Source organism: Paenibacillus solisilvae (assembly GCF_042656405.1).
GTDB lineage: Bacteria > Bacillota > Bacilli > Paenibacillales > Paenibacillaceae > Paenibacillus_Z > Paenibacillus_Z solisilvae.
In genome coordinates this window covers 1-57,061 of sequence record NZ_JBHSOW010000040.1, presented here as the reverse complement: position 1 = coordinate 57,061, position 57,061 = coordinate 1, and the positions used below count along the sequence as shown (strand labels likewise).

56 protein-coding genes and 1 pseudogene (1 of these 57 cut by a window edge) are annotated in these 57,061 nt (G+C 50.8%); 45 read left to right on the top strand and 12 right to left on the bottom strand.

Going from position 1 to position 57,061, the window contains the following annotated elements:
* Positions 1–79, bottom strand: partial view of a hypothetical protein gene (locus ACFPYJ_RS11165; RefSeq protein WP_379188204.1) — the 5' end (the start) only. Its footprint begins 233 nt before the window's first position; 79 of the gene's 312 nt are visible here — the first part of the coding sequence; it begins with the start codon at positions 77–79; its stop codon lies beyond the left edge, outside the window.
* A 231-nt stretch (positions 80–310) separates the two neighbouring features.
* Here ACFPYJ_RS11165 and ACFPYJ_RS11160 point away from each other — a divergent pair, with 231 nt between their 5' ends.
* The 5 genes from ACFPYJ_RS11160 to ACFPYJ_RS11140 all read left to right on the top strand — a co-directional run bounded on the left by ACFPYJ_RS11160 (position 311) and on the right by ACFPYJ_RS11140 (position 7,675).
* Entirely contained in the window at positions 311–1,279 is a 969-nt protein-coding gene (locus ACFPYJ_RS11160; RefSeq protein ID WP_379188203.1) for an ABC transporter permease, read from the top strand.
* Between the two features lie 85 nt (positions 1,280–1,364).
* The gene (locus ACFPYJ_RS11155) at positions 1,365–2,189 is read left to right on the top strand and encodes a carbohydrate ABC transporter permease (RefSeq protein WP_379188282.1); all 825 of its coding nucleotides are present in this window, start codon (positions 1,365–1,367) and stop codon (positions 2,187–2,189) included.
* 96 nt (positions 2,190–2,285) lie between these two features.
* Entirely contained in the window at positions 2,286–4,001 is a 1,716-nt protein-coding gene (locus tag ACFPYJ_RS11150; RefSeq protein WP_379188202.1) for a type 2 periplasmic-binding domain-containing protein, read from the top strand.
* Positions 4,002–4,211: 210 nt separating this feature from the next.
* Positions 4,212–6,119: a cache domain-containing sensor histidine kinase gene (locus ACFPYJ_RS11145; RefSeq protein WP_379188201.1), complete on the top strand. Its 1,908-nt coding sequence runs from the start codon at positions 4,212–4,214 to the stop codon at positions 6,117–6,119.
* Positions 6,116–7,675 (top strand): response regulator transcription factor, encoded by a 1,560-nt coding sequence (locus ACFPYJ_RS11140; RefSeq protein WP_379188199.1) that lies wholly within the window; start codon positions 6,116–6,118, stop codon positions 7,673–7,675. Before ACFPYJ_RS11145 ends, ACFPYJ_RS11140 begins: the two co-directional genes overlap by 4 nt.
* Positions 7,676–7,975: 300 nt before the next feature.
* On the opposite strand, the gene ACFPYJ_RS11135 is transcribed toward ACFPYJ_RS11140, so the two are convergent.
* Together ACFPYJ_RS11135 and ACFPYJ_RS11130 are read right to left on the bottom strand one after the other, a co-directional pair.
* Positions 7,976–8,206: a hypothetical protein gene (locus tag ACFPYJ_RS11135; RefSeq protein ID WP_379188197.1), complete on the bottom strand. Its 231-nt coding sequence runs from the start codon at positions 8,204–8,206 to the stop codon at positions 7,976–7,978.
* A 756-nt stretch (positions 8,207–8,962) separates the two neighbouring features.
* Positions 8,963–11,572, bottom strand: a complete 2,610-nt coding sequence (locus ACFPYJ_RS11130; protein WP_379188196.1) for a transglutaminase-like domain-containing protein — start codon at positions 11,570–11,572, stop codon at positions 8,963–8,965.
* Positions 11,573–11,695: 123 nt separating this feature from the next.
* Between ACFPYJ_RS11130 and ACFPYJ_RS11125 the strand changes: the two genes are divergently transcribed.
* The 3 genes from ACFPYJ_RS11125 to ACFPYJ_RS11115 all read left to right on the top strand — a co-directional run bounded on the left by ACFPYJ_RS11125 (position 11,696) and on the right by ACFPYJ_RS11115 (position 15,161).
* Positions 11,696–12,841: a GntR family transcriptional regulator gene (locus tag ACFPYJ_RS11125; RefSeq protein WP_379188195.1), complete on the top strand. Its 1,146-nt coding sequence runs from the start codon at positions 11,696–11,698 to the stop codon at positions 12,839–12,841.
* Between the two features lie 292 nt (positions 12,842–13,133).
* Positions 13,134–14,117 carry a family 20 glycosylhydrolase gene (locus tag ACFPYJ_RS11120; protein ID WP_379188194.1) on the top strand — a complete coding sequence of 328 codons (984 nt, stop codon included), beginning with the start codon at positions 13,134–13,136 and terminating at the stop codon, positions 14,115–14,117.
* 39 nt (positions 14,118–14,156) lie between these two features.
* Complete coding sequence (locus tag ACFPYJ_RS11115; RefSeq protein WP_379188193.1) at positions 14,157–15,161, top strand: asparaginase; 1,005 nt, start codon at positions 14,157–14,159, stop codon at positions 15,159–15,161.
* Between the two features lie 134 nt (positions 15,162–15,295).
* Here ACFPYJ_RS11115 and ACFPYJ_RS11110 read toward each other — a convergent pair whose 3' ends face one another.
* Positions 15,296–16,396, bottom strand: a complete 1,101-nt coding sequence (locus ACFPYJ_RS11110; protein ID WP_379188192.1) for a CobW family GTP-binding protein — start codon at positions 16,394–16,396, stop codon at positions 15,296–15,298.
* Between the two features lie 244 nt (positions 16,397–16,640).
* On the opposite strand from ACFPYJ_RS11110, the gene ACFPYJ_RS11105 reads away from it, so the two are divergent.
* Complete coding sequence (locus tag ACFPYJ_RS11105) at positions 16,641–17,708, top strand: CobW family GTP-binding protein (RefSeq protein WP_379188191.1); 1,068 nt, start codon at positions 16,641–16,643, stop codon at positions 17,706–17,708.
* 89 nt (positions 17,709–17,797) lie between these two features.
* A complete protein-coding gene (locus ACFPYJ_RS11100) occupies positions 17,798–18,268 on the top strand; it encodes a hypothetical protein (protein ID WP_379188190.1) in 471 nt (156 codons plus the stop codon).
* A gap of 276 nt (positions 18,269–18,544) precedes the next feature.
* Here the strand turns inward: ACFPYJ_RS11100 and ACFPYJ_RS11095 are convergent, their stop codons facing one another.
* The gene (locus ACFPYJ_RS11095; protein ID WP_379188189.1) at positions 18,545–19,939 is read right to left on the bottom strand and encodes an ADP-ribosylglycohydrolase family protein; all 1,395 of its coding nucleotides are present in this window, start codon (positions 19,937–19,939) and stop codon (positions 18,545–18,547) included.
* 201 nt (positions 19,940–20,140) lie between these two features.
* Here ACFPYJ_RS11095 and ACFPYJ_RS11090 point away from each other — a divergent pair, with 201 nt between their 5' ends.
* The 4 genes from ACFPYJ_RS11090 to ACFPYJ_RS11075 are packed head-to-tail and all read left to right on the top strand — an operon-like array spanning position 20,141 to position 21,339.
* Positions 20,141–20,284 (top strand): hypothetical protein, encoded by a 144-nt coding sequence (locus ACFPYJ_RS11090; protein ID WP_379188188.1) that lies wholly within the window; start codon positions 20,141–20,143, stop codon positions 20,282–20,284.
* 57 nt (positions 20,285–20,341) lie between these two features.
* Complete coding sequence (locus tag ACFPYJ_RS11085) at positions 20,342–20,542, top strand: hypothetical protein (RefSeq protein ID WP_379188187.1); 201 nt, start codon at positions 20,342–20,344, stop codon at positions 20,540–20,542.
* Positions 20,543–20,583: 41 nt separating this feature from the next.
* A complete protein-coding gene (locus tag ACFPYJ_RS11080; RefSeq protein ID WP_379188186.1) occupies positions 20,584–21,009 on the top strand; it encodes an SRPBCC family protein in 426 nt (141 codons plus the stop codon).
* Positions 21,010–21,339 carry an ArsR/SmtB family transcription factor gene (locus tag ACFPYJ_RS11075; RefSeq protein WP_379188185.1) on the top strand — a complete coding sequence of 110 codons (330 nt, stop codon included), beginning with the start codon at positions 21,010–21,012 and terminating at the stop codon, positions 21,337–21,339.
* A 173-nt stretch (positions 21,340–21,512) separates the two neighbouring features.
* Here ACFPYJ_RS11075 and ACFPYJ_RS11070 read toward each other — a convergent pair whose 3' ends face one another.
* From ACFPYJ_RS11070 to ACFPYJ_RS11055, 4 genes are all read right to left on the bottom strand, one after another.
* Entirely contained in the window at positions 21,513–22,595 is a 1,083-nt protein-coding gene (locus ACFPYJ_RS11070) for an undecaprenyldiphospho-muramoylpentapeptide beta-N-acetylglucosaminyltransferase (RefSeq protein ID WP_379188184.1), read from the bottom strand.
* Between the two features lie 100 nt (positions 22,596–22,695).
* On the bottom strand, positions 22,696–23,376 hold the full coding sequence (locus tag ACFPYJ_RS11065; RefSeq protein ID WP_379188183.1) for a TIGR00266 family protein: 681 nt from the start codon (positions 23,374–23,376) through the stop codon (positions 22,696–22,698).
* Between the two features lie 257 nt (positions 23,377–23,633).
* Positions 23,634–23,936, bottom strand: coding sequence for a putative quinol monooxygenase (locus ACFPYJ_RS11060; RefSeq protein WP_379188182.1), 303 nt, complete (start codon positions 23,934–23,936; stop codon positions 23,634–23,636).
* 180 nt (positions 23,937–24,116) lie between these two features.
* A complete protein-coding gene (locus ACFPYJ_RS11055) occupies positions 24,117–25,631 on the bottom strand; it encodes an MDR family MFS transporter (RefSeq protein WP_379188181.1) in 1,515 nt (504 codons plus the stop codon).
* 585 nt (positions 25,632–26,216) lie between these two features.
* Here ACFPYJ_RS11055 and ACFPYJ_RS11050 point away from each other — a divergent pair.
* The 22 genes from ACFPYJ_RS11050 (at position 26,217) to ACFPYJ_RS10945 (ending at position 44,926) form a co-directional block, all read left to right on the top strand.
* Positions 26,217–27,500, top strand: a complete 1,284-nt coding sequence (locus ACFPYJ_RS11050; protein ID WP_379188180.1) for a DUF4367 domain-containing protein — start codon at positions 26,217–26,219, stop codon at positions 27,498–27,500.
* Between the two features lie 165 nt (positions 27,501–27,665).
* On the top strand, positions 27,666–28,853 hold the full coding sequence (gene alr, locus ACFPYJ_RS11045; protein WP_379188179.1) for an alanine racemase: 1,188 nt from the start codon (positions 27,666–27,668) through the stop codon (positions 28,851–28,853).
* Between the two features lie 275 nt (positions 28,854–29,128).
* A complete protein-coding gene (locus ACFPYJ_RS11040; RefSeq protein WP_125664967.1) occupies positions 29,129–29,410 on the top strand; it encodes a CopG family ribbon-helix-helix protein in 282 nt (93 codons plus the stop codon).
* 2 nt (positions 29,411–29,412) lie between these two features.
* Positions 29,413–29,763 carry a type II toxin-antitoxin system PemK/MazF family toxin gene (locus ACFPYJ_RS11035; RefSeq protein WP_125664969.1) on the top strand — a complete coding sequence of 117 codons (351 nt, stop codon included), beginning with the start codon at positions 29,413–29,415 and terminating at the stop codon, positions 29,761–29,763.
* Between the two features lie 155 nt (positions 29,764–29,918).
* Positions 29,919–30,545 (top strand): YhbD family protein, encoded by a 627-nt coding sequence (locus ACFPYJ_RS11030; RefSeq protein WP_379188178.1) that lies wholly within the window; start codon positions 29,919–29,921, stop codon positions 30,543–30,545.
* Between the two features lie 11 nt (positions 30,546–30,556).
* Positions 30,557–31,237, top strand: a complete 681-nt coding sequence (locus tag ACFPYJ_RS11025) for a polymer-forming cytoskeletal protein (protein WP_379188177.1) — start codon at positions 30,557–30,559, stop codon at positions 31,235–31,237.
* A gap of 13 nt (positions 31,238–31,250) precedes the next feature.
* Entirely contained in the window at positions 31,251–31,922 is a 672-nt protein-coding gene (locus ACFPYJ_RS11020) for a hypothetical protein (protein WP_379188176.1), read from the top strand.
* A 176-nt stretch (positions 31,923–32,098) separates the two neighbouring features.
* Positions 32,099–32,830, top strand: coding sequence for an SAF domain-containing protein (locus ACFPYJ_RS11015; RefSeq protein WP_379188175.1), 732 nt, complete (start codon positions 32,099–32,101; stop codon positions 32,828–32,830).
* Complete coding sequence (locus ACFPYJ_RS11010; RefSeq protein ID WP_379188174.1) at positions 32,827–33,672, top strand: hypothetical protein; 846 nt, start codon at positions 32,827–32,829, stop codon at positions 33,670–33,672. Before ACFPYJ_RS11015 ends, ACFPYJ_RS11010 begins: the two co-directional genes overlap by 4 nt.
* 4 nt (positions 33,673–33,676) lie before the next feature.
* On the top strand, positions 33,677–35,053 hold the full coding sequence (locus ACFPYJ_RS11005) for an ATPase, T2SS/T4P/T4SS family (RefSeq protein ID WP_379188173.1): 1,377 nt from the start codon (positions 33,677–33,679) through the stop codon (positions 35,051–35,053).
* A 35-nt stretch (positions 35,054–35,088) separates the two neighbouring features.
* Entirely contained in the window at positions 35,089–36,024 is a 936-nt protein-coding gene (locus ACFPYJ_RS11000) for a hypothetical protein (protein WP_379188172.1), read from the top strand.
* A gap of 15 nt (positions 36,025–36,039) precedes the next feature.
* Positions 36,040–36,606: a hypothetical protein gene (locus ACFPYJ_RS10995; protein ID WP_379188171.1), complete on the top strand. Its 567-nt coding sequence runs from the start codon at positions 36,040–36,042 to the stop codon at positions 36,604–36,606.
* Positions 36,578–36,931, top strand: a complete 354-nt coding sequence (locus ACFPYJ_RS10990; RefSeq protein ID WP_379188170.1) for a hypothetical protein — start codon at positions 36,578–36,580, stop codon at positions 36,929–36,931. The genes ACFPYJ_RS10995 and ACFPYJ_RS10990 overlap by 29 nt, the downstream gene beginning before the upstream one ends.
* Positions 36,932–36,976: 45 nt before the next feature.
* Positions 36,977–37,126: a hypothetical protein gene (locus ACFPYJ_RS10985; protein WP_379188169.1), complete on the top strand. Its 150-nt coding sequence runs from the start codon at positions 36,977–36,979 to the stop codon at positions 37,124–37,126.
* A 75-nt stretch (positions 37,127–37,201) separates the two neighbouring features.
* Positions 37,202–37,357 carry a hypothetical protein gene (locus ACFPYJ_RS10980; protein ID WP_379188168.1) on the top strand — a complete coding sequence of 52 codons (156 nt, stop codon included), beginning with the start codon at positions 37,202–37,204 and terminating at the stop codon, positions 37,355–37,357.
* Complete coding sequence (locus ACFPYJ_RS10975) at positions 37,354–37,779, top strand: hypothetical protein (protein ID WP_379188166.1); 426 nt, start codon at positions 37,354–37,356, stop codon at positions 37,777–37,779. Before ACFPYJ_RS10980 ends, ACFPYJ_RS10975 begins: the two co-directional genes overlap by 4 nt.
* Before the next feature lie 27 nt (positions 37,780–37,806).
* Entirely contained in the window at positions 37,807–38,292 is a 486-nt protein-coding gene (locus ACFPYJ_RS10970) for a hypothetical protein (RefSeq protein WP_379188165.1), read from the top strand.
* Between the two features lie 212 nt (positions 38,293–38,504).
* Complete coding sequence (locus tag ACFPYJ_RS10965; RefSeq protein WP_379188164.1) at positions 38,505–39,548, top strand: LacI family DNA-binding transcriptional regulator; 1,044 nt, start codon at positions 38,505–38,507, stop codon at positions 39,546–39,548.
* A gap of 488 nt (positions 39,549–40,036) precedes the next feature.
* Positions 40,037–40,996, top strand: coding sequence for an ABC transporter permease (locus tag ACFPYJ_RS10960; RefSeq protein ID WP_379188163.1), 960 nt, complete (start codon positions 40,037–40,039; stop codon positions 40,994–40,996).
* A gap of 12 nt (positions 40,997–41,008) precedes the next feature.
* Positions 41,009–41,893, top strand: coding sequence for a carbohydrate ABC transporter permease (locus tag ACFPYJ_RS10955; protein WP_379188161.1), 885 nt, complete (start codon positions 41,009–41,011; stop codon positions 41,891–41,893).
* A gap of 46 nt (positions 41,894–41,939) precedes the next feature.
* Positions 41,940–43,601: a type 2 periplasmic-binding domain-containing protein gene (locus tag ACFPYJ_RS10950; RefSeq protein ID WP_379188160.1), complete on the top strand. Its 1,662-nt coding sequence runs from the start codon at positions 41,940–41,942 to the stop codon at positions 43,599–43,601.
* Between the two features lie 65 nt (positions 43,602–43,666).
* Positions 43,667–44,926: a Gfo/Idh/MocA family protein gene (locus tag ACFPYJ_RS10945; protein ID WP_379188159.1), complete on the top strand. Its 1,260-nt coding sequence runs from the start codon at positions 43,667–43,669 to the stop codon at positions 44,924–44,926.
* Positions 44,927–45,012: 86 nt separating this feature from the next.
* Here ACFPYJ_RS10945 and ACFPYJ_RS10940 read toward each other — a convergent pair whose 3' ends face one another.
* Both ACFPYJ_RS10940 and ACFPYJ_RS10935 read right to left on the bottom strand, forming a co-directional pair.
* Positions 45,013–45,279, bottom strand: coding sequence for a hypothetical protein (locus ACFPYJ_RS10940; protein ID WP_379188158.1), 267 nt, complete (start codon positions 45,277–45,279; stop codon positions 45,013–45,015).
* A gap of 8 nt (positions 45,280–45,287) precedes the next feature.
* The gene (locus ACFPYJ_RS10935; RefSeq protein ID WP_379188157.1) at positions 45,288–45,887 is read right to left on the bottom strand and encodes a TetR/AcrR family transcriptional regulator; all 600 of its coding nucleotides are present in this window, start codon (positions 45,885–45,887) and stop codon (positions 45,288–45,290) included.
* A gap of 241 nt (positions 45,888–46,128) precedes the next feature.
* Here ACFPYJ_RS10935 and ACFPYJ_RS10930 point away from each other — a divergent pair, with 241 nt between their 5' ends.
* Complete coding sequence (locus tag ACFPYJ_RS10930; protein WP_379188281.1) at positions 46,129–47,349, top strand: M24 family metallopeptidase; 1,221 nt, start codon at positions 46,129–46,131, stop codon at positions 47,347–47,349.
* A gap of 63 nt (positions 47,350–47,412) precedes the next feature.
* Here the strand turns inward: ACFPYJ_RS10930 and aroA are convergent, their stop codons facing one another.
* Entirely contained in the window at positions 47,413–48,771 is a 1,359-nt protein-coding gene (aroA, locus tag ACFPYJ_RS10925; RefSeq protein ID WP_379188156.1) for a 3-phosphoshikimate 1-carboxyvinyltransferase, read from the bottom strand.
* Positions 48,772–48,881: 110 nt separating this feature from the next.
* Here aroA and ACFPYJ_RS10920 point away from each other — a divergent pair, with 110 nt between their 5' ends.
* The 8 genes and pseudogenes from ACFPYJ_RS10920 to ACFPYJ_RS10885 all read left to right on the top strand — a co-directional run bounded on the left by ACFPYJ_RS10920 (position 48,882) and on the right by ACFPYJ_RS10885 (position 56,856).
* Positions 48,882–49,769, top strand: coding sequence for a LysR family transcriptional regulator (locus ACFPYJ_RS10920; RefSeq protein WP_379188154.1), 888 nt, complete (start codon positions 48,882–48,884; stop codon positions 49,767–49,769).
* Positions 49,770–49,977: 208 nt separating this feature from the next.
* Positions 49,978–50,612 (top strand): annotated as a pseudogene (locus ACFPYJ_RS10915) (mannonate dehydratase).
* 54 nt (positions 50,613–50,666) lie between these two features.
* Complete coding sequence (locus ACFPYJ_RS10910; protein ID WP_379188153.1) at positions 50,667–51,833, top strand: Gfo/Idh/MocA family protein; 1,167 nt, start codon at positions 50,667–50,669, stop codon at positions 51,831–51,833.
* 29 nt (positions 51,834–51,862) lie between these two features.
* Positions 51,863–53,185, top strand: a complete 1,323-nt coding sequence (locus ACFPYJ_RS10905) for a glucuronate isomerase (RefSeq protein ID WP_379188152.1) — start codon at positions 51,863–51,865, stop codon at positions 53,183–53,185.
* A gap of 39 nt (positions 53,186–53,224) precedes the next feature.
* A complete protein-coding gene (locus ACFPYJ_RS10900) occupies positions 53,225–54,004 on the top strand; it encodes a sugar phosphate isomerase/epimerase family protein (protein WP_379188151.1) in 780 nt (259 codons plus the stop codon).
* 13 nt (positions 54,005–54,017) lie between these two features.
* On the top strand, positions 54,018–55,106 hold the full coding sequence (locus ACFPYJ_RS10895; protein WP_379188150.1) for a Gfo/Idh/MocA family protein: 1,089 nt from the start codon (positions 54,018–54,020) through the stop codon (positions 55,104–55,106).
* 35 nt (positions 55,107–55,141) lie between these two features.
* Positions 55,142–56,068, top strand: a complete 927-nt coding sequence (locus tag ACFPYJ_RS10890) for an AraC family transcriptional regulator (protein ID WP_379188149.1) — start codon at positions 55,142–55,144, stop codon at positions 56,066–56,068.
* Between the two features lie 20 nt (positions 56,069–56,088).
* Complete coding sequence (locus tag ACFPYJ_RS10885) at positions 56,089–56,856, top strand: SDR family oxidoreductase (protein WP_379188148.1); 768 nt, start codon at positions 56,089–56,091, stop codon at positions 56,854–56,856.
* Positions 56,857–57,061: the final 205 nt, after the last annotated feature.

Genomic DNA, 57,061 nt, shown 5'->3' with positions numbered 1-57,061 from the left:
CGTTCAAACTGCTGCTTTCTAAGTCGGCGATTTCCCTTTGTAACCGACTGACAATCGCTTTCGTGAAACTGATCGACATTCGAGCACCTCATCATCATTTCGTGTGGCTGAGCATCATTCTACTATAATTACCGCGATTAAGCGAGCAGCTTCCTAATAAGGCGCTGTGGCTTTCGCTTTCGCGCATACCTGAAATTCTGAACCCCAAAAGCGAAAAATGAGGCCTTATCCCAGGGCGCACAGCCCGTTAGAATGGGAGTATAAGAAATGAAAGCACTTACATGAAAGTGCGAGATGGAGGTTTTTCAGCATGAGTGTCAACCTAAGCCGCGAGCTGCAGCTTAAGCAGCAGGTAAGCCGGGGAGAGAGAACCAAGAAGCTTCTGCGCAAGCTGGCTGCTCAGAGATACCTGCAGGTGATGGCGCTGCTTGGTGCCATATGGATGATTATTTTCAATTACATTCCGATGTATGGCGTCATTATTGCCTTCAAGGAGTACTCGATTATCCATTCGATTACCGATGCGCCGTGGGTTGGATTGGAGCATTTTCGCGAATTTCTGGATGATGATGAGCTGCCGGGTGTGATCTGGAACACGATCGGTATGAGCATGATCAAGCTCATTATCGGGTTCCCGCTGCCGATTATATTCGCTCTTTTTCTAAATGAGCTTCGTTCGCTCCGGTTGAAGAAGGCGGTTCAGACGATCTCCTATTTGCCCCATTTTCTATCCTGGGTCATTCTCGGCGGAATCTTGTCCACTTGGCTCGCTGATGTAGGGATCATCAACCATATTCTCATGGCGCTTGGCATCATTGATGAACCGATCAGCTACCTGGCAGAGCCAAGCTACTTCTGGTCGATTGTCATTACCTCCGATATATGGAAGGAGCTTGGCTGGTCAGCCATTATCTATCTCGCTGCCATGGCGGGCGTTTCTCCGGAAATGTATGAGGCGGCGACGATTGACGGTGCGGGACGGTTTCAGAAAATGTGGTTTATTACACTGCCGAGCATCAAGGGGACGATTACAATCCTGTTCATTCTTGCAGTCAGCGGCATTCTGAATTCGAATTTCGATCAAATTCTCGTCCTCCGCAATTCGCTTAACGAGAGCGCGAGCAATGTGATCGATGTGTATGTCTATCAGACAGGCATCTTAAGCAGCCGGTATTCCTATTCAACGGCGGTTGGATTGATTAAATCGTTAATTGCCTTATTGCTGCTGCTTATGGCGAACGCTGTATCGAAGAAACTGAACGACAATTCGCTATTTTAAAATAAAGGTGGTTGGCTTAAACGTGCTCACACTGAAAAGAAAAACCGCGGCAGAGGCCATCTTTGACGGCTTTAATATTATCGGGATGCTCATCATTTGTTTCCTTACGCTCTATCCGATCTGGTACGTGCTTGTCAATTCCTTCAACGAAGGCCAAGACGCGATGCGCGGCGGGATTTACTGGATTCCCCGTGTGCTCAGCCTGGACAGCTATAAAGCCGTATTCGGCAATGACGGGATTATGACGGCGATGGGCATTACCGTTGCGAAGACGGTCATCGGCACAGCGCTTCATGTATTCTTCACCGCGATGGTAGCCTATGCATTCTCCAGAAAAGAGCTCATCGGCCGTAAAATCTACATGCTGCTCGGTACCATTACGCTGTTCTTCGGCGGCGGTCTTATTCCATTCTACTTATTGATTCGTGATCTCCATTTGCTGGATAGCTTCTTCGTTTACATTCTTCCGGCGATGTTTAACTTCTTTGATCTCATCATCTTCCTCGCCTTCTTCCGGGAAATTCCGGCGGGACTTGAGGAAGCGGCCCGCATCGACGGGGCGAATGACTTCTCTATCTTCGTCCGTGTTATTATTCCGATCTCGATGCCGGTTATCGCTACGATTGCACTGTTCCATGGGGTTTACCAATGGAATGATTACTTCACCGGGATGATCTATATCAACAAGATGGAATTGCAGCCGATTCAAACGTATCTCTACCGGGTTATTGCACAATCGAGCTCCAATCAAATGATGGCGCAAATGCCCGGAGGAATCGGCAAGAGCGTCACGTCGCAGTCCATAAAGCTTGCGACAATGGTCGTAACGACGCTCCCGATCGTGTTTGTTTATCCGTTCCTCCAGAAGTATTTTGTCAAAGGCTTGATGATCGGCTCCATCAAGGGTTAGGTTTTTCGGTCTGATTGGACGGTAAAGACCTTAATTTTACACCTCGCCAACTGTCCAAAGCAGACCTTATAATAAGCACACAAAGGGGTAGAACGAATGAGAAAAGGTATAGTTCAAAGATGGTTCGTATTCACGACGATTATCGCCCTGGTCTTCACAATGGCGGCATGCTCAAGCTCGAATAACACGAATAATGATACGGCTGCTTCTAATGACGGCGGCAATAAAGCGGCTAACGACACAGCCAAGAATGCAGGCACTACAGCTGCAGTGGCGGACAAACCGGTTAATGCGGATGAGCCTGGCTGGAAGTCGGATACATCCCCGATTACGTTCGACTGGTATCTTAACTTCTCGTGGTTCCCTAATAAATGGGGCGTCGATGCAACATCGCAGTACATTACGAAGAAAACCGGCGTGAATGTCAACTTTATCGTTCCTGCAGGTAACGAGAATGAGAAGCTGAATACGATGATTGCTTCCGGTACGCTTCCGGATTTCATTACGCTCGGCTGGTCCGAGGATGGCGTCAAGAAAATGATCGAAGGCGGGCTGGTAGAGCCGCTCAACAAGCTGGCTGATCAATATGATCCGTATTTCTTCAAGGTTGCCGACCCTGCGAAAACCTCTTGGTACACACAGCAGGACGGCAATATTTACGGTTATCCGAATGCATCCTCATCACCGAAAGATTTTGAGAAATATGCACGCGAATACACATCGAATCAAACCTTTGTGGTACGAAAAGATATGTATGAAGCGATTGGCTCACCGGATATGCGGACACCCGAGGGATTCCTGAGTGCGCTCAAGCTGGCTAAAGAGAAGTTCCCGGATGTGAACGGACAGCCGCTCATCCCGCTTGGTCTTCATGAGTTCGGCGACACGGGCAATTACTCGCTGGAGGGCTATCTGCAGAACTTCCTTGCCGTACCTTATGAGAAAGGCGGCAAGCTCTACGACCGCGTGACAGATCCGGAATATGTGAGCTGGCTCAAGACTTTCCGCAAGGCGAACGAAGAGGGTCTGCTGGCCAAAGACATCTTTATCGATAAACGTCCGCAGATGGAGGAGAAAATTGCCCAAGGCCGTTATTTCGCGATGCTGTACCAGCGCAGCGACTTTACCGCTCAGCAAAATGCATTGTTCGCAAATGATCCAAACTCCGTCTATATCGCGGTCGACGGACCGGCGAATTCACAGCAGGCCGCACCAACCTTGTCAGGACCGGGTATCTCCGGCTGGACGGTAACCTTGATTTCCAAAGATGTGAAGGATAAAGCAAGAGCGATTCGTTTCTTGACCTATCTGATCAGCGAAGAGGGCAATAAGGATCTGTTCCTGGGCGAGAAGGGTGCAACTTACGACGACATTGACGGCAAAGAACAGTTCAAACCGGAAGTGCTTGAGCTGTTGAACAAAGACCGCTCCGCTTTCGATAAGAAATACGGCGCTTCGTACACCTTCTGGATGCTGATGGATACGAACATGAACTTGAAATGGGCACCGCCAAGCGTTGAGCCGTCCAAACAGCTGGAGGACTGGACAAAAGGGAAAACGACGAGCTTCTCCCAATTTGACCAAATCAATCCGACAGGCAACTCAGAGGAAGGCATTGCGAATACCAAAATCGCAACGGCATGGGGTAAAACGCTGCCGAAGCTGCTTCTCAGCAAGAGCGATGCGGATTTCGATAAAGTCTTCCAAGAGTTCTTGGATAAACGCAAATCAGCAGGATTTGATAAGGTTCAAGCCTACCAGCAGAAGAAATACGAAGAAAATGTAGTGAAGCTCAAAGAGTTTCTAAACTAATCAGCTAAGTAAAATCAGGGCAGTAGTTTAATAGACAGCCGGCAGTTCGAGCCTGGCGGGAGACGGTGCAGCAAGCCGCTTCCTGCAAAGGGGGAAACTGCCGGCTTTAATGCCCGTTACGGGGTACTTCTGCTGTGCCTGATAACACCCGGCGAGTTGGCTTTTGCTTGTGGAGGCCTCTATCGTACACTAGTCCCGGAAGTGATCCTCTTGCGAAGAAGAAGACTGAGCACCGCTATGCAGCATCTATTGTTTAGGCTGGAACAGCTTTCACTGCAGACGCGGCTGTTCGTTGCTTATATCCTCATTCTGCTAGTCCCAAGCCTGCTCATTTCCTTCTATATCTTTAATCAGCTGAATGCCAATTATATGAAGGATGTCGTGAAGAAGAATGAGAATGAGCTGGAGATCGAGCACGTCAACATCAATAACAATATTGAAACGATGGAGAGGGCCGCGCAGCTGTCTATATCGGACAAAGAGGTACTCTATTATTTGGAGCGAAGCAGCGAGCCCAATGCAAGTGAATTGATCGAGTTCGATACGACGGCGGTCTCCAATATTTTGCGGCTCCAATTTAATAATCCGAATATTGAGCATATCCGCCTGTACACCAACAATGAGCGGATTAATGAATTATGGCCGGTTATTCTGAGGGAAGAACGGATCGACACGGAGTCATGGTATAAGGCTGTCAATGATCTGAATGGCTTGGAATTATGGCATTTTGACCGGCTCGACCGTGAGCCGATTCGCCCGATCGCCCCGGATGACAAAGAGTCGAGACCTAAGATTGCCCTGCTGCGCGAGATCGAATATCCGGCTGGCCGGCATGTGGGCATTATGGAAGTGGATATGCTGATGACGAATTTCTTCCAAAGTGCCTACAGGGGGACGAATGAAGGGCAGTCACAAATGTTTATTATCGACCGCGAAGGGAAGCTGTTCCGCAATACGACGAATTCCTTTGCACAAGAGGCAGGACTGACGGACGCCATCATTCACAGCGAGCTGAAAAAGCATGTACAGCAGCAGCAGAAGAATTTTCTGTTTGAAGTCAATCACGTTCCGTTTCTTGGCGTCTTCGTGCACATCGACAAGATTGACGCGTATGTGCTGAATGTGGTTTCTCTTCAGAATGTCTTTCAGGACATTAATAAGACGCGTAATAAAATTATTATAGCGTATATTATTTTGCTGATTATTCTATCGATCTCGACGTATTTTCTGAACTCGCTCATTCTGAAGAAGCTGCTAGTCCTGGCAGAATCCATGAAGAAGGTCAGGCAGGGCGATTTTAATATCGACCTGAAGATTCGCGGCGGCGGCGAGGTAGGCGAGCTTGCCCATCATTTTCGTAAAATGCTGAAGAAAATTAACGAGCTGATCGCAGAGGCCGTGACGAAGAAAGCGGTATCCAAGGAGACGGAGCTTCGCACCCTCAAGAACCAGATCGATTCTCATTTTCTCTACAACACGCTCGAAAATATTAAAATGCTAGCGGAAATTGAGAATCAGCGGGTCATCTCCGATACGCTTACTTCGCTGGGCGGGATGATGCGCTACAATTTGAAATGGACGAGTGAATATGTGCGGATGCGCGATGAGCTCAGTCATATCACGAACTATATCTCCATTATGAATGTGAGATTCGACAATAAAATAAGCTTGAAGCTCGATATTGCGCCAGGCGACCTCGATCAGGAGCTGCTCAAAATGTCGCTTCAGCCCATCGTAGAAAATTCGATCAAGCACGGGATGAAATTTTCCCCTTCTAAGGGACGAAATATGGAGCTTTCCATTCGGGCTGTTGTTGTGGATGATACGATGATTGTAGAAATTTCGGATAACGGGATCGGCATGTCCGGGGAGAAAACGGCGGAATTAAACCGGAAGATCTCGCGGGAGGAGCCGGAGCTTACGATTAGCGATTGGAAGTCGCAGCGGCCGGAGAACCAGGATGAAGGGAGCGGGATTGGACTTCGGAATGTGAACCAGCGGCTGCAGCTGTTCTACGGCAGGGAGTATGGCTTGTCTGTTGAAAGCGCGGAAGGGGAGTATACCCGCGTTGTTATGAGAATCCCTTACTTTATATGGAGCGGAGGCGTTTCAGGATGAGAACCTTATTAATGGTGGATGACGAGAGGAATATCAGGCTGGGACTTAAAGCGATCATTGATAGGGAGTATCCGGGTGAATACAGCTGCCTCTTCGCAGAGGACGGCGAGGAGGCTCTTCGCCTCATACGCAGCAGCGCCGTTGACATCGTGATCACCGACATTCGCATGCCTGGCATGGACGGCCTTACGCTAATACGCGAAATGCTTGCTGGTGATCAAAAGCCGGCGGTTATCATTCTGAGCGGCTTCGATGATTTTCAATATGCGAAGGAAGCCATTCAATACGAGGTCAAGGAATATCTGCTCAAGCCGATTGTGAAGGAGGAGCTCTTCCATGCGCTGCAGCGGGTGGAGCGGGACCTGTCCAAGCGCGCGGAGCTGTCGATGCGATTGGAGGAGGCCGACCACTACCGGGATGAGCTGCTGGTCAGCCAGCTGAACTATATTTTCGTGCACGGCGATATGGGGGAAGGGGAGATTATGCAGCGCTGTGCTAAGGTCGGGCTGGATGCGGCGTTCGAGAACGGCTATTATATCGGGCTGCTGAAGCTGCATGAAGGAATCGGAAACGAGAATGGTAAAGTGTCGGAATTTTTGGCTGCTTCCCGGTTTTCTTCGTATGGCGTACATGTCGCATTTGAGGATAAGGACGGCAGACTCGTCGTAATTGCGCAGCAAGAGCAGCTGTTCGGAGAGCTTCTTGTCTTTCTAAAGGAGCAGCGAATGACCGGCTCCATCGGATTAAGCGGGCGAATGCTACAGACCAAACAGATGAAGCAGGGCTACGGGCAGGCCAGAGAAGCGCTGAAATATGGACTGCTTCAAGGGGATGCCGAGTGGGTTGTTATTCGTCATGATCAGCTTAACAACCGATTGCAGGAGTGTCGTATTCCGGTGGAGGATATCCGTAAGCTTGCGAATATGCTCGGTACGGACCGGGATAAGGAAATGCGGACGCTGCTCCATGATTTGCTGGACGCCAAGAAAATTATGAATGGCGACATCGCTTATCTGGAAGAAATCAGCAGGCAGCTGAATGAGCTCGTATTTGATCAAGTGTTTAACCGCTTTGGAGAAGAATCCGTTGAGATTCTGCGCATGTACAAGAAGGCAGGCAGTATTTATAATTTTGAGACGATTCATCAATACATTCATCATGTGGAGGATCTGCTGCTGCGTCTTAATGATTATATCAAGAACCTGCGGTCGGTTTATGTCGAGCATCGGGAAATGAAGAACGCGGTGCGCTATATCCAAGAGAATTATTATACGGATTTGAATATGGCGTCTGTATCCAATCATGTCTCCCTCAATTATTCGTACTTCAGCCAGACGTTCAAGGAGTTTACGGGAGAGAGCTTCGTTGTGTATCTGAAGCGGGTGCGCATTCAGAAGGCCAAGGAGCTGCTGGAGCAGACAGATGACAAAATTTACGAGATCGGCGCGCGTGTTGGATTTGAGAGTGCCAAGCAGTTTAACCGCGTGTTCCGGGAGCTGGAGGGCATCTCTGCCATGGAGTACCGCTCCAAGCATGCGGCTCATAAGATTCTTTAATGAAAGAATTATACAGTCGGTATAAAGAAGATATAATACGGGTGGTTTTGCGGCAGAGCAGAATCAGAAGGGTATCTGATAAAACGATCAAATTGATTCATGAGCGGCTTCATGAAAAGATCACATTCAAAAGCTTGGCCGCAATAGTCTGCAGGCCAAATTGCAGCATCTGAGAGAAGCTGCAAAGCGTGGGCTTGGTTTAAGGTCGAGTGAAGAATCTGAAGGCAGCAGCCAGCCGGTTGATGAACAGTCGAAGAGGCCTGCGCACCGGGTGCGCAGGTCTCTTTGTGCATCATGGCACTAGTTCGAGTAGAACGATAACCCGCCGACGACGGCGTAGGTTGACGGCGCTTCCAACCGGTACGTGCCTAGCGGCTGGCCCGATGCCAGCGTGGTGTTCAGCGAACTGCTTTGAAAATTATTATTGTTAATCATGTTATCATAGCGTTTGATTGAGAACGCGAACGTATAACGCAGGTTAAATTTAATAAAGGAGGCTCCGAACAAACTAAAAGCGCTTTCAAGCAGCATGAATCATTAAACATTAATCGGAGTGTTGTATGAAACGTATATTTTGAAGGATCTTCAGATTCCACCACATGGACAACGCTTTCAGACCAAAGTAATTCAGCCTCTACAAATCAGAATCAGACTTTGACTTTATTAGCTAGCAATATTAGATATGTAAAGATAACGTTTAATTCTATTGGAGGCGGTAATTGGGCAAGTTTTTATGACTGTAATGTATACGGTTCCAAAACTGCAGATAAAAATGTTGCTTTAAATGCAGTCGCATTTGCAGACAGTGAAGGACTGTCAAATCGTGCAAATTTTGCGGTCGATGGTGACACAGCTACAAAATGGACTTGAATGCTAAAAAGTATGCAACAGACAAACAAAATGTATTTCAAAGACTACTATTACTATAATTTACCGAATACCTGGAGCAGTACCCTTGGGTTTTTAGATTGTGTGAAAGTATATCATGCAAAGCAGCGTGGTTCAAAATGGATTGAGTAACGTAGGGTTTGAAGCAAAGACAGATCAATAATAAGATGACAAGAAAATCCCAGCCCTCTAAAGGAAAAGATAAATAAAGAAAGTAAAGGCCTCCCGCATGCAGCCGATGCGTTTGGAGGCCTTTTGTTTGGTTGTTATTAGGTACCGGTGCCTATGAACAATTTACCATATTTATACAAATTAGTTCTCGATGATGCACGTATAGCAGAAGGGATTGTCCGGCACAAGCGCGTTATAGCGTGCCTGTTGTTGGTAATGAGTCATGGATTATTTCATTTTCCTGGCTATATCCAATACCTCGCGGCCAATTCCCAGCTTGTAGCCGGTTGAGAAATAACGAATCCGGTCTTCCGTGTCCAGGACAAGCACAGCCGGGAACTCCAGAGATGGGCTTATATCCAAGCTATCGGTAAGAGCATTTAATCCGCTGTACCTGCGGTCCTTATGGAAGGAAGCCTGCCGAGGGAGGGAAGTATCCCGGTACAAGGCGAAGGATGCTGTCAGCTTATCCTCCCCAGCAGCCAGTACTATAGGGCCGCCCCATTCATCAAATTCATCGGAGAGCTCTCTAAGCTCGCGCAGCAGATGCTTCGACGGCTCCCGGTCAGGCTCGATCCAGGCGACAACCGCGCCATACGATTCCACTGCTTGATCCAGCTGGATTTCAGGCAGGAATAAAGCGGTTTTCATTGCCTCATCGGCTGTGCCCAGGACAGGGATTTCAGCATCCTTCTTGCGGAAGATCAGCCCAACCTCCGTTGTTTCTCCTGCTTGAACATGGAAATAAGTAAGGCGCACCATTGCCGTTCCATCCTGCAATCTTGTACCGGTTGTCAGGCGGTAACGGCCCTTCAGAACCTCTATGGGAAGGTCGAAACCGTCTTTTTTGCCAAATGGCAGCGTCAGTGTCTTGAATAGGCCTTCCTCCCAGCGCGCAAGGGTAAAGTTGTTGGAATAGACGGCTTCCTGTTCCGACGCGGAAGCATCCCTGATCAGTTGGATGTAGCCGGAGGATGGACCTTGAAGCGCAGAAGAAGCATCGTCCCCGGATGAAACCGCGAATTGAACATCCGTCCATATGCCGCTGCTCCAGTACTGCGGCCATCGGTCATCCGGGTGTAATCTCGCGGGAATACCGAGGCTTCTTGCAGCTGCTGTAAGCATAATATGCAGACAGAGCCGGTCGCCCTTTAACAGTTCAAAGCTGCCTATCGGAGTAGAGGAACCATTAAAATAGTTCATATCCTCGATGATTTCATATTCACCGGCTATACGGTCATATAGAGTTTGCGGCTCCTCCCGGAAATGGGCTTGATCCTCCTGAGTGAAGCTTTGCTGAAACCGCTGCTTGTAAGGAACGATCATTTCATAATGAATGCGCGGGCAAAGCAGATAAGAGGCAAAGATCTCCGGACCATGCTGTTCCAGGAATGGAAGCGAACCGCTCAGATGATCGTTAAGGGCAGGGCGGAATGTATCAGTCAGATCCTTGGCGTTCAGCGATTCCAGCAGCTTCAGCGGCCAATTCCCGTGCAGAGGGGTTTGTTCCTGCAGGAACAAGGCAAGCTCATGGCTGTTTCCTCTAGCTTTGCTTATCACGGCCCATACCCGGTCTGCCGGCAAAGACAGCTTCTCCGCAAGCCGGGCAGTCTCTTCCTCACTCATGAAGGTGGCTTCATAGGCGGACCGGATCCTCGCACCATCCTGAATCCGTTCATTATTACGCAGCTGCTCGTGCTCCGGGACGTTCTCCTTCGCCGATTCTGCAGCGGGAAGAGGCGGAACCATATCGAACTCCTGTACCAGGCCGTCAATTTCCTGCTCAGAAGTGAGATAGATGGTAAACTCATCCCCATCAGCAGGGTTGATGAGCATGGAATTCCAGGCTGTATCGCTGGCGGCATGAATATACAGATTCCCAAATCCTGTTGTCAGGGATACCTGCAAGGCAGCGTCGCTCTGCTTGGTAACGATGGTTGAAAGCTCAGCGAAGTTATACAGCTGGAAGCTGATCTTCGCTGCTGCCGGGGTTCCATCCGGATAAACGGCATTCACTTTTATGGTTTTGCTGGGTGCATACTGGTTCAGTAAATTAATTTCGGTATACCAGGGATGAGCGAGCGTGATTTCTTCAGGTCCCGGGTAATTGGAAGGAACCCTGGTGTTCACGAGCATCGCTCTTGCGGCCGGCGCCTTGAACCAGCCTTGGTCGAGCCGTGCCTCCGGTTCGCATGCGCCTAGAAAACGCCATGATTGTCCATCCCATGCTTCAACCCAGGCGTGATTGGAGTCGCAATGCGCCCACCGCGGGGTATAGCACTGTCTGGCAGGAATTCCTAAACTTCGCAGAGCGGCTACTGCCAAGGTGGACTGTTCTCCGCATCTTCCGAGTGTGGTGCGCATTAAGGTCAGGGGAGAGACGGTGCGCGGGTCATTGCCGGTATAGGTTGCCCGCTCATGGCACCAGTAGTTGGTTTCCAGTATCGCATCGGTTAACCCGAGTCCCTTCACACGCTTGAACAGCTGCTTAAACAACAAGCCGCGGCTGTCCTCGATATTCTCATTGTTGACCCGGTAAGGGAGAACAAAATGAACAAACAGATGCTCAGGTACCGACTTGCCCCAAGGCACCAGTCCGCGGATCTCCAAGGTTGTACGAACGTGGCTCAAGAATAATTCGCCGTTATAATCGGCCAAATCATTTAAGGGCATGTAAGCGTATAACATTTGAAGCAGAAAACGTTCTTCTTCGGTTAAAGCTTCATCGAATACGCGGAAGAGCTGGTCATGTCTGGATTTCGCGAGCTTTTTCTTGTATTCGAATTTGTGCAGGACGGTATCCTTCCAGGTTGAATCCAATACATAACGGTCATTCATCGCTTTGATCGCTCCCTTATGCGTGATTTAATGATTTGGTATATTTAATTTGCATTATAATCTTGAAATTTGATATAATCAATGGTGAATGTGAATTTTTGAGCGGACTGGAAGTGAGTTTATATGCAAGCCGACAATAAGCCGCTGTACATGGTTATTATGGAGGGACTTAAAGAAAAAATCAGATCCGGGGAGTATGTGCCTGACCAGCAGCTGCCGACAGAAGTTGAACTGGCGGAGCAATCCGGCGTCAGCCGGATTACATCCAAGCGGGCGCTTATCGAGCTGGAGCGCGAAGGTTTGATCTATCGGATCCGGGGGAGCGGGAGCTATGTAAAAAAGCAAGAGGGGTTCTCAGCGGCCGATCCGGGTCCTGTTCATTCCAATTCAAATCGGATTATTTCCATGATACTGCCTTATATGGCGACAAGTGAGCTGGATATCATTAAAGGGGCTTCGGACTATCTGGATGCCAAGGGCTATTACTTAAGCATTCATGACAGCGATTGGAGCAAGGACAAAGAAAAAGATCTGCTGCTCAGGGTTCCGAAGAACGGGCCAAGCGGCATTATTTTGTATCCCATCAGCACGATCAGCAATGTTGATTTGATTCATGCCATCCATTGGAATGACTATCCGATCGTGACGATTGACCAATATTTTGAGAGTTTGCCGATCACGAGCGTTGTCTCGGACAATTTTGAGGGCGGCTACATGACGGCCAAGCGGCTGATTGAGCTCGGACATGACCGAATTGCTTTTGTTTCCAGCATCAGCATTGGATTCCGCAGCTCTGTCCGAGACCGATACCAGGGCTACTGCAAGGCGCTGAAGGATCATAAGATCCCGATCGATCCCGAGCTTGTGGTGACGGATTTCTACCGGGACGTCAGTCCCTCCAATGCGAAGGCCTTCTATAAAGCAATGATTACGAAGCTCACTCAGTCCGGAGTGACAGCCATCCAGGCCGAGCATGACCATCTTGCTGTGGAGCTTCTCAAGAATGTGCTGGAGATGGGGATTGCGGTCCCGGAGCAGCTGTCGATTGTGGGATTTGACGATCATTTGATTGCCCGGCATGTTGAGGTGCCGCTCACGACAATCGCCCAGAACTATAATGAAATTGGCCGCAAGGCGGCCGAGTTGATCGTTCGCCTGATTGAGAGGACAGACACTGCGCATCATCATGTCAAGGTTCCTGTCCGCTGGGTGGAAAGGGATTCAACGGCTGCCCCATCCGATATTCTGACGGTGCAAGGACAGTCCTGACAGCGGTTCAAAGCCCGCAGCTGAAATGAGAATAATGAAATCATAAACCGCTGACCGCCATGGTCAGCGGTTTTTTAACATTATTGAGTATAACAAAGTATGGAGCTCGATAAATAAAGTATATTCCATATTTACAAAAAATAGATGTCCGATTATAATAACTTTTGTAAGCGATGATTAAGGCATATCTAATTACATAAAGGGAAACGGCGAAGGCCGTACTTGGCAGCTAAGGAATGGTACACCGTCTGAAGTGCGCGGCTTTCATATGCGGTTTGGATCGCACGAGGATGTGGGTCCTTTACAAAGAGTGATTACCGAAGCACTGGTGCCTATGGGTGTCAATGTGCTGGTTCTGGAAGTGAATACGAATTTTCAGTTCGGCTCTCATCCGGAGGTGTCCGGCGGGACGCTGACAAGGCAGGATGCCCGGGAGTTGTCTGCTTTGTGCCGGGCCAGCGGGATCCGCTTGATTCCCCTATTTGATTGCCTCGGACACCAAGGATGGGGCGGGGCAAGGAACTCGCTGCTGCGGGCGCATCCCGAATTCGATGAAACTCCGCATGTCCCGGCCGGGGCGAAATGGCCGGAATTTTATTGCCCGAGCTGGTGCCCGTCTCATCCCGATGTGAACGCGCTTGTTTTTGACTTGATGGATGAGCTGATCGATGCGTTTGAAGCGGATGCGCTTCATGTGGGAATGGATGAGGTGTTTGCCATCGCGGACGAAGGCTGTCCCCGCTGCCGCGGGAAGAACAAAGCGGAGCTGTTTGCGAAAGCGGCCAACGATTATTATGAACATATCGTCGGCAAGCGTCAGCTGCAGATGCTGATATGGGCCGATCGCCTGATTGATGCGGAAGGTCTGGGCTATACGGAGTGGGAGGGCGATATTCACGGCATTTGGCCGGCTGTCGATCTGATTCCTAAGGATATCGTGCTGTGTGACTGGCATTATGACAAGCTGGACGCTTACCCGTCGGTAGGGCATTTGCTCGATAAAGGCTTTACGGTATGGCCTTCCTGCTGGAAGACGCCGGATGCTGCGCTTGATTTCTTCAGCCAGTCTACTCAGCAGGCCAAGGAGCGGGGCGCACTTGAGAGGATGCCGGGCATGCTGGTGACCGGCTGGAACGCTACCGGTGCGAAGCTGGTGTCGGCGCTCTTGGGCGAAGGCGATTTGGGACAGGACGAAGGAGATATCGCGGGAATTGCACTCACGCTGAGAACCGTAATGGACAGGCTTCAGGACGGGCCGGTTCAGGCAGGCACGTGATATAATAGACCGAATGGAAGATAAGGAGGAATTTGCTTTATGGATGAGATTTTGGTTGAAGAATATAGAGGCTCACTGGTGGAAAATGTGCATCGAGGGCATATATGCGGGGTCGGGGAGGGCGGAGCGGTCCGTTATGAGGTCGGGGACGCCGCAAGTTTGACCTATATGCGTTCCTCCGGCAAACCGGTTCAGGCCATTCCTGCAATTATGCAGGGGGTGGATATTGCTTACGCATTAAAAGAGAAGGAAATCGCGGTAATGACGGGATCGCACCGGGCTGAATCCTTTCATGTCGAGGCTCTGGAAACGCTGATGAGCAAAATCGGAATCCAGGAGGAGCAGCTGGTCTGTCTGCCCGCCTATCCGCTGGGCGAGAACGCCAAAAACCAGCTGATTGCCGAAGGTAAGCCCAAGCGGCGGATCTACCATAACTGCTCAGGCAAGCATCTCGGTATTCTGTCTTTATGCAAGCATAAAGGCTATTCGACGGATGATTACACAGAACCCGATCATCCCGTTCAGCAGCAGATTGTTAAGGTGCTTTCTTACCTCTCTGAGGTTCCGGTAGATGAAATCGTTATCGGCACCGATGGATGCGGCTGTCCGGTGTATGCCATTCCGCTCAAAAGTATGGCTTATGTGTACTTGAAGCTGACATGTCCGGAATTGATCGAGGATGCGGCTATCCGGGAGACTGTCCGCAAAATCAGCGGATGGATGAGCCGTAACCCGGAGATGGTCGCAGGTACCGACCGGATCTGCTCGACGCTTCTGCTGGATGACAACATATTCGCCAAGGGCGGCGCCAAAGGCGTGTACTGCTTTGGTCTGAAGCGGGAGAAGCTTGGCTTTGCCATCAAAATCACGGATGGCTCGGAGGAAGAATGGCCGCTGGTTGTCGCCGCAATTCTGGAACAGATCGGCTACGCCCGCCAAGAAACGATTGCGAGCCTGTACCGGTTGGCGCCTGTTGCGATCATGAACGATAACAACCGGATTGTCGGGCGCAATCAGAGCGTTTTCAAGCTTCGCCATACTTAGTCTGCTCCAAGAGGTATATACAGCTTGTATATATATATACCTCTTTTTTATTGGCATTCTACCACAAATCAACGGCCTCCCCGCATTTGAATGCGGTCGGAGGCCGGAAGTCGTTCTGTCCTTGTTAAGAATAATTAACTCTTCGTCAGCTTCCGCCATTCCTGCTCGATTTGGGCTGCATTCAGATCAATGCCAATCATGACGAAGTACGGTCTTCCTTCATAGTTGGCAGGTGACCATTCAACCCGCCTGCCTGCCAGCTGAAAGAGCATGAGCTTGCCGCCTGTTCCGAAGGGCATATACCCCTTGGCACGCAGACACCGATTGCCCCGGCCGGTTATGAAGTCTTCAAAATGGCGACGTGACAATGGGGGTGAAGCCTCCGGATAAATGGCCACCGTACGCACACGCGAGTAGGAACCACTCGAATCAGGCTGGCTTGACGATGAGACGCTTTGGTTCGTCTGAGCCTGAGCCGGCTGACTGTTGACCAGTATGGCTTCCTGCTGCGGCCTGCCGGCCGATTTGAGGGAAAGCTTTAATGGAGGGGAGCTGCGCTCGGAAGTGGGAGTCCCCATCCGGCTGAATGCAAGCTGCTTGACACTCAACCGCACGATCCCTGCAAAGGCCAGGTCTGGAGGGACATCGCAGCGTATGGCAGGAACGAGCGCGCAGCCTGGATTTCGCTCTCTTACCATCTGCTCGACCTTCACCTTGGTCCGGTCCGAGATCAGATCCGCTTTATTTGCAATGACGGCATCGGCAACTTCAATCTGTCTGCGGAGCGTCCGGATCAGCTCGCGGTCTGAGGAGAAGATGCTGTTATAATCGAGCGCATGCTCTGCATCGAGTACGGTGATGATCCGGTGGAGCGCGACTTTGCCAATAACAGCGGGCTCGGTCATCGCCTCAGCAATCTCCTCTGGATTGGCGACGCCGGTTAATTCAATCACAATCACATCAGGCCTCTGAAGGGCCAGCCGCTCCAGGCATGAGGCGAGCTCGCTCTTCTTGGTGCAGCATAAACAGCCTTCCGTGATGCTTTCGATGATTTGATTGGCCGTGCTGCTGCTTACAAGTACGCCGTCTACATCTACTTTTCCGACTTCATTCATAAGTACCGATACACGCAGTCCGTTTTCATTGGCATGCTTTAGAAGCCGAAGCAGCAGGGTTGTTTTGCCGCTGCCTAGAAAACCGCTTAATACAATGACGGGAATTACGGATTGTTCCATTGTTTGCCCACGCTCCTCTAAAGAACAAAGTATGAGTGTAAGCCTGGAAACATGAATACTAAATAGGGCTCACCGCTGCAAAATCCGTTTGTGCAAGCGCAATAGAACGAGGTTTAGAGACCCGAAAAGCAAGGCAGTATTTCAGGCAGCTTGAATGTTCACGTTGCCTTAGGCTCTGTTAAACATGTAATAATTACGATATAATAGACAGCAGAATATACGGCTAAGGGGACAATGAATAACGATGACACAGGCTAATGCAGGGCACCTAAATGAATCTCGCGAGGAACGTACGATTCCGGTTCATCTCCTGTCAGGATTCCTTGGAAGCGGGAAAACCACTTTATTAAACCATCTCATTGATTACTATAAAATGTTGAACGTCAAAGCAGCAGTCGTGATGAACGAGTTGGGGGACGTGAATTTAGACGGTCAGTTCGTCGACAGCGATGTTCCGATGGCAGAGATGCTGAGCGGCTGTATTTGCTGTACGATCCGTGGAGATTTGAGCATGGAACTGAAGCAGCTGATTGATGAGCATAACCCCGATGTCGTGATTATCGAATCGACGGGTGCGGCTAATCCGATGGAAATCATGGATGCGATAACGGAGACCGCGCTGCTGACCCGCGTGGATTTGCGCGTCATTGCAACCGTAGTCGACGGTCCGGAGCTGCTGGAGCGCAGCAGGAAAGGCGGACGGACATATAAGCTGATGCAGGATCAAATCCGCTGTGCGACGGATCTTATCGTTAATAAGTCGGATAAGCTGAATCCGGAGGATCTTGTAACGGTTCAACAGCTGGTCAGGGAGCTCAATGCATTCACCCCGCTTACGGTGACGATCAAATGCGTGACCGATTTAAGCGTGTTTGACCTAGATCGCCGCCGCTCTGAACCGATTCCCCCGATTGTTCACGCCGATCAAGGCCGCGGACATGGACATGATCATCATGTCTGCGGAGCGAATTGCAGCCATGATCACAACGGTCACGGGGAGGGCGCGGCTTATGTTTCGCATGAGCATGTCATGACGCTCACGCATTATTTTCCGGCAGCTATCGACAGCTATGCCTTCGAGGAGCTTATCCGAAGATTGCCCAAGGCTGTGTACCGGGCTAAAGGGATCGTCACGTTCACGGACACAAACAGCCGCTTTCTGTTCCAATATGCATACGGCGAGGTTGAATTTATCCGTATCGCGCCGCAAGGCAAGGTGAATGATGTTGCCGTCTTCATTGGCGAGCATTTTCCGAAGGAAGCACTGCTGCAGGAGCTCCTGCAATTAGACGAGAGCTTCTCGCAGGAGTAAATGGGGAGTTTATGGAATAAAAGAACATTTTTCCGGGCAATCTATCCAAATGCTGGTAATCAGCAGTGATTTGGAGGGAGCTGACAGAGATGATTAATCGATTTCGACTCAATTGGAAGCTTAGCGCTGCGATTGCAGCCGCAGCCTGTACCTTGCTGTTTTTGGTCATTCCTGCCCATGCGCAGCGTGAAGCCGAACCTTCCGCACAGCAGCAGCTGCAGCCGGAAGCCAAGCAGGATCACGGCCGCTTCGGGATGAACCGCGAAGAGCACCGGGCGTACCGGTTGGAGCGGCTTAAGGAAGCAGCCGATTATTTCAATATATCGACAGATGGCAAGTCTGCTGCCCAGCTGCATAAGGAAGTTAAAGCTGCCCGTGCTGCGAATAAAGAGAAATGGGAACAGTTCAAGCAAGAGCAGAGCGGCAAACGGCTGGCCCGGCTTCAGAAGATCGCCGCTGAACTGGGGATTAAGACCGAAGGGAAGACGGCGAAGCAGCTGCATGCCGAGATCCGGGCATTATGCGAAGCGAAGCAGGACAGCAAAGCAAAGCAGAACTAGCTTCGTCATTTAGCAGCTGGTTTATCTGACAACTAACAAGCAGCAGCGTCTTCTAAAGAAGGAAGCGCTGCTGCTTGTTTCAATTTCAGCCATGATCCCATCCCATTGCCTTTACGATACAACGGCACAGGGCAAAGAGCGTGCCTATCAACGAATGATGCGGCGCAGCTGGTTTTCCTTACTCAATTCAACATGAATAACATGACGTTTGAGAGTCTGCTTCAGTTTGCGGCATGCATAACTTGCACGGATAGCCGCCTGCAGCTTGCGATATGCTTAATTTGCGCCGGCTGTCTGCTGCAGCTTGCGAAACACGCTGTGGCTGCGGCGTGCGCACTCCGAGATGGCAATCGGATGAAAGCCGCTGACTTCGGCATACAGCTTGTCGTTCAGCGGCTTCGTCCATGATGCCGGCAGTGCAGCGGCGCCAAGCGAAGCGCCGAGTATCGAGCCGACGGTCGCACCGTTGCAGTCCGTATCCCATCCGCCAAGCACGGCTGTCGTAATTCCCTTCTCGAAATCGCCGCTAGAGTGAAGGAGCGCGGCTGTGCAGAGCGCGGCATTGTTATTCGTATGCACAGGGTCGTAATGCTTGAAAGCCTCCCAAATTCGGCTGACGAGCTCCACCTGATCAGCGGTTGAGTCCGCGATTTCGATCGCAAGCCGAATATCCGAGGCCAGACGGCTGCCCTTCGGTATCATGCTCAGACCAATGGCCACGATTCGCCGCGGGTCGCTCTCCGCAAACGCTGCAGCAATCATGGCGGAGCAGAACATGGCTCCGTAAATCCCGTTCTTTACATGGGAGAAGGAAGCATCCTTCCAGGCAAGCTCAGCTGCAAGCTCCGGGCTGCCGGCAGCCCCGTAGGCATAGCCATCGACGCGGATCTGAGCACCGATCCATTCCCGGTAAGGGTTCAGATAAGTCCGCACCCATTCCTGCTGCGTGCCCCAATCGGCAGGCGGCTCCCCTTGGTTATGCGCAGTCACCTGGGCAAAATTCAAATAAGCCTGCGTCTCGGCTGTGCATACCTGCCGGTAAGACAGCTTCTCATGCCAGAGCTTGCCGACATGCCAGGATTCAAAGCCGGCGCCTCGTTCCTCAAGCATTCTGAGGCCAAGAACGGTGTAGCGGATGTCATCGTCGGTCTCCATGTAAGCAATATGCTCGCGGGTGCTGGCTCTGCACCATTTGCTCAGCGCAAGCTGATACGTTTGGCTTGCTCTGGAAACAGCAGGCGTATAAGCGGTGATTGGCCAGGCATCAGCGCCTTCAAACCACAGCTTTACGTTATGCCAGCCTGCGCGGCCGAAAGCGCCGTACATGAATGCCCAGGCTTCAAGCGGTTTGCCGAGCGCACAGCCGGCAGAGCGGCCGAGCCAAGCCCCGTTAAATTTATTGCTCCATTCCTCATCGGATAGACAGGGAGCTGCCATCTGCAGCGGCTCAGGTCGTTCGGCGCAGATACTTGCAAGATCGGAGGGCTCCGAAAAAGGGAAATCTGCCCGGATCGGAAGCGCCATTAATTCCTCATACAAATTTCTAAGCTTGCTTGGGTCTTCCCCTGCCAGATGAACCCTCTCTTCAAACCCTGCCGCATCGCAGCCTTCCTCCAGGCGCTGCTTCACCTCGAGCTTCACTAAACCGGATAAACGGTCCCAACCTGCCACAGGCATGCACTCCTTCATTTCGTCATAAGAGAGAAATCTTCGCGAATCTATTACCTACTCTATGAAAGGTTGGCTCGTACATTCGTCTTTTTGATGGATAAAGATAGTCGCTGTAGGCCAAAACAATAAAGATGATTGACGTGAAACCATTTGGTATCCTATAATATTAGGGAACCAAATGGTTTCCTATTACAGAAGGGGATGAATCCAGAGGTGGATGATCTGCAGAAGAAACTACGCTACAAAGCTGGACGAGCTCTTGTCTTGAATGCTCCGGAGGGTTACCATCTGGGCATAGAAGAAGAAGCCGGCGGTGACGCATCGGACAAATACGACTTCGTGTAGCTGTTTGTCAACAACGCGGCTGAGGTTGAGGAATGGTACCTCAAAGCGATCAATCTGTTGAATGAGGACGCCTTATTCTGGATTACCTATCCGAAGCAAAGCTCGAAGGTGAAAACAGACATTAACCGTGATCGTCTATGGGCGATGGTGCAGGATAAATCGGGGTATAGACCTGTCAGCAACGTCGCTATTGATGAGAAGTGGTCGGCGCTCCGTTTTCGCCATCAGGATAAAGTAAAAGTGAAACCAGCCAAATAAGGGAGCAATCCCAAATAAATTTTACTGGAGGATTTGTAGAAATGGGAGATCAAACACAGGATTTGCTGCCGGATATCCGGCATACGCTAGTAATGAATGCACCGATTAGCAAAGTGTGGGAAGCGGTTTCCACATCGGAAGGAATCGCAGCATGGTTCATGCCCAATGATTTTCAGCCAATCGAGGGTCATCAATTTGAAATCAATGCAGGGCCGTTCGGCATGTCGCCATGTAAGGTAGTGGAGATCCAATCTCCGAACCGGATGGCATTTGAATGGGGGAAGGATTGGAAGATTACCTGTGAGCTGGTTGATCTGGACGGCAAGACGGAGTTCACGATCATCCATTCGGGCTGGAATGCCAATACCGTTACCGAATTCGGGCAGCCGCATACGATCGTCCGCGGCATTATGGATCTAGGCTGGAACGGCATTATCGATGCGCTGCGCAAGTATGTTGAGGCGTAAATGGCAGCTTCATCAGCCAAGCATGATGTCTTTCAAGCGATTGCTGATCCAACACGGCGTCAAGTTTTAGAGCTGCTCGTCGATCGGGAAATGCCGGTTACGGCCATCAGCGGCCATTTTCCGATGAGCCGGACAGCAGTTTCGAAACATCTGCGTATATTGGCGGATGCAGGGCTGGTCAAGGAACGGAAGGTCGGCCGTGAGACGCGTTACCGGCTGGAGCCGGAGCCGCTCCAAGCTCTTCAGCACTGGCTGGATTACTACTCCAGGTTCTGGCAGAACAAGCTGACCGCGCTGCAGCGCTATGTGGAGTCGGATGAGAACAGCTAGGCGGCTCAAGTAATGGATCACTTTGCGCGAACTGAAAAACCGCCCTCTTCACGCGATGAAGAGGGCGGTTTTTTGTCGGTTCACAAGGGCAGCTCCCACTCGCACGGAGCTTTAGCTGCGCTGCATGACGGCATTCTGCTGCTTGTGAAGCCCGGAATCTTGTATTCTGCGGGTCAAGATTTGGCTGTGTCCCGTATAAGAGCAGTCAATTTGCCAAGAGCATTGCCATTTTCTTTGCGTTTCATCGTCTCCGCGATCTGATCCTTATTCACATAAACCCACTCCAAAGACTGCAGGAATCGCTCGTCAGTCATCTCGTCTTCAAGCAAAACCTTGCCGTAACCATCCTGCTCGAACAGCTCTGCGTTCAAGATTTGATCACCGCGGCTGGAAGCCTTGGAGAGCGGGATGAGCAGCATCGGCTTGCGCAGCGCCAGAAACTCAAAGATGGAATTGGAGCCGGCTCTCGAGATCACGATGTCCGCTGCGGCCAGCACATCCGGCAGCTCATCATGAATATATTCGAATTGCAGATAGCCCGGAAGCTGCAGCGAGCTGTCCAGCTGGCCTTTGCCGCAGATGTGGATGATCTGATACTGGCTGGTCAGCTCACGCACATGCTTGCGGACCATTTGGTTGATTTTGCTCGCACCCAAGCTTCCTCCCATGATGAGGAGCACGGGCTTGCCGGGCGTGAATTTACACCAGTTAAGACCGCGCGAAGCGCGGCCCTGGAGCAGCTCTTGCCGAATGATAGGCCCGATATGTACGCTCTTGCCGCCTTTAAGCGTCCGGGCGGTTTGTTCGAAGGTCACGCATACCGCTTGAGCGAATGGAATCGCAATCCGATTGGCCAAGCCCGGTGTCAAATCCGATTCATGGATCAGAACAGGTACGCGATTGAGCCACGCGCCCAGCACGACGGGTACGGAAACAAAGCCGCCTTTGGAGAAGAGTACATCGGGCTTCAACTTGCGAATAAGCCGGTAGGCCTGATAGACGCCCTTCATGACGCGAAAAGGATCCTTCACGTTCTGCAAATCCACATAACGTCTGAGTTTGCCTGTCGCAATGCCAAAATAGGCTACGCCTTCCATCCTGCCTACAAGCTGCGACTCTATTCCGTTGACTGAGCCGATATAGGATACCTGCCAGCCTTCATTCAGGAAAGAAGGAATCAGTGCCGCATTTACGGTCACGTGGCCGGCTGACCCTCCGCCTGTGAATAAAATCCGCTTCGAACGATTGTGCTTCATTTAACAACCATCTCTCCCCGTACTCTCATCTTTACTAGGAATAGGGTATCATACACCTGATCAAACTAGAATAAAAAAGGAGCGGGGAAATGAAACCTAATCAGCCTCTAGTCGGAACAAAAGACTTGATCCAGCTGCCGAAGCCGGATGGATTACGGGTTTGCACGAGCACGACCCCTTCGCCCCGGAACCTGCACACGATTGCCTCGCCGCTCGTTAAGCTGGAAATCCAGCCTGATGCGGCTTTCTCAATTTTATAATTCATGTAGTCCGGCCATGCGACGAGATGTCCGTTATCGATAATCATTTCTTCTCCGGCAGCAAGATTAACGGCATGAATGGCTCCGAAGGAGGAGAGGAAGACCGTGCCCCTGCCGCTGATTTCGACGATGAAGAAACCTTCGCCTGACAGGAAGCCGCGTGCGAGATTCTGCATCTTCGTATTAACCTCGATGCCCTGCGTACCTGCAAGGAAGCCGTCCTTTTGGACATACAGCTTGTAGGAACCGTCCAATTCGATTGCTTCTATATCTCCAATAGAGCCCGGTGAGAGCAGAACCTCGCCCTGCCCGCCTGCTGCAGTCAGCTCCTGGAAGAAGAATTTCTCTCCGCTGAGCATCCGCCCAAGTCCGCGAAGGATTCCCCCGTCGACCGTTCCCCTGAGATTGATATTCGGCGTCATGGAAACCATCGCGCCCATCTCCGCCTTTACGCTTTCACCGGAACCCAAATTTACTTTGAGCATGGCAAAGGCGCCTGAGTATAAAATCTCGTATTTCATGACGTCATCCTCCAAATTTGTGTAAAGTAGGAAGCCTATATTGATTTTAGTATAGTATAGAGGCTGACAAATCCAAAATAATATTTGTTCAGCATGGTGACCCCTCAGAGGCAGTTCGATCCGGCTGACCGCAGGGCGAACCCGGAGCAGTCAAAGGGTGATCGGGAGGTTACCGGTACCTATCAGCATGCAGGATTAAAACAAACAACAAAAAAAGCTTGGCGATGAGCCAAGCTTGCTGCTGCGGGAGCTGGGGGTTAAATTCCTTTGCCGCCTAAGGTTTGCAGCTTGATGCTTTCTATACCGGCAATAAGCGGCCGTGCCTGCGAGATGAGCTCCTCGGCCCCTTCAAGAGTGAGCGAAGCCTGATGAGCAGCGGCATCGCGCCATACCTCGGTTACCCAAATCGTCTCCGGTTCATTCTCCGTCACATTAACAAGGTACAGCTCACAGCCGTCAACCTCTTGCATCTGCCCTGCAGCCTTCAGCAGGATCTGCGCCAAACTGTCGCGTTGGCCGGTCTGGGTGGTGAATTTTACGTACATCCCATGTTTGCTCATTGGATCATTCCCTTGTGTTTTTATCTGAATTGTACACCAGCTTGGCTGACAAACCCAGTCAGTGAATAGCTTCGGGCTGCACGGAGATCCGAGGCGGAGAGTCTTATACTCAGGTTTGCTGGTTCTTCCTGTATTCATTTGGGGTGCAGGAAGATCTGCAACAGGTCAGCCCCTTCGCTATTAATGAACGGATAATACGGCTTGGTCCGGCTCTTCTCTCTTCGTCAGAACTTCCTTCTTGAGGAACCAGCAGATGAAGAAGGCAGCGATAACGAAGCCAAGCGAGATGGTGAAGATGTTCTGGAAGGAATCGGCGAATACCGTTTGAATCTTCACAAGCAGATCAGGCTCAAGACCGGAAGGAATTCCTCCTGTGGCGATGTTCTCCGCTTTCCCGGTCGGCAGCTGGTCAGCCAAGCCGGCAACGCCATTCTTAATATGGCGGGCAAGCAGGCTGCCGAAGATACTGAGTCCGATTGTAGCTCCAAGAGATTGGAACAATTGAACGGTGCCCAGCGCAACGCCGCTGTGCTCTTTGTCGACTGATTCCTGAATAATCAGGTTATCGCCGCCGAATAAGGCGCCAATGCCAAGGCCGAGTACAAAGAAGGTCAAGACGATATAGAGAACCGTGGTGCTGATTCCAATCTGAGACAGCAGAATGAAGCCGACAATTGGCAGCGAGAAGCAGGTAATGAACAGATTACGGTAAGGAATCCGGGTGATGAGGAACCCGTTCAGTATGCTCGATGGAATCGCCCCGGCCATGAAGGCGAGCATCAGATACCCGGCCGCTGTCGGTGTCAGCCCCATAACGTTCTGAGCGAAGAAGGGGAATGTCGCAATGCCTCCCATCAGGCCGAGCATCAAGATCAGCACAAGCAGCGACAGGACAACAACATTGCGGTTCCGGAACAAGTGAAGCGGAATAATCGGCTCTTGTACCTTGGACTCAATCCAGATGAACAAGGCGACGAACAGCGCTGAGAGAACCAGCATGCCGATAATGATCGGCGAGGACCAGGATAATCCGTTGTTATCAATGAGTACCGGGGCCAGCAGCAGTGACAGCAGAGCCAGAATAAGGGTAAATGCACCAGCCCAGTCAATGGTTCGTTTCTCATCGCTTCTTGTTTCGCGCATACCGATGTACATGAAGGCAGCGGCGATCAGGCCGATCGGGATATTGATTAGAAAAACCCAGTGCCAATTCACATGTCCGACCATATAGCCGCCGACCGTCGGTCCCAGCAGCTGCGGAAGTATCATCATGGGCCCGAATAAACTCTGAATCTTCGCCCGCTGCTCCAGCGGATAGGTGTCCCCGATGATCACGAGGGCCAAAGGCATAAGCCCTCCTGCGCCGATTCCCTGTATTCCGCGGCCAACGAGCAGCATGGTCATGGATGGAGCAAGGCCGCTGACAATTGATCCGGTCATGAACAAAGCCATGCAGCTTAGATAGACGCGTTTGCGGCCATACAGGTCGGCGAGCTTGCCAAGGATCGGCATGAACATCGTTAAGGCCAGCATGTAAATGCCCGCTACCCACCCGTAAAGTGATAATCCGTGCAGCTCGCGAATGATCGTCGGCATCGCTGTAGAAACAACGGTTTCATCCAGCTCTGCAAAGATGAGACCGATCAGCAGGCCCGTTAAAACAAGCTTCTTATTGTTTTCTTTTCTCATAATCATTTTAACGCTCTCCTATTCCCTTTTATTCATTCTGCTGGCAAGAATAGCTCCCCATTATGAACGGAACATGAACAACATGCATGTAACAAGCATTTTGGGCTGCAGCGGCTGTCGATTCATTTCTAAAATGATTATAGGGGATAGAAATTGCCATTCCATCCTTCCGCAGACTGAATCCATTTGGACGGAGGACTGAACTTATGATCAAAGAAAAGCTATTCCCAAAGGCTGGGAGTGCCGCCTTAGCGATAGCCTTGTCATCATTTGCTCATCATCATCTCTCCTCGGGTAATGGGTATGAGCATTGTCTAATCTCTTACAAGAATAGAAGAGGCTTATTAAGCCGATATGATTGAAATGTAGTTGTTTCATAAATGAAGGCCGGCCTTGCGGGAATAGGATCTGCGAATCTGAACGGGCAATGGCTTGTCAAACTAGTCCGCATAAAAGTCCAAGTCCCCTCATAAACATGGTACAAGTCAAGCGTAAACGGCCACGTCCCGTACGAGCCTGTGCGAGATATCCGCACCTGGCTGCCGTACAGCTCCGGATACGTTTAAAAACTTGTGATGAGGGGTTGATCTGATGCGTCGTCGAATCAGTTTTATCTTAGTTCTCTTGCTCTGTGCCACGGCGGTGCTCGCAGGCTGCGGGACTAAGGACGCGGAATCGGTTGTCAAAGATTTGGACAAAGTGGTTAACAACATGGGCAGCTATCATGGTAAAGGCAAAATGACGCTGCATACAGGTGCACAGCCGGTGGAATATCAAGTTGATGTCTCTTATCAGAAGCCGCAGTACTATCGCATTGAGCTGACGAACGCGAAGAAAGATATAACGCAAATCGTTCTCCGCAATGATGAAGGCGTGTTCGTGCTGACTCCGAGACTTAACAAGGTGTTCCGTTTCCAAAGTGATTGGCCGGCTAATCAAGGCCAGGTCTATCTGTATCAGACGCTGATCTCGAGTATTCTGCTGGACAGCTCGCGTCAGTTTGCCGTCGACAATGATGATTATGTCTTTGACGTGATGGCTAATTATCAGAATGGTTCTCTTGCGCGGCAGAAAATTTGGCTGAACAAGTCCGATTATGCACCTCGCCGAGTGGAAGTAAGCGATGCGAACAATGCGGTTATGGTTGAAGTGAATTTCGACAATTTTGAATTTGATTCGAAGCTGGATAAGAGCGTATTCGATACCCAGCAGAACATGGGAAGCAATTCAAGCAATCAACCGACGATGGCTACGCCGGACGATAACTCCGACTTCTCAGACAATACTTCAAATAATGAAGCCAATAATGAGTCTGCAACAACGCCGGAAGAGGATAATTCGAACCAGGCAGATTCGAACCAAGCGGATTCGAACCAAGCAGATTCGAACCAAACGGATTCGAACCAAACGGATTCGAATCAGTCAGGTAATAATGCAGAGAGTACGTCAGGTTCGAACAACAACGCTGCAGGCGAGGATTCTGAGGATACGATGGGAGCTGTTGACGGACAGCAAGCTGCACAGCCGTCGGATGCTGCCGAATTCACAGTTATGGAGCCGTCGTACTTCCCTGATGGCGTATCGGAGAAGGATCAGCAATCCATTGTATTTGGCGGTAATGCGGGTTACATGATCCGTTATACCGGCGATTATGAATATTCCCTCATTGAAACGCAGCCGAAAGATGTCGCAGCTTCACAGATGAAGGGTATGATCGTTGATCTTGGATTCACGATCGGTTCCATCAGCGGAGAGGAACAAAAGACGCTGACTTGGACTTATAACGGGATTGAATATCGCCTCACTAGCGGGACGCTTCCAGAAACAGAAATGACCAAGGTTGCACAATCCGTACAGGGCGAAATGACCAAATAATCGAAGCAAAGTAACATTTTCCAGCATGAATCGCGGTGAAAACCCCTTCCGTTTCATTGACAGCTCGAAGCCAAAACGTTTAACATAAAGGTTACGGGTTGTAGAGATAAACGCCCATCCCACATGGGTGGGCGTTTACGTTCGGAATGAAAAGAAGGTGGAAACGTGAACGCATACTATCGTCCGACAAGGGCAGAAATATCGCTTGATGCACTGCGGCGCAATGTACAATCGTTTCGCGCAGCTATGCCCGAGGGAATGAAACTGATGGCTTCTGTGAAGGCCAATGCTTATGGGCATGGGGCAGTGGAAGTTGCAAGAGAAGCATCGTCGAGCGGTGCCGATTATCTGGGCGTTGCTTTTCTGGACGAAGCGCTGCAGCTTCGGCGTGCTGGAATTGAAACACCCATTCTAGTGCTGGGCTATGTACCCGCTGAAGCTCTTGCCGCAGCAAGGGAATCGGACATTACGATTGCATTGTTCAGCGAAGAGATCTTGAAGGCGATCACTGCGCTTCCAGCCGGCAGTAAGCCGCTTCGGGTGCATGTCAAGATAGATACCGGGATGGGCAGATTGGGATTGCTGGCCGATCATATTGAAGAAGCTGTTCATTTCATTCAACGGGCTGCAAGTGAGCCGAACCTTGAGGTTGAAGGGCTGTTCACGCATTATGCGCGTGCGGATGAAACCGATAAAGGCTACACGAAGCTGCAGTACGAACGCTTCGCAGCTCTTGTAGAGCGGCTGAAGCAAAGCGATGTTGAAATTCCCATCATCCATGCAGCGAACAGCGCAGCGGGGATTGACACCCCCGAATGGGGAGGAGGCATGCTGAGGCTTGGGATCAGTATGTATGGCCTCTATCCATCTGCTGAAGTGAACCGGCAGCGGATACAGCTCGAACCCGTACTTTCACTCAAGACGCAGGTCGTTATGGTGAAGCAGGCTCCGGAAGGCTGGGGCATCAGCTATGGCTCGCGTTATGTAACCAAAGGCGAAGAACGTATCGGCACACTGCCGATCGGATATGCGGATGGTTTCAGCCGGATGCTGACTGGTAAAGCCGAAGCTATCGTGCGCGGGCACCGCGTTCCTGTACTCGGCACAATCTGTATGGATCAATGCATGATTGCGCTGGATATGAATGACGGTGCAGCTGCTGGTGATCGGATTGAGGCTGGCGAGGAAGTCGTTCTCATCGGCTCCCAGCAAGGCGAGACGATTACCGTTGATGAGGTAGCGGCGAAGCTTGGGACGATTAATTACGAAGTTACATGCATGCTTGCGGACCGGGTGCCTCGTGTTTACACGCGCGAAGGCAAAGTGGTTACGGTCTATAACCCGCTTGATTAAGGAACGGCGGACCAATGCGGCCTGTATGGACATTCAATGGCAAGGTTTATGTAATCGGAAGTAAAAGATCAGAATAGGATTTATAGGGGTAAAGAGGATTTTATCGATTTATCTCGAATAAAGTAATCATTGATGTTGCACAGATTTGGAAGTTGCTTATTGATGTAGCATACTTGATATACAGCCGGCATAGATATGAGGGTGTATATTACAGACCAAATAATGACATACTGTTAGTGCGCTTTTGCTGGAAATGTTTTGGGGGTGCGGGTTCGGTGGCCAATTTGCAAAACACCAAAAGGATTATGATCAGTTTGCCTGATCATTTGCTGGAGGAAGTCGACGGGATCGTTGCCAAAGAAAACTCGAACCGGAGCGAATTTATTCGTCAAGCGATGAAATTGTATTTAATTGAGCGCAAAAAGCGCCAAATTCGCGAATCGATGCAGCGCGGTTATTTGGAAATGGCGAAAATCAACTTGGTGATGGCATCGGAAGCTTTTCAAGCGGAGGAAGATGCCGGCGATACGCTCGGCCGACTCGTAAGCGGGGTGTAAGCTTGATCGTTAAACGCGGCGATGTATTTTTTGCGGACTTGTCACCTGTTGTCGGTTCGGAGCAGGGTGGCGTGCGTCCCGTACTTGTCATTCAAAATGATATTGGCAACCGCTTTAGTCCTACTGTAATCGTTGCTGCTATTACAGCCCAAATTCAGAAGGCCAAACTGCCGACGCATGTTGAAATCGATGCGGCTTCACATGGGTTTGACCGGGATTCGGTGCTCCTTCTGGAGCAGATTCGGACGATTGATAAACAGCGGTTGACCGATAAAATCACTCATCTTGACGATGAAACCATGCGCAAGGTAGATGAGGCGCTGCAGATCAGCGTCGGATTAATTGATTTTTAATTTAAAGAACGATTTTATTAGGCAGGGCTCCTTGGCGGGTCCTGCTTTTTGTTGGTTTTATGAGATTTGCGGGGGCGATACCCCCTCATATGATGGATAATTCTTGCTTTACAACGTAACAGTGTTATGTTACGTTGGTTGTGGAGGAGATAAGGATGGAGCGGGAATTAATTTCGAAGAAGGATCTACTTGAAACCACAGGCATTTCATACGGCCAATTATACCGGTGGAAGCGAAAGCAGCTTATTCCGGAGGAGTGGTTTATTCGGAAATCAACGTTCACGGGTCAGGAGACTTTTTTTCCAAAAGAACTGATTCTGCAGCGCATTGAGAAGATTATATCTTTAAAAGACGATACTTCACTCGATGAATTGGTCGGCAAGCTTACGCCTCAGTTTGAAGAGATGAACATAACGAAAGCGGAAGTTATTGAACGAAACATTGTTACGACTATTCTGTTGGATCGGTTCGAGGACGGAACAGGCGGAGGAGAAGGCATTTTTTCATTCGAACGTCTGTTATTTTTATCCGCCGCCGATAAGCTGCTGCAGGCGGGCGAGATGAGCTTGGCTGAAGCTGAGCAGCTTGTAAAGACGCTAACTGAGCATTATAAGAAGCTTGAGGGCAGAAGCTGCGATCTTATTTTTATGCGCAAAATGGGCGTTTCTATATTCGCCCTGTTATCCGTGCCTGGGGATTTTTATTGTGATGACGGGGTGAAAATCATCTCCCGGTTATCTTTGACGGCGTGTATCGAAGAGCTGACCATGAAGCTTTCATAGGGGGAATGGAGATGGAAGTAAGCAGCTTACCGGAACTTGCGATTACCGGCTTTGGGCGCGCGGCGGGAGGAAGCTACGGGAACGTGACGATTGACGGGGCCGGGAAGGTGGATGCGGAACTCTCCTGCCAGTCATTTGTAGTCAACGGCACAGCAAGAGTCTCAGGAGCGATTCGAACGGAGTCCTTCGAGGTCAATGGCAAAATGACAGGAAAAGGCCCGCTTCATGCACGGCTGGTGCGAATTAACGGTCAGGTCCACATTGAAGGCCCGCTGTCGAGTGACGAGATAAAGCTGGAAGGCATATTGAAACTAGATGGCAGCTGTGATGCGGAGAAGTTCCGCGTTCATGGCGGATTTACGATTGCCGGCATGCTGAATGCAGGAATCATTGATATTCTCCTGCATGGCAGAGGACAAGTGAAAGAAATCGGTGGAGAACAGATCAAGGTGAAACTTGGTGAAAGCAGGTCGCTTGCGAGCGTATTTCAGTGGGTGGTCCCTGTATTTGCGCAGCATCTAACGGCAGAAACGATTGAAGGCGATGAGATTGAGCTGGAAGAGACGACAGCATCCGTCGTTCGCGGCAATCGAGTTATCATTGGATCCGGCTGTACCATTGGGCGCGTTGAGTATCAATCCGAGCTCCGGGTGCATCCGGGTGCCAAAGTGAAGGAACGTATCCGCTGCTGAAGGGGGAAGAATGATGGAGCATGGGGCGAAGAGAAAGGTAACCATTACGGGAACGGGTTCCACGTCGGGCGGTATATTTCATAGTGTGAAAATCATGGGCGAGGGGCAAGTAAACGGCGCTATGGAAAGCGAAATCTTCAGGAGCACGGGGACCTGTTCCGTGAAGGGGGATCTCAAAACCAAACAATACCGCCAGATGGGCGAGACTTCCATCGAGGGCGATTTATACAGCAATCGATTAAACGTCCTTGGGCAAATCGGAGTTACCGGAAGCCTGCGGGGAGGCACGGTGAAAATTAGCGGACAGCTGGATGTCGGGGGAGAGTGTGAGGCAGAATTTTTCCAGGCAAAAGGCGGCTTTCATGTTCATGGGCTGCTCAATGCCGAGAAGATGGTAATCCGGACCTTCGGGCCTTGCCATGCGAAGGAGATTGGCGGCGGGAATATATCGGTTCGTCAGAGTAAGCTTGCGGAGATGAAGCAGTGGTTCTCCAAGAAAGGCCCTATGGAGCTTACAGCAGAGACGATCGAAGGCGACCAAATCTATTTGGAGTATACCAACGCGGATATCGTTAGAGGATCGACGATCATACTGGGACCGGGATGCAGGATCGGACAGGTGGAATACCGCCAATCGCTGCGCAAGAACAAGCATGCCATTGTGAATGCAGAGAAGAAATTATAGCTCGATAGGTGACAAAATTCGATATTTATATAGACAGTTATTTACATGTCTGCTATTATGATGTCATTATATCGAACAAATGAATAGCGACAAGCTATGCGAAGAACGCATGCTGGGCCATATGCCCCGGCTGCGTTCTTTTTTTTTGCTGCTGGCGCTGAAGAAAGGACTGGGAGATGAACAGGAAACGGAATCTGTTAATAAGTTTGACAGCTGCGGTATTGTCCGGATTGCTGGTATACGGGATTTATATGCTGCAGCTGCGGCAGGTGAAATTCCAGGAAACGGTCTCCGTCGTCGTTCCGAAGCAATTCGTACAAGCAGGTGAACGTTTGACGAGTGACATGCTCAGCCTGAAGCAAATTTCGAAGGCTTCCTATGTGCCGGATATGCTGCAAGATGCCAGGGAGGCAGACGGAATGGAGGCCGTGATGCCTCTTGGCTCCGATGAGCCGCTGCTCAAATGGAAGGTGGATAAATTCAGGCTGCTGCCAAGCCGCACACAGTCTACCTTCCAGATTCCGCGTGATTATGTCTTGTCGGTTTCCAATGGTATACGGGCGGGCGATAAAGTGATGCTGTATGTGTCAGGTGAAACTGTAGAGTCCACACGATTATTCGAGGAAGCGGTCACCGTAGCATCCGTTAAGTCGTCGGGCAATGTTGAAATCGACGATACGGACAACCCCAACCTGATGTCGCTTGCAAATGGTGATAAGGAGAAAATGTATGTCTCCAGGCGTGACGCGAATGGCATGATTGATTATATTAATTTGAATTTATCGGAGGCGCAGTGGCTGGAGCTCGATTCCTTGTGCAAGTCCGGGAAGAGCAGGATCGTCATCGCATATTCCTCTCAGTCCTTGGATATCGGGCAAGCTTCCGGCGAAACAGAGGTGAACCCGTGACAGGCAGGCAAGTACCGATCATCGCATTTGTTGGAACAACGCCTAATATAGGGACGACTGCTGCGGCATTTGCAGCCGCTTGTCGGATTGCGGAGGAAGGAGTGAATTCCGTAGGTTATCTCTGCCTCAATCTGAAGAGCTCCAAGATCCACCGTTATATAGGCGTTGACGCCCCGGAAGCAACGCTCGATTCGCTAAGGCCAGAGCTGAAGACGGGCTCTTTATACCCGGATAAGCTGTTACGTTCGATGCATCAGGTGAGAGGAACGAGTCAGCTTCGCATTCTGTTCGGGAATACGATTCGGGATCAAGCGGAGTATTTTACAGTAGAGGAGATGAATCATCTGCTCGATATCGCCCAGCAATCCTTTGATGTCGTCATTGCGGATGTCAGTGCCTATTGGGATAACGCAGCCACCTTATGCGCACTGCGGCGGGCAGATTTCCGGATTGTGGTGACGACAAGCGCATTGTCTCACTTTCAGGAGGATGCACAGCGCTGGTTGAAGCAGCTCTCCCCCGTGTTTGGTATCGCAAACGGCGACTATGAAGCAGTCATTATCCATCCCCCATGGAGAAACGGAGGTTTTCAAGTGAAAGATATTTGCAAAGAGCTCGGAATACCGTTTATTGGACAATTGAGGTTATCGGAAGAATTGCTGTCCCAGCTCGACAGCGGGATGCTTGATGATTGGCTTACGCAGGGAGAGCAGGGTAAACAAGTGATGACGGAGCCGGCAAGACATTTCATACGTAAGCACGGACTGCAGCGAAGAGTGGAGATAAGGGTTCAGCCATGGTACAAGAAACTGCTTACTCACCGCGGCGAAGTGGGGTCCTAAGCGAATGCGGACAGAAGGGCGATTCTCACCGGCAGCCTACTCTGCGCAGATATGGGCAGAAGATTTGGTTACACCCGCTGAGGAGAACGGCGGGCTCGAAGCGATGAGTATGCGGGATTTTTCCAGTCTTGCCGAAGATATCCGAACTTACTTGGCACTCCCCCGAGGCTTTACGGAAGAAGAGAAAAAGCACTATAACGAGAGCTTGAACCGGGCCGTACTTGGTTACGCAGAGGACCGGGAGCGGATATTGGCCGTCATTGCTGATCGGCTGCTGCGTCAGCGTATTCATGAGCTGCCGGAGTACAAGCATCCCTATTCATCTCTGGCTGAAGCATTGTTCGCTGAAGTAATTGGACTTAACGTATTGGAGCTTGTTCTTCAGAATCGGGAGGGACTTGAGGGAATACAGGTTGTCGGGATGAAGATCTTCGTGGTGAGAGACGGCTTCAGCCGTCCTTCGGGGTATTCATTCGAATCCTTGCGGGAAGTTGAACGGATTCAGCAGAACCTTGTGCTTTATAACAATGATCGGATCAACCCGCGCAAGAGATGGGCAGAGGTTATGCTTCGGGATGGTACGCGCGTAACGATGACCGGTTTTGGATTTACCGCGAAACCGACATTAACGCTGCGGTTCTATACGGTAAGGCGGTTTCATCTTCATGCTCTGAGCGAACCGGAGTATGGAACGCTTAGCGATTCTATGCGAAGGATGCTGCTGGATGTACTCCAGGCACGCTTCAACCTTGTGGTTATTGGACCGACGAACTCCGGGAAGACCCATCTGATAAAGGCGCTGATCGGAGAACTCCCGGATGAGGAACGTATCATTACGATTGAAGGAAGGCATGAGCTTATGCTTGGCCGGGACTTTCCGGAGAAGAACATTATTGAATACGAGTCGGACGAGGAAGATGCCATGCACCGGTCTGTACAAGCGTTCAAGCTGGCCCTCCGCCAATCTCCGCAGCGTATCATTCATGCTGAAATTCGTGATGAGGATGCGAACATCTATGTGCGTGCCTGTACACGCGGGCATTCCGGGAGTATGACGACACTGCATGCCAATGCTCTCGAGGATGTTCCTGAAGCGATTTCGGATATGTGTATGCTTGATGGACGGGGGATGAATCCGGTAAGGCTGACCAAGCGAATTGCCGAGCAGGTGACACAGATCGGAATCGAGATGCGGTTTATTGCAGGTCGAAGGCGTGTTGTTCGGCTGGGAGAGATCAACTGGGTTGATGGTGAAGTGAAGGTGCTGGACTGGGCGGTTTTCAATGAGAGTTCTGGAGAATGGACGTATCCTTCGGTTCCGTCTAAGGCAGCGGCAGCCAAGCTGGAGCTTGCAGGTATTAAGCAGGTTAACTGGCAATAATCAGCCAAGTGATGAGAGAAGGGAGCCCGGGAATTGTGCTAACGCTCGCGATTATTCTGGTGAGTATGACGTTATTTATGACGATGTTTATTGCGGTTAAGCAGCTCCTTCACATTTGGTTTGTCCGGCAGCAGTTCGTGAGCCGGCTAAGCTCTTGGCAGACGAATCGGCTGCATCATCGGTTTGCCAGATTTCTCATGAGCTTCGATCGTTTCTACCGGCATTTATCGGAGCTTCTGGAAGCCTTGCGCCTGCCATTTCGGCCGACGTTCATCGTATCTGTGAGCTTGGTGCTGCTGCTGGCCGGGACTTCATTCGGTGCGCTGCTGATTCAAAGCGCCAAAGGGACTTTGCTGTTTGGCGGTGTGCTCGGCACACTTCCGTATATGGTGCTTCGAGTCATTCTTGTTCATGGTCAAATGAAAACCCGCATTGATTTTTTGCCTGCCGTGGAGCTGTTCTATCAATGCTGCCTCGTCAGCGGGGGGAAACAGATCCGGACTGCTCTTCAGCGTACGGTTGAAGAGAAACGTCTGCTGGGTCCGATGCAGGCTGTTTTCGAGCAGCTGTACCGCAATGTCTCTGTCCGGGATGATGATGAGGCCAGCTTACGGATATTCGCAGCTTCGCTCGGGCATGTGTGGGCGGATTATTTTGTTAATATTGTCCGGGCTGGTCTAGCTGAGGGGCATCCGATTACCGCTAATTTGAAAGACTTGATTACCGATATGCGCAAGTCCCGCAGAGCGAACCAACAAGAGAGAAACAAGCTGCTGGAGATAAGGCTTGCTAATTTCTCGCCTGTATTCTTTCTCGTTCTGTTCGTGGGGCTTAACTTTCACTATAATCCTCAAAATGCCTATTTGTACTACATCATCGATCCGGGCGGCCGCGATTTGCTGCTTAATGCAGTGGTGCTGATTTTTTGCTCCTTTGTCATGGGGCTGTGGCTGTCACGTAAGAAAATGTGAAAGCGAGGGAGAAAAATGGCGCAGTCTGTTAGTGTTGTCGTGATGTGGTCCGCATTGGCTGGACAATATGTGTTGGCGTTTTTGTTTGTGACTTCGCTGCTGCGCGTATTAACGGTACGCCGTCCGCGGTTTATGCATTTGGCAGCGTTCCGCTGGCAGCAAAAGCGCGTGCCGGATAACTGGCTAAGAATGCTGCGCATGAGCCGGATGGATCCAAGTTTTAAGGAGCGGGAGCGATTGTTAGCCGGCTGCGGATTTGCTGGCGATGCTGCGGTCTATATGTTTTTCAGGCGGCTGTTTCTTGTATTCGTTCCCCTTTGGTCAGCGGGTATTTATGGGATGTCGCTGCTGCCGATCATTCTGCTCCCAAGCTATGCGCCTCCGTTGCTGCTGGCGGCTGCAGTACTGCTGCTGCTGTGGGACAGGCCGTGGGCTGGAAGCTTTCCGAAGGACAAGAACGGAGCGAATGACGAAGGAAATATTCATCGTCAGCAATCAGCTTCTCTATTTGGCCGGCTCATCGCTCCATATACATACGAAGCTGATGCGATGCTTGCCGTTTACAAGAACGATGCGCGGTGATTTTCAAATGCTGCTGGGCGAATGGTATCACGATGCTGAAGGAGCGCTGAGGCGGTTCAAGCTTCGGCTTGGTACGGAGGAAGGACTCAGTTTTGTTGAAACGATTGATTCGCTGAGGCTGCACGAGAGCGAGCAATATTATGAGCTGCTGCGGGAACGGATTAACGATTACAAGGAGAAGCTGGAGCTGGCGAAGGACAGCCGCAAGGAGTCGACCTCCTATGTGCTTTTTGTGCTAGCGGGCATTCCGATCTTGTACACGTTCCAAATCTTCATTTACCCTTGGGTCAAAGAAGGGCAGAAGCTGTTCGGTTCACTGAACTAAGCGCAGGGCACGTCCATAAGTCTATATCATGAAGGAGGTGAGAGGATGCGGAATATATTGGTCACGGTTATGATGCTTGTCGTTGTTATCTTGTTGTTTAACGCCATTGTTTCAAAGGATACGACAGGCACGAAAGCGCAAATTCAATCCCAAGGGGATACCGCGAATACGAAAATAAGTCTGATTACACCTTAGCAGTCAGAGGGTTTATAAAGGCAGCGCTTCTAATAGATACGAGCAGCAAGCAAACAAGCAAGCAGCTAACCCGAGGTGATTCCCATACGAGCTTTATTGATGTCGCTTCTGCTGATTATCGTTGTGGTAGTTATTTATACGAATGTGACGGGCGGCGAGCAGGGCACAAAGGTGCAGCTTGAGCGGTCCGGCCGGCATATGAGTGACTCAATCAGGGGAATGAGCCCGTGAAGAGCATTCTGGTGTTTATCTTATTCGCTGCTCTGATGTGCTGGCTCATGTTCTCTCCCATCTACAAGCATGTACTAATCGTTCGCCAAGCTGTACTTCAACAGGAGACGGATTATCTGCTGGAGGTTGGTGCCAACGGGGACCATGGATACATTGATGCGGCTATGATGGAGCAGTCCAAGCAGCGGCTTGCGGATTTCGGCCTGCAGCCGGGTTTCGTGGAATTCGAGGTGAGCGCTGCGAACGGAATGGATGCGACGAGTCCATCAGCGCCGCTTCCCCGAGGGGTTGGACTATCTCTAACGGTCAGCTATCCGGTAGAAGGACTGCTGGCTATCGATCAGCTGATCGGTTTGGAGCCTCCTCCAGCCGATGCTCGCTTAAGGGCAGCCGGGATGAAGATGAGCGAGTATATCCCCTAAAGCTGAGCTGAGGACGGAGGACAAACGATGTATAAGCTGGTGCTTGTCATGCTGATGATGGTTATTTGGATGTTCATGCACGCTCTTCAAACCGATGAGGAAATGGCGGTTGCTGCGTTATTTCAAGGCAAACATGCGGTTAATCGTGCGGCTCATGCCGCAGCTCAGCAGGTGGATAGGGCAGCTCTGTCCGATGGCCGATTTCATATTAATGAAGCGGCCGCCTTGGAGCAGGCAGCCCGATATCTGCAAGCTAATCTGCAATTAGACGAGAGCGGACAGCCGCTTCCGGGGACTTACCTGCGCGAGAAAGTAGAGATTCTTGTGTTCGAGGTCGTTAATGACGATCGCCCGTTTCCTTACACGTACTATAATTCTGCCTATGATTATGAGGTGACGCTGCGGCGTCCGGGCGTTATTATGATCATACAACTCGTTTACCCCCGTGTATTTGCCGTGATAGAACCTATTGAGTGGACCATTAAAGGAACAGCGGAGCTTGTTGTAAGTTGACGGGTATGCTGTTCTTTTGTGTTGGTAGGACTTCGGGGATTGTGCAGCACCCGGAATCTTCGCGCTCTTGGTACCTGCTGTAATGGTGGAGCCTGCAAGCATAGGGCAAGTGGGATGGATTTGTACCCGAACACAAGTTACAATACAAGGTAACAGGTTGAGAGAGGATTGTGTTTAATGCTCGCAGTCAGCCTAGCAAGGAGGATAACGGTGTGCCTACATTAAAAGATATCGCGAATCGCGTAGGTGTTTCCATTTCGACGGTTTCACGGGCAATAAGCGACGACACGAGCCGGCCTGTAAGTGAGGAAACGAAGCGCAAAATACGGAGTGTCGCTGTCGAACTAGGGTACAAGCTGACCGATTCGGCGAATTCTGTGGCTGAGAGCAGCACTCGTTTGAAGCAGGTTGCATGCATCATACCCCAATCGCTTATGAGCAATCACCCCTATTTCTCGCAGGTGCTTGAAGGCTTCTATTGGAAAATGAATGAACTGGGGCAGCTCCCGGTCATCGTTCGCACCTCTGAGGAGTGGAAGGATACGCAGCGGCTCGCAGCCATGCTTGGAGAATCGGGCGTGAAGGGCGTACTTGCCATCAGCTGGTACGATAAGGAGCTGTTCGAGCTTTTGCAGAAGGAGGGCATTGTCCTGCTGGGCATGAGCTTCAATGACGATTCCTTGTCTGTGCCGGTCGTTGACTGCGACCGTGTATCTGCTGCGAGGCTGGCTATGCGTCATCTCTTGGAACAGGGACACACGAGAATCGGCTATATTGGAGGACCCGCTTTCTTCGGGAAAATGGAGAATGAGGAGCGGTTTATCGGCTATCAATTCTCTATGCTTCAGTCGAATCTCGGTATTAATCCCGACTGGGTCATCGATACTAATTGGAACGTGGACGAGAGCTACAATAGAATGACCCAAATGCTCATGCACGTTCCGAAGTCCGATTGGCCGACTGCCATATTCTGCGCGAGCGATATGCTGGCTATTCCCGCCATGCGGGCTGCTCTGGAGAAGGAATGCCGTATTCCGGAGGACATTGCCTTCGTAGGTATGGATAATATAGCCGTGGCTCAATATACATCTCCACCCCTTACGTCTATTCATGTTCCCAAGTTAGAAATCGGCAGCGTAGCGGCAAAATCGATGGTTGATTATTTGGACGGACAATACTCGATTCCACCCAAAATATTGCTTCCCTGCTCATTGATCATCAGGGAGTCATCGACTTACGATCGCACTATCAGCTAACGAAATGATATATTCTAGTATTTGCTTCACCCATGAATGCCCGGGCGGCTCTATGTACCGCCCGGGCATTTTGCTATGCCAAATATCGTATAGGGAGCAAAAATAGCGCCAAAAAAAAGAGTTTATTATCCAAAAAAAGCACCAATGCACCAACTTAACTCAATAATTTGGATAAAAATATCGGGAATTTGGATACAGGAGAAGCCGATAGTAATTCGTCTTGTTAACAATTCACTATTGTAAGCGCTTAAATATGTGGTATTATAATTGATAATTAGAATAAAAGCAGAGGTGATTCAGCCATTTAGAGGTTTTTACCCTCTATCCAAACATAATGCAACTTTATCCAAAATATAATCGAATTTTGGATAAAACCATTGACAATTTGTCTCCAGGAATTTTATGATAGGTGCATGTCATTAAACATAACATGCAAAAGCTTCTTAGCTGCCTGCACAAGGAAAAAACTACAATAGAGGTGATAAGGAATGGCTAACCGCACTCTGCAGGCTGCGCTTAAGGTGAACAACCCGATGGGAAGAGGAAGGGCATTGGGGAAACGCATCTTTCGGAATTGGCAGCTCTACCTGCTCATTTCGCCCGTTATCGCCTATTTCATCGTGTTCAAGTACGTACCCATGTATGGCATTCAGATCGCATTCAAGGATTTCATTGCGAATAAAGGCATATGGGGAAGCCCTTGGGTTGGTTTTGATCATTTTCACCGGTTATTCAATAGTTACTTCTTCAAGCGATTGATCAGCAATACAGTCGGCCTCGGACTTTATTCATTGGCACTTGGGTTTCCGATTCCGATCCTCCTCGCCCTTCTTATGAATGAAGTGAGGGTCGAGAAGTTTAAGAAATTTGTTCAAACCGTTACATACGCTCCCCATTTCTTATCTACCGTGGTGGTCGTAGGGATGATGATGATGTTCCTTAACCCCAGGTACGGACTTGTGAATACGATGATCGAGCTATTCGGGGGCAGTCCTGTTAATTTCCTTACCGAGCCCTCTTGGTTCAAAACGCTGTATGTCATGTCCTCCGTCTGGCAGACGACGGGGTGGAGCTCCATTATCTATCTGGCGGCGCTCGCCGGCGTGGATCATCAATTGCATGAAGCGGCCCGTGTGGACGGAGCGACCCGCTTGCAGCGCATATGGCATATTAACATTCCCGGCATCCTGCCGACCATTATCATTTTGTTTATTTTGGAGCTGGGGAACGTCATGTCGATCGGTTTCGAGAAGGTGCTGCTGATGCAGAACTCCTTGAATATGGGAAGCTCAGACATTATAGACACTTATGTCTACAGAAGCGGCATTCAGGAAGCGGATTTCAGCTTCTCAACGGCAGTCGGGCTGTTCAGCTCCATCATCAATTTCGTCCTTCTGGTCAGCGTCAATTCGATATCCAAACGATTTAGCAAAACCAGCTTATGGTAAGGAGGCGTACGCATGTATGATCGGACCCGAGGTGACCGCCTCTTTGACATCTTCAATTATTCGGTGTTAACCCTTGTCGTCATCGCAGTGCTGTATCCGCTTGTATTCGTCCTTAGCGCTTCATTCAGCGACCCGCAATTTATCATGAGCGGCGAAATCGTGCTGTGGCCAAAAGGGCTGACGCTCGATTCCTACAGTAAAATTTTTCATAACAACGACATTGTCAGAAGCTTCGGCAATACGATTGTGTACACCGTGCTCGGTACGGCCATCAACCTTATGATGACGATATGCGGTGCCTACCCGTTGTCGCGGCGTGATTTTGTCGGACGCAACATGATTATGGCCTTGTTCGTTTTTACGATGTTTTTTAGCGGCGGCTTGATACCGACCTTTATTCTCGTTAAGAAGCTCGGCATGCTGAATACGCTGTGGGTCATGATCATTCCGGGCGCGGTTTCGATCTGGAATATTATCATCATGCGAACGTTCTTCCAGCAGACGATTCCCGGTGAGCTGCAGGAAGCGGCCACCATTGACGGCTGCTCCAATTTTCAGATTCTGGGGAGGGTTGTCCTGCCTCTGTCTATGCCGATCATCGCAGTGACGATTCTATTCTATGCGGTCGGTCATTGGAACGCGTTCTTCAATGCGCTTCTTTACTTGTCTGATAAAAGCAAGTTTCCGCTGCAGCTTGTTCTGCGCGAGATTCTCATACAAGGCCAGACGGATGACATGATCAAAGCGTCTACGGAATCAGCGATCAAGCAGCAGCGCGCCGTTGAAGGCATCAAATATGCCGTACTCGTCGTTGCTAACATTCCGATGCTCATCCTTTATCCATTCCTGCAGCGCTATTTTGTGAAAGGCATTATGATTGGGGCCATAAAAGGATAATTCCTTTGCATGGATAATATGGGGTGAAAAAGGGAGGAAATAACCGATGAAGGTTTCAAAAATGGGGAGTATTCTGCTGACCTGCGTACTATCGGTATCGATGGTCTCCGCCTGCAGCAGCAGTAATGGTAATGGCGATAACAGCGGCAGCGGCACTGCAAAAGGCAATGAACCTAGCAACACGGAGAAAAAAGCCGAGGAAGCAGCGGGGCTGAATCCATCCGGATTTCCTATTGTGAACGATAAAATTACGGTGAAGGGGTTCGCGGCCAAACTTTTTGCAAATGCGGACTGGAACAATCTGAAGCTGTGGCAGGAATACGAGAAAGCGACGAATATCCATATGGAATGGGACACCACCCAGAAGGATAGCCTCAAAGAAAAGCGGAATATACTGCTCGCAGGCGGCGAATATCCGGAGGTATTCTATGCGTCGGCGTTCTCCCGTTCCGATCTGTTCAAATATGGCAAGCAAGGCGTTTTCCTTCCTTTGAACGACCTGATCGATAAATATGCACCTCATTTCAAGGCACTCATGGCCAAATATCCAATCATCGGGAAAGGCATTAAGATGCCGGACGGCAATATTTACGGTCTGCCAACACTGTATGATCCTGAATTCAAATCGGTTTTCTATAATACGCCATGGGTGAAGAAGGAATGGCTGGACAAGCTGGGTCTGGCCGAGCCGCAAAATCTTGACGATTTCTACAACATGCTGAAGGCTTTCAAGGAGAAGGATCCAAACGGCAACGGCAAGCAGGATGAGATTGCTTGGGGCGCCGTGGGCACAACCGGTCTGCTTGGCTACCTTAAGGGCTCCTTCGGTCTCAATAATCACGGCAACTCCAATGCCTATGTGGATACGGATCCCAAAACAGGCAAGCTTCGTTTCGTTGCGACGGATCCGGGTTATAAGGAGCTGCTCCAATATGTAAACAAACTGTACAAGGACGGTCTGCTGGAGAAGGACATCGTATCCGTGAAGAGTGAAGAGATCGACGCCAAAGGCACGGGCGGTCTCCTTGCGGTTATCGACAACGTAGATCCTGTGGCCATCTATAATCAGCAGGGCTATGTCGGTCTGCCGGTGCTGAAGGGTCCGCACGGTGACCAGATGTATACGTATATTGGTTCGCCTCTAGGGAACATCGGCATGTTCGTACTGACGGATAAAGCGAAGAATCAAGAGGCCATGATCCGCTGGATGGACTATTTCTACAGCGATGAAGGCATTAAGCTGTTCTTCATGGGCTGGAAGGATGAGACGTACAAGGAGCAAGCGGACGGTACGATCGATTATACGGATGAAATTAAGAAAAATCCGGATGGACTCTCCCTTGATCAAGCGATCAGCCAGTATCTGGTATGGCCGGGCGGGTATTATCCAGGCTTTGTGAAGCAGCAATTCTTTAAAGGTGCGGAAGGGCTTCCGACTTCAGTCGAAAATGCGAAGAAATCCGAAGCGCTTACGCTGAAGCAGGATCAAATCTGGCCTGCATTCAATTTCACGAGTGAAGAGCAGACTGAGCTTACGACTCTCGCGACGGATATTCAAACTTATGTGGACGAGATGAGAGACAAATTCATCGTAGGCGATGCTTCATTCGACAAGTGGGATGAATACGCAGCAACGCTTAACAAAATGGGACTTGACCGTTATATCCAAATCTACCAAGCCGCATTGGACCGTTTTACGACAGAATAGATAATCCCCGCGGTGCCAGGCATCATACTGCGGGAGATGAACATAAGAGAAGGAGCATATCGCTGATGAGTCAATTAACCGCTGTATTGATTGGGGCCGGATCAAGGGGGGCTGGAGGTTACGCGCCTTATGCTTTGGATTATCCGCATGAATTAAAGTTCGTGGCTGTAGCGGAAACGGATCCGGTGCGCCGTGACAAAATGGCGCAGGCCCATGGCATCCCGCCCGAGAGCTGTTACGAATCATGGGAAGGGCTGCTGGCGCAGCCGCAGCTCGCCCATATCGCCGTTATTTGCACGCAGGATCGTATGCATTATGAGCCGACGATGCTTGCGCTGAGCAAGAAATATCACGTACTCCTGGAGAAGCCGATGTCGCCGGACCCGCTTGAATGTCTGGATATGGAGCAAGCGGCCAGAGACAACGACCGTCTGTTGACAATCTGTCATGTGCTTCGGTATACGCCGTTCTGGTCGGCCGTCAAGCAGGCGATTACGGAGGGGCGAATTGGCGAGGTGGCCTCCATTCAGCTGAACGAGAACGTAGGCTATTGGCATATTGCACACAGCTTCGTACGCGGCAACTGGAACAATTCGGATAGTTCCAGTCCCATGATATTGGCCAAATCCTGTCATGATATGGATGTCTTATCCTGGCTCATGGACAAGCCCTGTACACATGTCAGCTCCTTTGGCTCCTTGATGCATTTCAACGCCGACCATGCGCCTGAAGGATCGGCGGACCGGTGCCTAGACTGCTCGGTGGAAGCAACTTGCCCGTATTCTGCGCCCCGGTTTTATTTGAGCAATCAGTTCAAAGGATGGGCGCGGCATTTTTCCCAGGATCTGGCCAAAGAAAATATCGTACAGGGCATGCGGGAGACGGACTATGGCCGTTGTGTATACAGGAGCGATAATAACGTCGTCGACCATCAGGTCGTGAACATGGAATTCGAAGGCGGCGCCACGGCAATGTTCAGCATGTGCGGCTTTACGTTCGAGCAGGAGCGGAGAATTCAGATCATGGGCACCCGCGGCGAGCTGCGGGCGGAAGAGGATAAAATTACACTGTATGATTTTCTGACCCATCAGAAAACGGAGATTACAATCCCGCCTCAATCAGCCGGGCACGGGGGCGGAGACGCAGGGATCGTCCGCAGCTTCCTGAATGAAGTAAGGCACTGCTCCGGGCAGGAGGGTTTAACCTCCGCAGCGGCATCGGTACGCAGTCACTTAATGGCGTTTGCGGCGGAGGAATCCCGTTTGAATGGCGGAAAGGCGATTATTTTATCGGACTATGCGAAAGACTTGGCGGCTGTCAAATAAAGAAGTGAAAGATGGAGCGGGAGTTGTTCTTGCTCCATCTTTTTATGAGCTGTGACAAGTCATTCTAACCGCTTATTGCTGCGCTGTTATCCTCTTGCTGAGGTCGGAGCACCTCTTTCTTCATGAACCAGCAGATCAGGAACGCCGCGGGCTGCAAACAGGGTGCCGATTAAGAACATGTGTTGAAATGCTTCGGCGAATACGGTTTTGATCTGTTCGATCAAGTCTGCGGATAATCCCTGCGGAAGGCCTCCATTCATAATGCTTTCTGAGGTTCCTTCCGGGAATTGATCCGGGCAGACCGGCGATGCCGCTGTGTATATTTCGAGACAGCAAGCTGCCGAAGAATCCACCTGACTTTCTATTGATCATTGGTCTTGACAATTAAACGCATAATAAAATCGATGTCGGGCGGCCGATAGCCTTCTATGGATGAAGTTTCTTGATTCATGAGACCGACGAGAGCAGTGAGATACCATACCGCATGATCTCTGGGATCGCCCGCAGCAAATTGTCCTGCATCTTGCCCTTCTGAAACAATCTTAGTCAGCAAATTAATCATGGTATGGGTCTCGTAATTCTCCATCAGCTGTGCCACCTTTACGGGAAGCCCGCCCTCATCTGACGTTAACACCTGCTGCATCAGCATGAAGTAATGGTTGTCTTCCTGAAGAATTTCTTGCGTCAAGGTCCGCATCCGCTCAAGCGCTGTTCCTGACATATTCTCAATCGCCGTAAATGCCGCGTTCGAGCCTGCTACTGCTTCCTCAACGAGCTCAACAAGAATTTCATCCTTGGACTTGAAGTAGCGGTAAGAAAGGCCGTCACTGATCTTGGCTTCCTTGGCGATCAGGCTCATCTTTGTTCCGATTAATCCGCGCTGCGCAAAAACCTTGAGCGCCGCCTTCTTGATCTGCTCCCTTCGTTCATCCCGCAGATGTTCCTTTGAATCCGTGTCCATAACGAAATCCTCCTTCATTTATAGTAAATGAATAATTCATTCATGTCTTTTCAAATCATAATGGCTGCAGAATCTGCTGTCAACCATTTTTTGTATAAATTATGCTATAGTCTAATTCACCCCGTCGTGTTTACATACGGATATTTCAAAGGGAGAACAAGGCTTGTATGCAGTTGACGCGGAGGCTGTTCTTTTGTTGTAATGGAACAAGAGTTTAAGCGGGGAGCGGGTGGTGAAGATGATGCAAGGAATCGATAAAGTTCTGCAAGAGGAGATTCTTCAGCGTATCGCGCGGCTTCAGGAGCAGCTGCAAAAGCATGGCGCAGCCGCCTTTTTGGTTACGCAGCATGTGGATCTTTATTATCTGACAGGCTCGATGCAAGCTGGATTTGCCTTCATTCCAGCACACGGTGATGCGACTTTCTATGTACGGCGGAGCATATGGCGGGCGGGGGAAGAAACGGCGGTTCGGGTGGAACCTTTAACGTCGCTTCGAGCGTTTCGGGGGCTGCTGGAGCGTGATTATCCGGAAGTTTTTGCTGAAGCAGGGCAATCTCTCGTTGCAACTGAATATGATGTTTTGCCGGTACAGACCTACTCGAAGCTGGCAGATATCCTTACCGCTGGCGGGCGGTGCACGATGATTGATGGGTCGGCATTCATACGCAGAGTGCGAATGACGAAGTCACCTTGGGAAATCGGAAGGATTGAAGCCGCAGCGCAGGTTGCCGCTGAAGCGTTGGAAGAAGCGGCTGGACGCATTCGGGAAGGCATGACAGAGCTCGAGCTGATGGCCAGGATCGAGTATGAGATTCGTATTCGCGGACATATCGGGGTCATGCGCACGCGCAGCTACAATATGGAGGTAACGACCGGGATGCTTGGCTCAGGAGAAGCCGCTGCAATTCCGAGCGCTTTTGACGGACCGGCCGGAGGGCTTGGACTTGGACCGGCTGCAGCTCAGAGTGCCAGCCGGAAACCGATCGTCAGAGGAGAACCTATTCTTCTCGATATTGGCTGCTGCATCGACGGCTATATCATTGATCAGACCCGAACGGCCGTAATAGGCGGCTTATCGGATGAGCTGGCTGAAGCCTATGCACAATCAGAGGCGATTATCCGCAAAACCGAACAGATGCTGCGGCCGGGAGCGGCATGCGATGCCATCTACGCAGCTGCGCTTGCACAGGCAGATCAAGCCGGACTATCCCGGCATTTCATGGGCTACGGAGCTGATCAGGTCAAGTTCCTCGGGCATGGCATCGGACTTGAGCTTGATGAATGGCCTGTTCTGGCTAAAGGCTTCAGTGATCCGCTGGTGCCAGGCATGGTCCTGGCTGTGGAGCCAAAATTCACATTTCCCGGAAAAGGCGTCGTCGGTATTGAGAATACATACCTCGTTACCGATACGGGGCCGCGGGCGCTTACGCGTTCACCCGAGGGGTTAATTGTCCTGCCTTAACGATGTCCTGCCGGAAAAGCCTGCCCTTCCATCATGAAGGCAGGCTTTTCGCTGTAACGCCTTTTAACCCCAATCCACCCCAAAACCAAGCCTTTCTAACCGATCCCAATAATCCGGGCAGGTCTTGGACACGCAGCCCGGATCTGCAATTCGTATCCCAGGCACTCTGGCTCCAATGAGAGCAAGCGCCATTGCCATCCGATGGTCATCATGCGGATTCAAGAGAGCGGGCTGCGGAATGCCTGGATAGACGGTTAAACCATCGTGATGCTCGTCGACTTGGATACCCATCTTGCGCAGCTCCATGCATATAGCTGAGATTCGGTCACACTCATGATGCCGGATATGGGCGGCGTCAATCATCGTAACCGGTCCATCTGCAAACACCGCAAGCGCCGCTACAGTCAGCGTTTGATCAGACCATTTTCCCATGCTGACTGTGAAGTCCCCTTTAAGCTCCTTAGTGCCGCATACTTCGATAAAGTCATCCCCGTGCACTACCCCGCATCCCATCCGTTCCAAGACAGTAATCAATTCAATATCAGGCTGGAGAGTATGCCTGGATATTCCCTGAATCCGGATACGGCCATTCGTTAGCGCGGCCAGAGACCAGAAATAACCGCATGTCGACACATCTGGCTCCAGCATAATTGGGGTTGAAGGCGCTTGATAAGCGCGGCGAACGAGAATCTTCTGTCCGTTGTCCTCCAAGGTTGATTCGATCCCGAACATGCGCATCATCGCAAGCGTCATCTCGACATATTCACGCTGCACGACCGTTCCTTCAATATGAAGCATCAACGCTTGCTCCATTAACGGGGCGCACATCAGCATGCCGCTTATAAACTGGCTTGAGACCGAACCGGATAAAACCGCATTTCCACCGCGCAGACCTGCTGCCTCCAGCCGGCAGGGCAGACAGCCTTCCCTGTCCTCATAAGCAATCCCGGCACCTAGAGCGGCAAGCTCTTGAAGCAGCGGCGCAAGGGGACGCTCGCTCATCCGCTTACTTCCTCTTATTCGCCATTCACCGTTTCCCGCGGCCAATAGTCCGGGCAAGAAACGTGCGAGGGTTCCCGCCGCTCCTACGTAGATCTCGCCTGTTTGCCGGGGCCACCTGCCATTCACGCCTTCAACGACAGCTGTCTGACCTTCGACTGTAACCTGAACGCCGAGCTGAGACAGGCTGTTCAAGCACCAATAAGAGTCATCGCTTCGCAGGACCCCTTCTAATCGCGAGGTTCCTTTCGCCACAGCAGCCAGCAGAAGAGCACGGTTCGTCATGCTTTTGCTTCCTGGAATCAGAAGGGTTCCGTTAATATCAACTGCAGGAGGGGTTAAGATCACCCCGGGCTTATCCTTGTAATTTGACCATGGCGATCGTGCCTCCAAATCAGGTTCTACCGTAGATTGATTGTCCATTTGCGTCCATCCTCCCCGAATTGCTTGCTTAACCTAACTTGATTATAATGAAGCTCATGAAATAGATGAAATATCAATAAACATACATAGACATAGAGGTGTTCTATATCATGTTGAATATGGAATGGTACCGGATTTTCCACCAAACGGCGAAGTGCAGGAATCTGACAAAAGCAGCCGAGGAGCTTTTTATCACACAGCCCTCTGTAAGTTATGCGATCAAGCAAATGGAAACTGCGCTCGATATGAAACTGTTTCACCGGCTGTCTAAAGGGGTGGAGCTGACGGAAGAGGGACAAGTCCTCTTCAGCTATGTGGATCAAGCCCTTACACTGCTGCATGCCGGCGAGATCAAACTGCAAGCGCTGAAGCGTCTTGCGGGCGGGGAAGTACGCATCAGCGCCAGCGATTCCTTGTTTAAGCATCTGCTGCTGCCCCATTTGGAGCCTTTCCATGCTGCATATCCAGAGGTTCGCATTCAGCTGACTCATGGCAAAACATCTGATATTCTGCAGCGTCTGAGGGACGGTCAAACCGACTGCGGCATCGTGCATTTGCCGGTGACGGACCCTCAGCTTGAAATCAAGCCGATTATGACCATACAAGATGCTTTTGTTGTAGGCTCGGCTTTCAAGGAGCTTGCGGATCAGCCTCGTACAGCAGAGGAGCTTGCACAAACGCCGCTGCTGCTCTTATCGGCCGGAAGCAGCACCCGCCGATTTGTGGAGCAGTGGTTTGCGGCTTGCGGTCAAACGATCGAGGCGGATATTGAGCTTGGCAGCATCGATTTGCTGGTTGAGTTTGCAAGACTCGGCTATGGGGCTGCTTTTGTTACCCGTTCGTTTGTGACGGAGGAGCTTGCTGCCGGAACGCTGTTTGAAGTTCAAACGGCAGAGCCGATCCCTCCAAGAAGCATCGGCATCGCCATGCGCCGTGAACGGATGCTTCCGCTTGCAGCTGCCAGGTTCGTGGAAATGTTTCTTTCCTCTTCGTTGTAGTCCCGCTGCACCGCAGCTTGAACGAGTCGGCGCATAGCTCCCATTCCTCCTTTTGACTCCAACACGGTAATTCCCCTAATCATTTGACTGTGGTTAAGTGAAACCTGAATCAACCCGCCAAGCATTATCTCCTGTGCTACAATGACGTAGACAAACGAATTGAAAACGATTGCATCAACCCAATTCCGATTGCTAAGAGGTGCAGCAGATGAAAATGACATTCCGGTGGTTTGGAGCGAGGTGACCCTGTAACGCTTCAGAATATCCGCCAAATTCCTGGTGTAACGGGCATTGTTACTGCTTTGTACGATACGCCGGTCGGAGAAGCGTGGCCCAGGGAGTCCATTGCCGCTCTGAAGAAAACGGCGGAAGACAGCGGCCTGAAGCTGTCTGTAATCGAAAGTGTTCCGGTGCATGAGGATATTAAGCTCGGAAGACCTTCGCGTGACCGGTTAATTGAAAATTACAGTCAAACCATCCGACTGCTCGGAGAGGCTGGCGTTCCGGTTATCTGTTATAACTTCATGCCTGTCTTTGACTGGACACGTTCGCAGCTTGCCTACCTGCTTCCTGAAGGCTCAACGACCTTGACTTTCGAGGATGAGACGGTGCGGCGGATGGATCCGGTTATGGGCGATCTTTCACTCCCGGGCTGGGACGAGAGCTGTACGAAGGATGACACGCAGAAGCTTGGGAAACGGGCTTTAACGGTCCGCTGCGTCCGGATCACGGGCGGACGATCTGGGCGAGCAGGGTATTCCAGGGTATGGACTATTTGATCGGGCGCTGGGCGCAACGTATCTCAATGGAATCTGGGAAGCTCTTTCTAAGACGAAGAAATAAACCAATTATCAATTATAATCATTAACCAATACAGGTATGGACGGAGGAAATTCAATGAGCATCGTTCGTTATGGCATTATCGGAGTTGGCAATATGGGCTCAGGCCACGCCAAGATTTTGACAGACGGTTCCATTAAAGGGGCAGTACTGACAGCGGTATGCGACGGTTTCGAGAAACAGCGTGAGTGGGCGAAGGCGAATTTTAAGGATGTTGCCGTATTCGAGACTTCCGCAGCCATGATCGATTCGGGTCTGGTGGATGCCGTAGTCGTTGCTACCCCGCATTATGATCATCCGAAGGAAGCGATTCAAGGGTTTGCCAAAGGTGTCCATGTGCTTATCGAGAAGCCGGCTGGCGTGTATGCCAAGCAGGTTCGGGAGATGAATGAAGCGGCTGCCGCCAGCGACAAGAAGTTCGGCATTGTCTACAACCAACGGATGAATCCGCTGTATCAGAAGCTCCGCGAGCTTATCGCATCCGGTGAACTTGGCGAAATTCGCCGCACCAATTGGATTATTACGAACTGGTACCGTTCGCAGGCTTATTATGATTCCGGCACATGGCGCGCAACCTGGGGCGGGGAAGGCGGAGGCGTGCTCATTAACCAATGTCCGCATCAGCTGGATCTGTGGCAGTGGACCATTGGCATGATGCCTACACGTATGCGCGCATTCTGTCAGTTCGGCAAACATCGCAGCATCGAGGTTGAGAATGACGTAACGGCTTATGCGGAATACGAGAACGGCGCAACTGGCGTCTTTATTACGGCCACTTCGGAAGCGCCGGGAACGAACCGGCTCGAGGTATCGGGTGATCGGGGCAAAATCGTGATCGAGGATGGACGGATGACATTTTGGCGTCTTCGCGAGTCGGAGACCGCCTTCAATGCACGCAATAAGGAAGCCTTCGCCTCGCCTGAGGTCTGGAAAATCGACATCCCAAGCCATGGACGCAGTCCGGAGCATGCAGGCATTTTGCAAAATTTCACGGATGCCATCCTCAAAGGCACGCCGCTCGTAGCTCCGGGTGAAGAGGGCATTAACGGCTTGACGATTTCCAATGCGATGCATCTGTCCACGTGGCTCGATGGCTGGGTTGACCTGCCGCTTGATGAAGACCTCCATGAAGCGGAGCTGAACAAACGGATTGCCGAGTCGACCTTTCAAAAGCCCGCAGTCGCTGAGAATGCCAAGCCCGCTGACCTGACAGGTACATTCTAAAAAAGAGGTTTATTAGGAGGCATGAATCCATGAGTGCCAATCAAGCACAGCTTCACAATCAAGGGATCTCATCACAATCCGGGCTCGAAGCCGTCATTCGCCGAATGACGACGGAAGCCCGCGTTATTGATATGCATACCCATCTATACGCCGAAGCGTTTAGTGAGCATCTGCTGTGGGGAATCGACGAGCTGCTTCACTATCATTATCTGACAGCTGAGTTCTTCCGTCATACCGACCTCACCTACGATGAATATTGGTCACTTGACAGCGCCAGCCGTGCTGAAGCGGTTTGGCAGACGCTGTTCGTGGACCGTTCGCCAATTAGCGAAGCGGCCTCCGGCGTGCTTACCGCGCTGAACCGGCTTGGGCTCTCACCGGCGCAATACGGCCGTGATCTGAACGCTTACCGCGCAGCGTTTGCGGCTAAGTCCGCCTCGCAGCAGGTTAGTGATGTGCTGGAGGCAGCCAAGGTGCAGCGGATCGTCATGACGAATGATCCATTTGATTCGAAGGAGCGCACCGTTTGGCAATCGGGCAGCGGCAAGAGCGACCCGCGCTTCGATGCGGCGCTTCGTATCGATAAGCTGCTGCTCGATTGGCCTGCTGCTGCGCATGATCTGCGCGGGCAGGGCTATGCGGTGGAGGATGACGCCTCCGCGCCAGCCACTTTGCAGGAAGTGAAGCGCTTCTTGCAGGATTGGGCTGTGCGGATGGATGCGCTGTACATCATGGTTTCACTCCCGGGTGATGCGAGATACGCAGCCGGGGACGCGAGCCATACGCTCACCGTTCTATTGGACGGCGCAGTCATTCCGGTTTGCCTCAAGCTTGGCTTGCCGCTGGCCCTTATGATCGGCGTGCGCCGCCAAGTTAACCCGCTGCTGAAGCTGGCCGGAGATATGAGCATGCGTTCGGACCTCAGCCTGCTTGAAGGCATCGCCAAGCGCTACACAAATCTCGAGCTGCTCATTACGGTACTGGCACGCGAGAACCAGCATGAGCTTGCTGTGCTTTCCCGCAAATTCCGCAATATTACGCTGTTTGGCTGCTGGTGGTTCCTGCACACCGAATCGATGATCCGCGAGCTGACCGAATTCCGTGTCGAGCTTCTTGGTACAAGCTTCATCCCGCAGCATTCCGATTGCCGCGTATTGGAGCAGCTGATTAACAAATGGGAATATTCCCGTGGCATCCTTGCCGATATTTTAATCCATAAATACGGCCGTCTGCTCAAGGATGGCTGGGAGCTCACAGAAGCTGATATCAGCAGGGACGTAGAAGCCTATTTCGGCGGCACTTTCCTGCGCGTTCTGGAGAATGCCAAAAGGAACCGGATCGCGGCTCCTTAACGCTGCTTGTCTATCATAAACCAACTAATCATAGAGGATGTGAACCTTTTGAATAGAAAGCAAATTGCAGCGCAGCTGTATACACTTCGTAATTTTACACGCACGGCGGAAGAGTTTGACGCCACCATGAAGCGGGTCAAGCAGATCGGCTACGATGCGGTGCAGGTATCGGGGACGGGACCGATCGCGCCGGATGACATTCAACAAATATGCGAAACCGAACAATTGACCATTTGTGCCACCCATATCCCTTTTGACAGGCTGGTCAATGACCTGGACAACGTGATCAAGCAGCATCAATCCTGGAACTGCCGCTACGTGGGGTTGGGTGCTTTGCCTTCGGAATATCGTGGTGGCAGAGAAGGTTATACCGCTATGGGGCGGCTCATGACGGAGATTGGCCGGAAACTGACGGCAGCCGGACTGCAGCTGATCTATCACAACCACAAATTCGAATTCGAGAAGTTTGAAGGCAAGACAGGCATGGACTGGCTGCTGGAATCATCCGATCCGGAGCATGTCGGCTTCGAGCTCGACACGTATTGGGTTCAGGCAGGCGGAGCGGACCCGGTGGAATGGATTCGCAAGGTTGAAGGTCGAATGAAGGTCATTCATTTGAAGGATATGGCGATCGTGGGCGACAAACAGGTTTTCGCGGAAATCGGTCAGGGCAATTTGAATTTCCCGGCTATTCTTCAAGCCTGCCGCGAAACCGGCGTGGAATGGTATGTGGTCGAGCAGGATGATTGTCCGGGAGATCCATTTGACAGCTTGTCCATCAGTTATCAAGCCTTGAGCAAACTTGCTAATAACGAATAGGAGTGTTCAGCGAATGTCAGCTAGTAATAATAAAGACGGTATGAACTATGCTCCGGTATCTGTAAGCAAGCCGGTTCCGGTCTGCGAGCCGGGTGAGTTTATTTTTGCGGCTATGGCGCTTGATCATGGTCATATCTACGGACAGACGAACGGGTTAATTGAAGCGGGGGGCACGCTCAAATGGGTCTACGATCCGGATCCTGACAAAGTCGAGCGGTTCGTTAAGGCTTATCCGCAGGTGCAGGCGGCTTCATCACCGGAACAAATCCTGAATGACCCCGAGGTTAAGCTGGTTGCAGCTGCAGCTATTCCGTCCGAACGTGCGGCGCTCGGCATGCGCGTTATGGATCATGGCAAGGATTATTTTACCGACAAAACTCCCTTCACGAATCTGGAGCAAATCGAAGCAGCACGTGCAAAGGTGTTGGAGACCGGCCGCAAATACATGGTTTATTACAGCGAAAGACTTCATGTGGAGAGTGCGGTTTATGCCGGCAAACTCATTGAAGAAGGTAAGATCGGCCGTGTCCTGCAGGTCATCGGAACGGGTCCGCACAGCTTGAATAAATCATCGCGCCCGGATTGGTTTTTCCGCAAGGAGCAGTACGGCGGCATTCTCTGTGATATCGGGAGCCACCAAATCGAGCAGTTTCTCTATTATTCGGGCAACACCGATGCAAAGGTTGTACACAGTAAAGTGGCCAACTATGCGAATCCGGATGTGCCGGAGCTGGAAGACTTCGGTGATGCAACGCTCGTCGGGGCAAACGGGGCCACGAACTATTTTCGCGTAGACTGGTTCTCGCCGACAGGTCTTGGCACTTGGGGAGACGGCCGGACGATTATTATGGGAACAGACGGTTATATCGAACTGCGCAAATATATCGATGTCGCTCGCGACCCGCAGGGCGATCATGTGTATTTGGTCAACCGTGACGGAGAACAGCATTTTGCGGTAAGAGGTCAAGTGGGGTTCCCTTTCTTCGGTGAACTGATTCTTGATTGCATCAACCGGACGGAGAATGCCATGACGCAGGAGCATGCTTTTAAGGCAGCCGAGCTGTGCGTCATGGCTCAGAATATGGCGGTTCGGGTGGAATAATCAATTTGGAATGGAAGTGCGAGGGGGGATGCGGCATGGTACAATCTTCACATGAACAAGCACTGGAGACGGTGCTCGGGTTGGAGGGGACAGCTATGCCGCTTACCATGCAATGGGAGCAGCCGATCGATTTGATGTATAGGGATATCAGGCCGATGCCGGGCGCTCAATTTCACTCGCATGCCTTTTACGAAATTTATTACTTCCAAGAAGGGGAATGCAACTATCTGATCGGCGATAAGCTGATGACGCTGCATCCGGGCGATCTGATTCTGATGCACGGCATGACGCTGCATTGTCCGAACCCGTCTCCTTCACGGCCGTATATCCGCTCCATTATTCATTTTGATCCCGCATATGCACATAAGATTCTGCAGCCGGAGCCGGCAGCCGTGCTGTTGAAGCCGTTCGAAGAGCTGCGGAATATCCGAATTTCACTCAGCGCGCAGGACCAGCTCGAGATGGAGAAGCTCCTTAAGGAGATGAGCAGCCTCTATGAGCAGAGAAACGACGATAATCGAGTCGTCGCACTCACGGCTTATGACCGGTTCACACTTCGTTTCTTCGAGCTGCTTCATATCATACGCGGCTGGTGCAGGGAGCCCATTCGGGATCGTGAGCATCGCTCCCACAAGGAGCAGCATGTTCAAAGCGTCATTACGTACTTAGAGGATCATTATGAGAAGGATGTAACGCTCGACGATATTGCGGCTGCACTGCATTTGACCAAACCGTATTTATCCAATCTATTTAAAGAAGTGACCGGAACGACGGTCTTCAAATATTTGTACAACAGACGCATTAATCAGGCCAAAATGTTATTCCGCCTGGAACCCGAACGAAGTGTCTCCGATGTATGCAGCGTTGTCGGGTTTCAGCATTTAGCGCATTTCAGCCGCCTGTTCAAAGCAACCGTCGGGACGAGTCCGGAATCCTACCGGAAGACAATTAAACCGTTATAACAAGGAGGCAGCCTGCGCTGATGACCCCGCTATTTGATTTGACCGGCCGCACGGCCGTCATTATTGGTGCCGGCAGCACCCTGGGCCGCGTCATGGCTGAAGCTCTTCATGCCCATGGCGCACAAGTCGCTCTTGTGGCCCGTAATCCGGAGAAGGCCGCGCCGTTTGTACAGCATTTGCTTGATCAGGACCGCGCGAAGCTCTTTCAAGCGGATACTAATGTAAAAGCGGACCTCGAGCGCGCTCTGGAAGCCATACTGGCCTGGTCGGGCCGTGCGGATATTATGCTTCATACCGCTGGTACGAACAGCGCCACCTCATTCTTCGATATTACAGAAGAAGAATGGGATCATATTATGAACGTCAATGCCAAGAGTGTCATGCTTGCATGTCAGGTCTTCGGCCGTTCCATGATCGATGCGGGCAATGGCGGCAGCATCATAACGATCAGCTCGGTATCGGCGGGTCCGCCCTTATCCCGGGTATTCACTTATTCTGCGTCGAAGCATGCCGTTAACAGCATGACGCAGTTTCTTGCCCGTGAGTTCGCACCGCATGGGGTACGGGTGAATGCAATTGTTCCCGGTTTCTTCCCGGCAGAGCAGAACAAAGCGATTCTCTCGCCTGAACGTGTGGCAAGCATTATGGGCCATACACCGATGAATCGGTTCGGCGATCCGAAGGAGCTCCAGGGTGCGGTTGTTTGGCTGGCATCCGAGGCGGCATCCAGCTTCGTAACCGGCTCTCTTATTAGAGTGGACGGCGGATTTGGAGCCATGACCATTTAATAAACCTTGCAGCTTGACGCCTGTGTGATATTATCCCCTTCAAGTAGACACTCAGAAAAAAACCTTATGGTACCATAAGGAATGAGTGAACTTGGAGGGGATTTATTTATGGCTAAAAAAGGACAAACATTCAATCCATATACGGAAGAATTTAAGATAGTAGCAGTAAGGGAATACATGGAGGGATCAGCCAGTTACAAAAGGG

What these genes read in the sequence shown, in the direction of transcription:
- ACFPYJ_RS11160 (WP_379188203.1), top strand. Translation starts at nt 311, where the DNA reads ATGAGTGTCAACCTAAGCCGCGAGCTGCAGCTTAAGCAGCAGGTAAGC.
- ACFPYJ_RS11155 (WP_379188282.1), top strand. Translation starts at nt 1,365, where the DNA reads ATGCTCATCATTTGTTTCCTTACGCTCTATCCGATCTGGTACGTGCTT.
- ACFPYJ_RS11150 (WP_379188202.1), top strand. Translation starts at nt 2,286, where the DNA reads ATGAGAAAAGGTATAGTTCAAAGATGGTTCGTATTCACGACGATTATC.
- ACFPYJ_RS11140 (WP_379188199.1), top strand. Translation starts at nt 6,116, where the DNA reads ATGAGAACCTTATTAATGGTGGATGACGAGAGGAATATCAGGCTGGGA.
- ACFPYJ_RS11135 (WP_379188197.1), bottom strand. Translation starts at nt 8,206, where the DNA reads ATGCTGCTTGAAAGCGCTTTTAGTTTGTTCGGAGCCTCCTTTATTAAA.
- ACFPYJ_RS11130 (WP_379188196.1), bottom strand. Translation starts at nt 11,572, where the DNA reads ATGAATGACCGTTATGTATTGGATTCAACCTGGAAGGATACCGTCCTG.
- ACFPYJ_RS11125 (WP_379188195.1), top strand. Translation starts at nt 11,696, where the DNA reads ATGCAAGCCGACAATAAGCCGCTGTACATGGTTATTATGGAGGGACTT.
- ACFPYJ_RS11115 (WP_379188193.1), top strand. Translation starts at nt 14,157, where the DNA reads ATGGATGAGATTTTGGTTGAAGAATATAGAGGCTCACTGGTGGAAAAT.
- ACFPYJ_RS11110 (WP_379188192.1), bottom strand. Translation starts at nt 16,396, where the DNA reads ATGGAACAATCCGTAATTCCCGTCATTGTATTAAGCGGTTTTCTAGGC.
- ACFPYJ_RS11105 (WP_379188191.1), top strand. Translation starts at nt 16,641, where the DNA reads ATGACACAGGCTAATGCAGGGCACCTAAATGAATCTCGCGAGGAACGT.
- ACFPYJ_RS11100 (WP_379188190.1), top strand. Translation starts at nt 17,798, where the DNA reads ATGATTAATCGATTTCGACTCAATTGGAAGCTTAGCGCTGCGATTGCA.
- ACFPYJ_RS11090 (WP_379188188.1), top strand. Translation starts at nt 20,141, where the DNA reads ATGAATCCAGAGGTGGATGATCTGCAGAAGAAACTACGCTACAAAGCT.
- ACFPYJ_RS11080 (WP_379188186.1), top strand. Translation starts at nt 20,584, where the DNA reads ATGGGAGATCAAACACAGGATTTGCTGCCGGATATCCGGCATACGCTA.
- ACFPYJ_RS11075 (WP_379188185.1), top strand. Translation starts at nt 21,010, where the DNA reads ATGGCAGCTTCATCAGCCAAGCATGATGTCTTTCAAGCGATTGCTGAT.
- ACFPYJ_RS11070 (WP_379188184.1), bottom strand. Translation starts at nt 22,595, where the DNA reads ATGAAGCACAATCGTTCGAAGCGGATTTTATTCACAGGCGGAGGGTCA.
- ACFPYJ_RS11065 (WP_379188183.1), bottom strand. Translation starts at nt 23,376, where the DNA reads ATGAAATACGAGATTTTATACTCAGGCGCCTTTGCCATGCTCAAAGTA.
- ACFPYJ_RS11060 (WP_379188182.1), bottom strand. Translation starts at nt 23,936, where the DNA reads ATGAGCAAACATGGGATGTACGTAAAATTCACCACCCAGACCGGCCAA.
- ACFPYJ_RS11055 (WP_379188181.1), bottom strand. Translation starts at nt 25,631, where the DNA reads ATGATTATGAGAAAAGAAAACAATAAGAAGCTTGTTTTAACGGGCCTG.
- ACFPYJ_RS11050 (WP_379188180.1), top strand. Translation starts at nt 26,217, where the DNA reads ATGCGTCGTCGAATCAGTTTTATCTTAGTTCTCTTGCTCTGTGCCACG.
- ACFPYJ_RS11030 (WP_379188178.1), top strand. Translation starts at nt 29,919, where the DNA reads ATGGAGCGGGAATTAATTTCGAAGAAGGATCTACTTGAAACCACAGGC.
- ACFPYJ_RS11025 (WP_379188177.1), top strand. Translation starts at nt 30,557, where the DNA reads ATGGAAGTAAGCAGCTTACCGGAACTTGCGATTACCGGCTTTGGGCGC.
- ACFPYJ_RS11020 (WP_379188176.1), top strand. Translation starts at nt 31,251, where the DNA reads ATGGAGCATGGGGCGAAGAGAAAGGTAACCATTACGGGAACGGGTTCC.
- ACFPYJ_RS11015 (WP_379188175.1), top strand. Translation starts at nt 32,099, where the DNA reads ATGAACAGGAAACGGAATCTGTTAATAAGTTTGACAGCTGCGGTATTG.
- ACFPYJ_RS11005 (WP_379188173.1), top strand. Translation starts at nt 33,677, where the DNA reads ATGCGGACAGAAGGGCGATTCTCACCGGCAGCCTACTCTGCGCAGATA.
- ACFPYJ_RS10995 (WP_379188171.1), top strand. Translation starts at nt 36,040, where the DNA reads ATGGCGCAGTCTGTTAGTGTTGTCGTGATGTGGTCCGCATTGGCTGGA.
- ACFPYJ_RS10985 (WP_379188169.1), top strand. Translation starts at nt 36,977, where the DNA reads ATGCGGAATATATTGGTCACGGTTATGATGCTTGTCGTTGTTATCTTG.
- ACFPYJ_RS10970 (WP_379188165.1), top strand. Translation starts at nt 37,807, where the DNA reads ATGTATAAGCTGGTGCTTGTCATGCTGATGATGGTTATTTGGATGTTC.
- ACFPYJ_RS10960 (WP_379188163.1), top strand. Translation starts at nt 40,037, where the DNA reads ATGGCTAACCGCACTCTGCAGGCTGCGCTTAAGGTGAACAACCCGATG.
- ACFPYJ_RS10955 (WP_379188161.1), top strand. Translation starts at nt 41,009, where the DNA reads ATGTATGATCGGACCCGAGGTGACCGCCTCTTTGACATCTTCAATTAT.
- ACFPYJ_RS10950 (WP_379188160.1), top strand. Translation starts at nt 41,940, where the DNA reads ATGAAGGTTTCAAAAATGGGGAGTATTCTGCTGACCTGCGTACTATCG.
- ACFPYJ_RS10945 (WP_379188159.1), top strand. Translation starts at nt 43,667, where the DNA reads ATGAGTCAATTAACCGCTGTATTGATTGGGGCCGGATCAAGGGGGGCT.
- ACFPYJ_RS10935 (WP_379188157.1), bottom strand. Translation starts at nt 45,887, where the DNA reads ATGGACACGGATTCAAAGGAACATCTGCGGGATGAACGAAGGGAGCAG.
- ACFPYJ_RS10930 (WP_379188281.1), top strand. Translation starts at nt 46,129, where the DNA reads ATGCAAGGAATCGATAAAGTTCTGCAAGAGGAGATTCTTCAGCGTATC.
- aroA (WP_379188156.1), bottom strand. Translation starts at nt 48,771, where the DNA reads ATGGACAATCAATCTACGGTAGAACCTGATTTGGAGGCACGATCGCCA.
- ACFPYJ_RS10920 (WP_379188154.1), top strand. Translation starts at nt 48,882, where the DNA reads ATGTTGAATATGGAATGGTACCGGATTTTCCACCAAACGGCGAAGTGC.
- ACFPYJ_RS10910 (WP_379188153.1), top strand. Translation starts at nt 50,667, where the DNA reads ATGAGCATCGTTCGTTATGGCATTATCGGAGTTGGCAATATGGGCTCA.
- ACFPYJ_RS10905 (WP_379188152.1), top strand. Translation starts at nt 51,863, where the DNA reads ATGAGTGCCAATCAAGCACAGCTTCACAATCAAGGGATCTCATCACAA.
- ACFPYJ_RS10895 (WP_379188150.1), top strand. Translation starts at nt 54,018, where the DNA reads ATGTCAGCTAGTAATAATAAAGACGGTATGAACTATGCTCCGGTATCT.
- ACFPYJ_RS10890 (WP_379188149.1), top strand. Translation starts at nt 55,142, where the DNA reads ATGGTACAATCTTCACATGAACAAGCACTGGAGACGGTGCTCGGGTTG.
- ACFPYJ_RS10885 (WP_379188148.1), top strand. Translation starts at nt 56,089, where the DNA reads ATGACCCCGCTATTTGATTTGACCGGCCGCACGGCCGTCATTATTGGT.